At 72.8% G+C, this 57671-nt stretch carries 47 protein-coding genes (2 of these 47 running past the window's edge); 29 read left to right on the forward strand and 18 right to left on the reverse strand.

The window, feature by feature from the left end; all coding sequences use genetic code 11:
- Together ACVCAH_RS21905 and ACVCAH_RS21910 are read left to right on the forward strand one after the other, a co-directional pair.
- A protein-coding gene (locus ACVCAH_RS21905) for an LLM class flavin-dependent oxidoreductase (RefSeq protein WP_447138046.1) crosses the window boundary here: on the forward strand, positions 1 to 62 show its 3' portion. The gene continues 1036 nt to the left of window position 1, outside the view; the window shows 62 of its 1098 coding nt (coding positions 1037-1098); the start codon falls outside the window, past its left edge; it ends in the stop codon at positions 60 to 62.
- On the forward strand, positions 59 to 673 hold the full coding sequence (locus tag ACVCAH_RS21910; RefSeq protein WP_447138047.1) for an FMN reductase: 615 nt from the start codon (positions 59 to 61) through the stop codon (positions 671 to 673). Before ACVCAH_RS21905 ends, ACVCAH_RS21910 begins: the two co-directional genes overlap by 4 nt.
- 72 nt (positions 674 to 745) lie before the next feature.
- Here the strand turns inward: ACVCAH_RS21910 and ACVCAH_RS21915 are convergent, their stop codons facing one another.
- Positions 746 to 1210 (reverse strand): MarR family winged helix-turn-helix transcriptional regulator, encoded by a 465-nt coding sequence (locus ACVCAH_RS21915; protein ID WP_447138048.1) that lies wholly within the window; start codon positions 1208 to 1210, stop codon positions 746 to 748.
- 149 nt (positions 1211 to 1359) lie between these two features.
- Between ACVCAH_RS21915 and ACVCAH_RS21920 the strand changes: the two genes are divergently transcribed.
- On the forward strand, positions 1360 to 1920 hold the full coding sequence (locus tag ACVCAH_RS21920) for an NADPH-dependent FMN reductase (RefSeq protein WP_447138049.1): 561 nt from the start codon (positions 1360 to 1362) through the stop codon (positions 1918 to 1920).
- A 66-nt stretch (positions 1921 to 1986) separates the two neighbouring features.
- Here the strand turns inward: ACVCAH_RS21920 and ACVCAH_RS21925 are convergent, their stop codons facing one another.
- The gene (locus ACVCAH_RS21925; RefSeq protein ID WP_447138050.1) at positions 1987 to 2382 is read right to left on the reverse strand and encodes a nuclear transport factor 2 family protein; all 396 of its coding nucleotides are present in this window, start codon (positions 2380 to 2382) and stop codon (positions 1987 to 1989) included.
- 136 nt (positions 2383 to 2518) lie between these two features.
- Between ACVCAH_RS21925 and ACVCAH_RS21930 the strand changes: the two genes are divergently transcribed.
- On the forward strand, positions 2519 to 3361 hold the full coding sequence (locus ACVCAH_RS21930; protein ID WP_447138051.1) for a helix-turn-helix domain-containing protein: 843 nt from the start codon (positions 2519 to 2521) through the stop codon (positions 3359 to 3361).
- Positions 3362 to 3369: 8 nt separating this feature from the next.
- Here the strand turns inward: ACVCAH_RS21930 and prfH are convergent, their stop codons facing one another.
- The 4 genes from prfH to ACVCAH_RS21950 form a co-directional block, all read right to left on the reverse strand.
- Positions 3370 to 4059 carry a peptide chain release factor H gene (prfH, locus tag ACVCAH_RS21935; RefSeq protein ID WP_447138052.1) on the reverse strand — a complete coding sequence of 230 codons (690 nt, stop codon included), beginning with the start codon at positions 4057 to 4059 and terminating at the stop codon, positions 3370 to 3372.
- On the reverse strand, positions 4056 to 5231 hold the full coding sequence (locus ACVCAH_RS21940) for an RNA ligase RtcB family protein (RefSeq protein ID WP_447138053.1): 1176 nt from the start codon (positions 5229 to 5231) through the stop codon (positions 4056 to 4058). The genes prfH and ACVCAH_RS21940 overlap by 4 nt, the downstream gene beginning before the upstream one ends.
- A gap of 252 nt (positions 5232 to 5483) precedes the next feature.
- Positions 5484 to 6047, reverse strand: coding sequence for a dihydrofolate reductase family protein (locus tag ACVCAH_RS21945; RefSeq protein WP_447138054.1), 564 nt, complete (start codon positions 6045 to 6047; stop codon positions 5484 to 5486).
- Between the two features lie 16 nt (positions 6048 to 6063).
- Positions 6064 to 7119: a questin oxidase family protein gene (locus ACVCAH_RS21950; protein WP_447138055.1), complete on the reverse strand. Its 1056-nt coding sequence runs from the start codon at positions 7117 to 7119 to the stop codon at positions 6064 to 6066.
- 116 nt (positions 7120 to 7235) lie between these two features.
- Between ACVCAH_RS21950 and ACVCAH_RS21955 the strand changes: the two genes are divergently transcribed.
- The 4 genes from ACVCAH_RS21955 to ACVCAH_RS21970 all read left to right on the forward strand — a co-directional run bounded on the left by ACVCAH_RS21955 (position 7236) and on the right by ACVCAH_RS21970 (position 16246).
- Positions 7236 to 10013 carry an ATP-binding protein gene (locus tag ACVCAH_RS21955; RefSeq protein WP_447138056.1) on the forward strand — a complete coding sequence of 926 codons (2778 nt, stop codon included), beginning with the start codon at positions 7236 to 7238 and terminating at the stop codon, positions 10011 to 10013.
- 82 nt (positions 10014 to 10095) lie between these two features.
- Positions 10096 to 11028 carry a hypothetical protein gene (locus ACVCAH_RS21960; RefSeq protein ID WP_447138057.1) on the forward strand — a complete coding sequence of 311 codons (933 nt, stop codon included), beginning with the start codon at positions 10096 to 10098 and terminating at the stop codon, positions 11026 to 11028.
- A gap of 141 nt (positions 11029 to 11169) precedes the next feature.
- Positions 11170 to 13050 (forward strand): Xaa-Pro dipeptidyl-peptidase, encoded by a 1881-nt coding sequence (locus ACVCAH_RS21965; protein ID WP_447138058.1) that lies wholly within the window; start codon positions 11170 to 11172, stop codon positions 13048 to 13050.
- Between the two features lie 409 nt (positions 13051 to 13459).
- A complete protein-coding gene (locus tag ACVCAH_RS21970) occupies positions 13460 to 16246 on the forward strand; it encodes a M36 family metallopeptidase (protein ID WP_447138059.1) in 2787 nt (928 codons plus the stop codon).
- A gap of 67 nt (positions 16247 to 16313) precedes the next feature.
- On the opposite strand, the gene ACVCAH_RS21975 is transcribed toward ACVCAH_RS21970, so the two are convergent.
- Positions 16314 to 17126, reverse strand: coding sequence for an alpha/beta fold hydrolase (locus tag ACVCAH_RS21975; protein WP_447138060.1), 813 nt, complete (start codon positions 17124 to 17126; stop codon positions 16314 to 16316).
- Positions 17127 to 17190: 64 nt separating this feature from the next.
- Here ACVCAH_RS21975 and ACVCAH_RS21980 point away from each other — a divergent pair, with 64 nt between their 5' ends.
- Positions 17191 to 17868 (forward strand): TetR/AcrR family transcriptional regulator, encoded by a 678-nt coding sequence (locus ACVCAH_RS21980; protein ID WP_447138061.1) that lies wholly within the window; start codon positions 17191 to 17193, stop codon positions 17866 to 17868.
- 385 nt (positions 17869 to 18253) lie between these two features.
- On the forward strand, positions 18254 to 18640 hold the full coding sequence (locus tag ACVCAH_RS21985; RefSeq protein WP_447138062.1) for a hypothetical protein: 387 nt from the start codon (positions 18254 to 18256) through the stop codon (positions 18638 to 18640).
- Positions 18641 to 18837: 197 nt separating this feature from the next.
- Here the strand turns inward: ACVCAH_RS21985 and ACVCAH_RS21990 are convergent, their stop codons facing one another.
- On the reverse strand, positions 18838 to 20505 hold the full coding sequence (locus ACVCAH_RS21990) for an ABC-F family ATP-binding cassette domain-containing protein (RefSeq protein WP_447138063.1): 1668 nt from the start codon (positions 20503 to 20505) through the stop codon (positions 18838 to 18840).
- Between the two features lie 381 nt (positions 20506 to 20886).
- Here ACVCAH_RS21990 and ACVCAH_RS21995 point away from each other — a divergent pair, with 381 nt between their 5' ends.
- Both ACVCAH_RS21995 and ACVCAH_RS22000 read left to right on the forward strand, forming a co-directional pair.
- Positions 20887 to 22440, forward strand: a complete 1554-nt coding sequence (locus ACVCAH_RS21995) for an OFA family MFS transporter (protein WP_447138108.1) — start codon at positions 20887 to 20889, stop codon at positions 22438 to 22440.
- Positions 22441 to 22494: 54 nt separating this feature from the next.
- The gene (locus ACVCAH_RS22000) at positions 22495 to 23163 is read left to right on the forward strand and encodes a M23 family metallopeptidase (RefSeq protein WP_447138064.1); all 669 of its coding nucleotides are present in this window, start codon (positions 22495 to 22497) and stop codon (positions 23161 to 23163) included.
- Positions 23164 to 23170: 7 nt separating this feature from the next.
- Here the strand turns inward: ACVCAH_RS22000 and ACVCAH_RS22005 are convergent, their stop codons facing one another.
- The gene (locus tag ACVCAH_RS22005) at positions 23171 to 23959 is read right to left on the reverse strand and encodes a HEAT repeat domain-containing protein (protein ID WP_447138065.1); all 789 of its coding nucleotides are present in this window, start codon (positions 23957 to 23959) and stop codon (positions 23171 to 23173) included.
- Positions 23960 to 24397: 438 nt separating this feature from the next.
- Here ACVCAH_RS22005 and kdpF point away from each other — a divergent pair, with 438 nt between their 5' ends.
- The 6 genes from kdpF to ACVCAH_RS22035 all read left to right on the forward strand — a co-directional run bounded on the left by kdpF (position 24398) and on the right by ACVCAH_RS22035 (position 32536).
- The gene (kdpF, locus tag ACVCAH_RS22010) at positions 24398 to 24487 is read left to right on the forward strand and encodes a K(+)-transporting ATPase subunit F (RefSeq protein WP_447138066.1); all 90 of its coding nucleotides are present in this window, start codon (positions 24398 to 24400) and stop codon (positions 24485 to 24487) included.
- Complete coding sequence (kdpA, locus tag ACVCAH_RS22015) at positions 24487 to 26142, forward strand: potassium-transporting ATPase subunit KdpA (RefSeq protein WP_447138067.1); 1656 nt, start codon at positions 24487 to 24489, stop codon at positions 26140 to 26142. Before kdpF ends, kdpA begins: the two co-directional genes overlap by 1 nt.
- Before the next feature lie 20 nt (positions 26143 to 26162).
- Positions 26163 to 28355: a potassium-transporting ATPase subunit KdpB gene (gene kdpB / locus ACVCAH_RS22020; protein WP_447138068.1), complete on the forward strand. Its 2193-nt coding sequence runs from the start codon at positions 26163 to 26165 to the stop codon at positions 28353 to 28355.
- Positions 28355 to 29236 carry a potassium-transporting ATPase subunit C gene (locus ACVCAH_RS22025; RefSeq protein ID WP_447138069.1) on the forward strand — a complete coding sequence of 294 codons (882 nt, stop codon included), beginning with the start codon at positions 28355 to 28357 and terminating at the stop codon, positions 29234 to 29236. Before kdpB ends, ACVCAH_RS22025 begins: the two co-directional genes overlap by 1 nt.
- Positions 29237 to 29309: 73 nt before the next feature.
- A complete protein-coding gene (locus tag ACVCAH_RS22030) occupies positions 29310 to 31859 on the forward strand; it encodes a DUF4118 domain-containing protein (RefSeq protein ID WP_447138070.1) in 2550 nt (849 codons plus the stop codon).
- The gene (locus ACVCAH_RS22035) at positions 31856 to 32536 is read left to right on the forward strand and encodes a response regulator (protein ID WP_447138071.1); all 681 of its coding nucleotides are present in this window, start codon (positions 31856 to 31858) and stop codon (positions 32534 to 32536) included. Before ACVCAH_RS22030 ends, ACVCAH_RS22035 begins: the two co-directional genes overlap by 4 nt.
- 9 nt (positions 32537 to 32545) lie before the next feature.
- On the opposite strand, the gene ACVCAH_RS22040 is transcribed toward ACVCAH_RS22035, so the two are convergent.
- Both ACVCAH_RS22040 and ACVCAH_RS22045 read right to left on the reverse strand, forming a co-directional pair.
- Positions 32546 to 33568 (reverse strand): GGDEF domain-containing protein, encoded by a 1023-nt coding sequence (locus ACVCAH_RS22040; protein ID WP_447138072.1) that lies wholly within the window; start codon positions 33566 to 33568, stop codon positions 32546 to 32548.
- 174 nt (positions 33569 to 33742) lie between these two features.
- Positions 33743 to 33955, reverse strand: a complete 213-nt coding sequence (locus ACVCAH_RS22045; protein ID WP_447138073.1) for a hypothetical protein — start codon at positions 33953 to 33955, stop codon at positions 33743 to 33745.
- 152 nt (positions 33956 to 34107) lie between these two features.
- On the opposite strand from ACVCAH_RS22045, the gene ACVCAH_RS22050 reads away from it, so the two are divergent.
- From ACVCAH_RS22050 to abc-f, 4 genes are all read left to right on the forward strand, one after another.
- The gene (locus tag ACVCAH_RS22050; protein ID WP_447138074.1) at positions 34108 to 34716 is read left to right on the forward strand and encodes an ArsR/SmtB family transcription factor; all 609 of its coding nucleotides are present in this window, start codon (positions 34108 to 34110) and stop codon (positions 34714 to 34716) included.
- A 1-nt stretch (position 34717) separates the two neighbouring features.
- Positions 34718 to 35188, forward strand: coding sequence for a DUF6069 family protein (locus ACVCAH_RS22055; protein WP_447138075.1), 471 nt, complete (start codon positions 34718 to 34720; stop codon positions 35186 to 35188).
- A 142-nt stretch (positions 35189 to 35330) separates the two neighbouring features.
- The gene (locus ACVCAH_RS22060) at positions 35331 to 36089 is read left to right on the forward strand and encodes an SRPBCC family protein (protein ID WP_447138076.1); all 759 of its coding nucleotides are present in this window, start codon (positions 35331 to 35333) and stop codon (positions 36087 to 36089) included.
- Positions 36090 to 36384: 295 nt separating this feature from the next.
- Positions 36385 to 38022 (forward strand): ribosomal protection-like ABC-F family protein, encoded by a 1638-nt coding sequence (gene abc-f, locus ACVCAH_RS22065; RefSeq protein ID WP_447138077.1) that lies wholly within the window; start codon positions 36385 to 36387, stop codon positions 38020 to 38022.
- Between the two features lie 80 nt (positions 38023 to 38102).
- On the opposite strand, the gene ACVCAH_RS22070 is transcribed toward abc-f, so the two are convergent.
- Entirely contained in the window at positions 38103 to 39980 is a 1878-nt protein-coding gene (locus tag ACVCAH_RS22070; RefSeq protein WP_447138078.1) for an adenylyl cyclase, read from the reverse strand.
- A gap of 285 nt (positions 39981 to 40265) precedes the next feature.
- Positions 40266 to 41630, reverse strand: coding sequence for an endo-1,4-beta-xylanase (locus ACVCAH_RS22075; protein ID WP_447138079.1), 1365 nt, complete (start codon positions 41628 to 41630; stop codon positions 40266 to 40268).
- 462 nt (positions 41631 to 42092) lie between these two features.
- Here ACVCAH_RS22075 and ACVCAH_RS22080 point away from each other — a divergent pair, with 462 nt between their 5' ends.
- Together ACVCAH_RS22080 and ACVCAH_RS22085 are read left to right on the forward strand one after the other, a co-directional pair.
- Positions 42093 to 42566 (forward strand): molybdenum cofactor biosysynthesis protein, encoded by a 474-nt coding sequence (locus ACVCAH_RS22080; protein ID WP_447138080.1) that lies wholly within the window; start codon positions 42093 to 42095, stop codon positions 42564 to 42566.
- A gap of 178 nt (positions 42567 to 42744) precedes the next feature.
- Positions 42745 to 43347: a dihydrofolate reductase family protein gene (locus ACVCAH_RS22085; RefSeq protein WP_447138081.1), complete on the forward strand. Its 603-nt coding sequence runs from the start codon at positions 42745 to 42747 to the stop codon at positions 43345 to 43347.
- Between the two features lie 91 nt (positions 43348 to 43438).
- On the opposite strand, the gene rpsD is transcribed toward ACVCAH_RS22085, so the two are convergent.
- Entirely contained in the window at positions 43439 to 44035 is a 597-nt protein-coding gene (rpsD, locus tag ACVCAH_RS22090) for a 30S ribosomal protein S4 (RefSeq protein ID WP_447138082.1), read from the reverse strand.
- Between the two features lie 80 nt (positions 44036 to 44115).
- The gene (locus ACVCAH_RS22095; RefSeq protein ID WP_447138083.1) at positions 44116 to 45744 is read right to left on the reverse strand and encodes an FAD-binding oxidoreductase; all 1629 of its coding nucleotides are present in this window, start codon (positions 45742 to 45744) and stop codon (positions 44116 to 44118) included.
- A 202-nt stretch (positions 45745 to 45946) separates the two neighbouring features.
- Here ACVCAH_RS22095 and ACVCAH_RS22100 point away from each other — a divergent pair, with 202 nt between their 5' ends.
- Entirely contained in the window at positions 45947 to 47836 is a 1890-nt protein-coding gene (locus ACVCAH_RS22100) for a P-loop ATPase, Sll1717 family (protein WP_447138084.1), read from the forward strand.
- Between the two features lie 11 nt (positions 47837 to 47847).
- The gene (locus ACVCAH_RS22105; RefSeq protein WP_447138085.1) at positions 47848 to 48948 is read left to right on the forward strand and encodes a pyridoxal-phosphate dependent enzyme; all 1101 of its coding nucleotides are present in this window, start codon (positions 47848 to 47850) and stop codon (positions 48946 to 48948) included.
- Positions 48949 to 49041: 93 nt separating this feature from the next.
- Here the strand turns inward: ACVCAH_RS22105 and ACVCAH_RS22110 are convergent, their stop codons facing one another.
- Positions 49042 to 51159, reverse strand: a complete 2118-nt coding sequence (locus ACVCAH_RS22110) for an MMPL family transporter (RefSeq protein ID WP_447138086.1) — start codon at positions 51157 to 51159, stop codon at positions 49042 to 49044.
- A gap of 134 nt (positions 51160 to 51293) precedes the next feature.
- On the opposite strand from ACVCAH_RS22110, the gene ACVCAH_RS22115 reads away from it, so the two are divergent.
- Both ACVCAH_RS22115 and ACVCAH_RS22120 read left to right on the forward strand, forming a co-directional pair.
- Complete coding sequence (locus ACVCAH_RS22115) at positions 51294 to 52607, forward strand: histidine kinase (protein WP_447138087.1); 1314 nt, start codon at positions 51294 to 51296, stop codon at positions 52605 to 52607.
- On the forward strand, positions 52559 to 53203 hold the full coding sequence (locus ACVCAH_RS22120) for a LuxR C-terminal-related transcriptional regulator (RefSeq protein WP_447138088.1): 645 nt from the start codon (positions 52559 to 52561) through the stop codon (positions 53201 to 53203). The genes ACVCAH_RS22115 and ACVCAH_RS22120 overlap by 49 nt, the downstream gene beginning before the upstream one ends.
- A 42-nt stretch (positions 53204 to 53245) precedes the next feature.
- Here ACVCAH_RS22120 and ACVCAH_RS22125 read toward each other — a convergent pair whose 3' ends face one another.
- The gene (locus tag ACVCAH_RS22125; protein WP_447138089.1) at positions 53246 to 53782 is read right to left on the reverse strand and encodes a MarR family winged helix-turn-helix transcriptional regulator; all 537 of its coding nucleotides are present in this window, start codon (positions 53780 to 53782) and stop codon (positions 53246 to 53248) included.
- Between the two features lie 114 nt (positions 53783 to 53896).
- Between ACVCAH_RS22125 and ACVCAH_RS22130 the strand changes: the two genes are divergently transcribed.
- Positions 53897 to 56176: an LLM class flavin-dependent oxidoreductase gene (locus ACVCAH_RS22130; protein ID WP_447138090.1), complete on the forward strand. Its 2280-nt coding sequence runs from the start codon at positions 53897 to 53899 to the stop codon at positions 56174 to 56176.
- Positions 56177 to 56219: 43 nt separating this feature from the next.
- On the opposite strand, the gene ACVCAH_RS22135 is transcribed toward ACVCAH_RS22130, so the two are convergent.
- Positions 56220 to 57671, reverse strand: partial view of an MDR family MFS transporter gene (locus tag ACVCAH_RS22135; protein WP_447138091.1) — the 3' portion only. Its footprint extends 120 nt past the window's final position; 1452 of the gene's 1572 nt are visible here — the last part of the coding sequence; its start codon lies off the right edge, out of view; it ends in the stop codon at positions 56220 to 56222.

Raw genomic sequence — 57671 nt, forward strand, 5'->3', positions numbered from 1 at the left:
CCCCGACGCACGCCTCGCTGAAGGCCGCGGCGCAGGCCGCCGCGGCGGGGGAGGACCGATGAAGCGCACCATCGCAGTCGTGTCGGCCGGTCTGCGGCTGCCGTCGTCGACCCGGATGCTCGCCGAGCGGCTCGCCGACGCGGCCCGGCGCGAGCTGGAACAGCTCGGGGCCGAGGTCGACGTCGAGCTGATCGAGCTGCGTGACCACGGGCACGACCTGGTCAACAACCTGCTCGCCGGCTATCCGTCGAAGGAGCTGCAGCGGGTGCTCGAGACCGTCGCCGCCGCGGACGCGCTGATCGCGGTCACGCCGACGTTCAGCGCGTCGTACAACGGGCTCTTCAAGATGTTCGTCGACGTCCTCGACGACACCGCGTTGGTGGACAAGCCGGTGTTGGTCGCCGCCACCGGGGGGACCGGACGGCACTCGCTGGTGCTGGACCACGCGCTGCGGCCGCTCTTCGCCTACCTGCACGCGGTGGTCGTGCCGACCGCGGTGTTCGCCGCTCCCGAGGACTGGGGTGCCGGCGACACCGCACAGAGCTCGCTGGTCCGCCGGATCGACCGGGCGGCCGGCGAACTGGCCCGCGAGGTGGACCGGCGGAACAAGCGCAGCCAGACCGACCCCTTCGCCGACCCGACGCCGTTCGAGCAGCTCCTCGCCGGCGAGTGACCGCGGTCGCGGGGCGCCGGACCGCCGCATCGCGCGCCCGGCGCCCGCGGTCGGCGCGGGCGGGCGGACGCGTCAGCGGACCGTCCCGACGCGCTGGAACGCGCGGGCGAGCGCGACGAGGTCCATGCCCTCGAAGTGGTCGAGGAACCGCCGACGCACACTGGCCAGATGGCTCGGCCAGGCCTGTTCCAGCCGGGCGAAGCCGGCGTCGGTGAGGACGGCGTTCCAACCGCGGGCGTCCTTCTCGCTCCTGACCCGCTGGACCAGGCCCTCGGACTCCAGCCGGTTGATCGTGCGCGTCATCCCGCTCAATGACAGCTCGCAGGCAGCGGCTAGCTCACTCATCCGCATCTGCCGGTCGGGCGCCTCGGAGAGGACCCGCAGCGCGTTGTACTCGGTGAACGGCAGCTGGTGCTCGCTCATCATGTCGGCGTCGATCACTCTGGGCAGGACGTAGATGACGCGGCCCAGGGAGCGAACCAGCGCCTCCTCCTCGGGGTTCAACGGCTGCAGGGGCTCTGCTGGGGAACCGGACATGCCCACCATGCTAGTTGCTTGACGGAGCAATGCCCGGCAGTCCGGTCACGGCCGCTGTGATCGCAAACATAGGCGGCCTGGTTGCTTGACCAAGCAAACACCGGATAGCGTCTGCTTGACCAGGCAAGGACATCCGGAGAGGTAGCACCATGACCAGAATCGGGATCATCCTCGGTAGCACCCGCCCCGGGCGTAACGGCGAAGCCGTCGCCCGCTGGGTCCTCGAGGTCGCCAAGCAGCGTTCCGACGCGGAGTTCGAGCTCATCGACCTGCTCGACCACCAGCTGCCGCACCTCGACGAGGCGTACCCGCCGGCGATGGGCCAGTACACCCAGCCGCACACGCTGCGCTGGGCCAACACCATCGCGTCGTTCGACGGGTTCGTGATGGTCACCCCGGAGTACAACCACTCCACCTCGGGTGCCCTGAAGAACGCCATCGACTTCCTCTACGCCGAGTGGAACAACAAGGCCGTGGGCTTCGTCAGCTACGGCTCCGCCGGCGGCACCCGGGCGGTGGAGCACCTGCGGCTGATCGCCGGCGAGCTGCAGATGGCCGACGTGCGGTCCCAGGTGGCGCTGTCGCTCTTCACCGACTTCGAGAACTTCAGCGTCTTCAAGCCGAACCAGTTCCACCAGGACTCGCTCACCACCACGCTCGACCAGGTCGTGGCCTGGAGCACCGCGCTCGCCCCGCTGCGCAACAGCTGAACCCGCCGGACGGATCTGCAGATGGCCGCGGGATCCTCCCGCGGCCATCTGCCTCAGGCGCCGACGTCAGTGGTGGGCGTGCGGGTCGAAGCCTTCCGGCGCGCGGTCCAGGAACGTGGTGACCGAGCTGATCCGGCCGTCCGGGGCGAACACCAGCGTGTCGGTCCCGGCGGCGAAGGACTGCCCCTGCTGGACCTCGATCTCCCACCGCAGTCGGGCCCGGTCGTGGTGGATCTGCGGCTGCTCGCGACCCTGGAACACCGCGGTGCTCACGTGCTGGGTGAACTGGTCGTGAAAGTCGATCAGCGCCTGTCGGCCCGTCAGGACGCCGATCTCCGCGTGGTACCGGATGTCGTCGGTGAAGGTCTCCACGGCGAGTCGCTGCTGCTGGTCGGGCTCTCCGGTGTTCCAGAACCGCACGTAACGTTCGACGGCTTCCGCATACCTGGTGCTGGAGGTCATTGCCGATCCTCTTCCTTCACGGTGGACGGTCTGGTGCGGCGGCTGCCGCACTCGTACCGTGCGGCCCGGCCCCGGCCGGTGTCGATTACCTACGAGGTCATTGCCCGGCGGCGGCCACCTGGGTGAGGCTGGTGCCATGACCAGGACCGAGCCGGTGGGCCTACTGATCCGGCGGTGGCGCGAGCGGCGGGGCCGGTCGCAGCTCGACGTGTCGTTGTCGGCCGACCTGTCCACCCGGCACCTGAGCTTCGTCGAGACCGGGCGCGCCAACCCGAGCCGTGGCCTGATCGAGCGACTGTGCGACGAACTCGACGTACCGCTGCGGGAGCGTAATGCGCTCTATCTGGCCGCCGGGTTCGCGCCGGTGCACGCGGAAAGCGCGTTCACCGATCTCGGTGCGGCACGCGCCGCCGTAACGGCGGTCCTCACCGGCCACGAGCCTAATCCGGCGCTCGCCGTCAACGTGCGCTGGGAGCTGTTGGCCGCCAACCGTGCCGCGGAGGCGTTCCTGTACGGCGTCCCGGAGGCGCTGCGTACGCCTCCGGTCAACGTGCTGCGGGCGACCCTGCACCCGGAGGGCCTGTCCCGGCAGATCCGGAATCTGGCGCAGTGGCGCGCGCACGTGCTGCGCCGGGTTCGCCGGCAGCTCGCCCGCACCGCCGCGGAGGGTCTGGCGGAGCTGCTGGTCGAGCTGGAGAGCTACCCGGTGCCGGAGGAGGGCGCGACGGGCGCCGGCGCGGCGCCAATGGAGGACCTGGTGGTCCCGATGCGGTTGGCCACGGAGTACGGCGAGCTTGCGCTGCTCTACACGACGACGGTGTTCGGCTCACCGCGGGACGTGACGCTCGACGAGATCTCCATCGAGACGTTCTTTGCGGCCGACGCCGCGACGGCGGACACGCTGCGGGCCATGGCGTCCACCGCCGCGCAGGCGGCCGGGCCGTCCCTGACCGGGGCCGTGGCAAGCGGCGTGCGCTGATGCGCCTGTCACCCCGGCACGTGCGGCCGGGTGACCTGCGGTCGGCGCCGGGGCGTCCGGTGCCGTGCCGCGGCGTCCTGTCCCGACGGTTCCGGACGTTCGACCCGGGTGGGGTTGCCGCGGACCAGTTCGTCGTGGATGCGCCACCGGGCGGTGGTGAGATCGCTCCGTGCCGCCTCGTCGCCGTCCGCCAGGCGCTGACGAAGCAGATGGAGGGCGATACGGCGGTTGAGGCTGAGCTGCCGCTCGGTGTCGACCACGACCACCATGCCGGAGGGGCGGTGGGTGGCCCGTACCGCCGTGCTGGCCTTGTTCCGGTGCTGGCCGCCGGGGCCGCCGGTACGGCAGGCGACCACGTCGACATCCGCCTCCGCGAACGTGGTGGCCGGCGAATCGACCCGGCACGGCCGGGCGATGACGTACCAGTTCTTCCGGCCGCTGCTCGCCCGGTACGGGCTGGGGGCCTGCCAGCACAGCGTCCCGGTCCACGAGGCGGCGAACGCCCTGGCGTCTGCGCCGGAGATCCGGACCAGCACCGACCGGTAGGTGTCGGGCCGGTCACCCGGAACGGTCTGCACCCGGCGGGTGGTGAGGCCCTGCCGGGTGGCGTCGGCCTCCAGCCGGCACAGCAGCCGGGCCAGCGCCCAGGCGCACTCCTGCGGGCCGCGCCCGGCGGACATCAGCAGGTGGACCGTCACGGCCGGCCCCGCCTGCGGCGGTTGTCCCGGCGGTCCGGTCGGGGCGTGGACCCGGTGTCGGGCGTCTTGTAGGTGACCAGGGGGACCGTGGTGGCCACGGGGGTGGCGAGGCCATTGTCGACGAGGTCGGTGATCACCTGCTCGATCCGCTTGTAGGCCGAGGGCGCCTCCTCGAAGAGCAGTTGCCGTTCGCCGCACACCACCACCGACCCCACCGGGGTGCGGCGCAGTTCCTCGACGGTGTGCTTGGCCCGACCCCGGCGCAGGGCGTCGGTGCGGGACATCTTGCGGCCCGCGCCGTGCGCCACGGAATGGTTGGCCTCCGGGCCGGCGTCGGCGGCCACCAGGTAGGAAGGGGTGCCGCGGGTACCGGCGACGAGCACGTCGCGGCCGTCACCCGGCGCGGCGCCCTTGCGGTGCAGGTACACCCCGTCGCGGATCTCGACCAGGTTGTGGCACTGGTCGACGATCGGCTCGGTGGGCTCGGCGCCCAGGGCGTGGGCCACCCGGGCGGCCAGCAGCCGCCGGTTGAGCGAACCCCACCGTACGGCCTGGTCATGCATCGCCAGGTAGCCGGCGACATCGGGGGCGGGACCCGCGCCGTGGACCTCGGTGTGTGCCCGCAGGATCCGCTCGCCCAGCCCTCGGGAGCCGCTGTGGACGACGAGCACGAGGTCGCCGGCGTCGAGCCCGAGCCGGGCCGCGTGACCCGGCTCGAAGACGGTCCCGATCCGCGCCAGCTCGACGAAGTGGTTACCCCGGCCGACCGTCCCGAGCCCTTCGAGGTGACCGGCGGGAACATCGCCCGCCACGACGGCCCAGGCCGGGTCGTCGGCATCCCGCTCCGGGTCGAGCGCGCGGTCGAGGTCGGGGAACCGGGCGGCGAGCTTCTCGGGTACGGCGCGCTTGAGCTTGACGGGGAACACAGCGATGCCGCAACCGATGTCGGAGCCCACCAGGAACGGGTACAACACGGTCGACGCCATGGCGGCGCCGATCGGGGCGCCCTTACCGGGGTGCAGATCCGGCATGGCGGCGACGTGGCGCATGCCGTCGAGGGCGGCCACCTGGTGGCACTGCGCGAGGGCGGCGGACTCGATCCAGCTCGTGGGGGAGGCGAACACGGTGACGGTGGCCAGTGCGGACTCCGGCCGGGAGTGGTGCTGAGACAACGACGCTCACTTCTCGCTGAAAGAGTGCGGGCGGACGGCAGCACGGCACCGATCGGTGCCGTGGGGCGCGGGGGCAAGGGGTGCTGTCCGTCAGAACGTCATGGACACCACCCTCCCGGAGCACGCCGTGCGCGGCAAGCGACTTTCGGCCACCCGGGCAGCGGGGAGCCGGGGACGGTGTGAGCACCGCGGCGAGGGAAGCCCGGCCGGCTCCCCTCGCCCCGCTGCCGCCTCACCGGGCAGCGCGCGGTGTCACGACTGCTTCGGTGCGAAGTGCAGCGCGGTGATCCCGCAGTCGAACTGCTGCGCGGTGACCAGGCGCAGCCGCTGGTACGTGCCGTCGGTGGGGAACACGGGCAGGCCGGTGCCGATCGCGGTCGGGTTGACGAACAGGTGCAGTTCGTCGAGCAGGCCCTTGGCGATCAGGTCGGCGACGAGCGTGGCGCCTCCGTAGGTGATGATGTCCCCGCCGGGCCGGGCCTTGAGCTCGTTGATCGTCTCGGTGAGGTCGCCGCCGGCGACGACGGCGTTCTCCCAGGGCGACTCCGCGAGGCTGTTGGAGATCACGACCTTGGGCGTGTTGTTCATCCAGTCGATGGACTCCCGGGTCTCGCCGGGCGGGCCGGCCGCCCAGGCCGGGATGAAGCCCTCGGCGAGCCGGCGCCCCAGCACGATGGTGTCGACCGGCTTGCTCAGCGCGTCGATGTAGGCGCTGATGTCGTCGGTCCACGGGAACGTCATCCAGTCCATCTCGCCGTTCGGACCGGCCATGTAACCGTCGACGGTGGTTTGGACCTGCAGCTTGAACTTGCGCACGGGGTGCCTCTCTGTGTCAGTTGACGGGGTCGATGAGGGTGGTGACGTGGACGGCCGCGGCGAGCGCGTCCCGGTTGCCGGTGCGGGTGTAGACCTCGGCGGCGGTGTCGGTGAACTTGATGACGTGCTCGTCGCCGTGGCGGACGGCGCGGTCGACGACCTCGGCCGCCGCGTCCGGCCCGTCGGGCACGTCGGTGGCCGGGGGCGAGGGCGGCCCGGCGGGCGGCGCGTAGGCGGCGGTGATGGCCGCGGTGGTGGTCCACATCGTGGTGACGCTCGGTACCCACAGCTCGCGCGGCAGCGCGGGTAGCGTGTGCAGCACCGCGTTGGGCGCGGTCGCGGTGTGCACCAGCAGCACGGGACTGGCGTGACCGTGCGCGAGGTACCGGACGGTGGCTGCGGTGACCAGGTCGGCCAACCGGGCGCGGGCCTGTTCCGGTTCGGCGGCCGGTCGCAGGGCCGCCACCGCGTCGGGCCACCCGGGCAGCGCCGCGAGTTGCCCGAGCCGCTCGGCGACCCGGCCGCGTTGTACCGGGATCCGGTGCATCGCGTCCAGCGCCGCGCCGGGGTCGAGGCGACCCGCGGGGTGGGCGGCCGGCGGGAGGCTCCGGTAGCGGGCGGCCCAGAAGGCCAGGCCGTGCGCCAGTTCGGCCAGCGTCTCCGGGTTGTCCGCGCCGGCGAGCAGTGCCCGGACCGCGTGTCCCACCCGGATCACGCCGTGGGTGGTGCCGGCCAGGACGCCGGGCAGCAGGCGGGGCCACCAGGTGGCCAGCACCTCCCGCCACGGGCCCTGCGCGAGCCGCTGCGTGAAGTACGTGGTCCAGTCGCCGATCCGACGGCCGTCCCCGAGCGCCTCGGCCCAGCCCCGGTCGTCGATGGGGGTGGTCGAGGTCGGCAGGTCGTCGAGGCGGTCCAGGTAACGGTCCACCCAGCGGTCCACCTGTGCCGCGTAGCCGCGCCGGATCATCACCTCCACCGCCATCGGGCCATGGTTGGTCAACTGGTCCTCGCCCCACTCCGGCCCGCTCCGGTGCAGCCGTGCGTACGCCTCGCTGAGCACTCCGCCGGGCATCGGTCACCTCCATCTCCTGGTCTGTTCAGGATCCAGCATGCGAGCGCCGTCCCCATCGGACATCCGTGGTGAGCACGGATTTCCACCACGGACCCGGCTCGGCGAGGATGGTGGACATGACGGGCAGCGACACCACGCCGGCGATCTCCAGGCGGGAGGCGGACGTCCTGGCCGCGCTGGGCGAGCGGCTGACCAACGCCGAGATCGCCGCGAAGCTGTTCATCTCGGTACGGACGGTGGAGAGTCACGTCTCGTCGCTGCTGCGGAAGTTCGGTGTCACCGACCGGCTGGCGCTGGCTCGCATCGCCCGCCCGCGAACCACGGCACCGGCCACCCTGCCCGGGCTGCCCGCCCCGAGGACCAGCTTCATCGGCCGGGCGCACGAGCGGGACGCCGTCCTCACCGCGCTGGACGCCGCCCGGCTGGTGACCCTGGTGGGCCCCGGCGGCGTGGGCAAGACACGGCTGGCGATCGAGGTGAGCCGCGAGGCCCACCCCGGGCACGGCGGTTTCGTCGATCTGGTGGCCGTCCAGGCCGGCTTCGTCGCCCAGGCCGTGGCGACCCGGCTGGGGATCCGCGAGGGGCCCCAGCAGCCCCTCATGGACGCCATCGTCGACGACCTGGGCCGCCGGCGCGCACTGCTCGTGCTGGACAACTGCGAGCACCTCGTCGACGCGGTGGCGCAGTTCGTCGACCGGGTGCTGGCCGCGTGTCCCGAGGTGACCGTGCTGGCGACCAGCCGGCAACGGCTCGGCCTGCCCGGCGAGCGGACGGTCGCGGTCGGGCCGCTTCCCCTGGCCTCCGACGCCGAGCGCCTCTTCCAGGACCGGGCGGCCGCCGCCGACCCGGGACTGGTCGGCGAACCGGCGGCCGTCGCCGACATCTGCGCCCGGCTCGACGGCATCCCGCTGGCCATCGAACTCGCCGCCGCGCGCACCGCGTCCCTGGGCATCGACACCCTGCGCGCCGCACTGAGCGACTCCCTCCGGGTGCTCGACGGCGGCCGGGGCTACGACCAGCGGCACCACTCGCTGCGCGCGGTGGTGGACTGGAGCCACGACCTGCTGCACCGCAGCGAGCAGGACATGTTCCGACGCCTGTCGGTGTTCAACGGCGGGTTCGACCTGGTCGCCGCGGTCGCCGTCGCCGCGCCCGACGACGCGCGGGCCGGCGGACCGGTCCCGTCCGGCGACCACCCGACGGCGGACGCCGCCGCGTCCGTCGCCGACGTGCTCGGCCGACTGGCCGACCGGAGCCTCGTCGTCCGCCACCGGGGATCGACCAGCCGGTGGCGGATGCTGGAGACGATCCGCGCCTACGCCGCGGCGAAGCTGGCCGACAGCGGCGAGCAGGCCGCCGTACGCCGCCGGCACCTGCGGTGGGCGGCGCGGACCGCCGCCGCGCTGGCCGGCCGCATCGACCTCGCCGACGGCCCGTGGGCCGACGAGTTCGACGTCGTCGCCGACGACCTGCGCTCCGCGCTGTCCGCCGCACCGGCCGGTCCCGACCCGGTGGCGCATCGGCTCGCCCGGTCGCTGGGCGAGCTGACCTACGCCCGCCGGTTCCTGCGCGAGTCCATCAGCCACTTCCGCCGCGCCGCCGACCACGCGCCGGCGGCGACCGCCGCGGCCGACCTGGTCACCGCGTCCGACGCGGTCTACACCATCGGGCACGCCAGCGGCGCGTTCGACCTGCTGCTGCAGGCCGCGGAACGGGCCCGGGCAGCCGGTGACCGCCGCAGCGAGGCGATCGCGCTCGCTCGTGCCGTGGTCACGGCCCGCCGGTTCCCCTCCGGCTTCACCCACCCGGTGCCGCGCGACCGGGTGGACCAACTCATCCGGGACGCGACGGCGGCCGGCGACAGCGGCGACGCCCTGGTGGCGGCCCACCTGGCCGCCGCCGCGGCCTGGAGCGGCAGCCCGACGCCGGCCGACCCCGATCCCGCACTGACCGGACGGGCCGTACGGGCGGCCGAGGCCACCGGCGACCCGGTGCTGATCAGCGGCGGGCTCGACCTGGCCGGCACGCTGGCCGCCCGCACCGGGCGGCTGCGCGAGGCCCACCAGCTCGCCCGCCAACGGCTCGACCTGCTGGCGCTGATGCCCCGGCACCGACCCGGGTACGCCGCCGAGGTCCTCGACATCTTCCACGTCGCCTGGCTCTCCGCGTTCGCCGCCGGTGACCTGCCGGCCGCACTGGCCACCGCCGAGACGATCCTCGCCGACGAGGTGCTCGGCGCACACCCGTACCGGGCCACCAGCAAGCTGGTACCGACCCTGGTGATGCTCGGCCGGCTGGACGAGGCCCTCGACCACGCTCGCGCCATGTGGCACGGCTGGGAGGCGGCCGGCTGCCCGACCGCGGCGTGGATGTCACCGGGCGTCTCCGCCGTCGCCCTCGCCCACGGCCTGCGCGGCGACCTCGACGGCTACCGCCGCTGGCGGGCCCGCGCCGTGCTGGCCACCGGCGCCACCAACCCCGCCCTGGTACAGAACAACGCCTCCTTCGCGGTCTTCGTCGACGCCCGCGTCGCCGCGCACAACGGCGAGTTCACCGGGGCCGCCGCGCTGGTCGAGCGCGCCTTCGGCGACTTCCCACGGGGCCGGCACGAGACGTACGCCCGCGCCGCCGCCGCCGAACTCGCCGTGCTCGCCGGCCTTCCCGACGCGGACGACCGGCTCGCCGCCGCCGGCGCGGCGGGCGCCGAGAACGACTGGGCGGCCGCGTGCCTGGACCGCGCCCGGGGCCGGCGGCACGGCGACCGCGACTCGCTCGTCGCGGCCGTGCGGGGCTGGGAGCGCGTGGGCGCCCGCTTCGAACGCGCCGTCACCCTGCTGCTCCTGCCCGAACGGGCCGCCGAAGGCCGGGCCGAACTCGACGACCTCGGCGCGTGACGCCAACCAGCGGCGACCGGATCACCTGACGGCCCGGCTTCGGGGTCGGGGCCGACCGGGCCGGCGTGATTGGATGTGCGCCGTGCGGCTGTCTCCGAAATCGGTCTGCTGGTCGGTGGTCGCCGGCGGGGCGGCGGTGCTCCTACTCGGCGCGCTGTCGGACGCGCTGGTCCTCGCCGGGCAGGCGACCGCCGTGGCACTGGCCGGCCTTGCCGCGATCGTGCTGCTCGGCACCGGGCGGGGCCGCCTCGCCGTGGCGGCTGGCATCGGCCTGCTCGCGGTCGGCGCCGTGCTGGCGAGCCGGGACCTGGGCGGGCCGAGGTACCTGACGCCGTTCTACGCGCCGCTGAGCCCGGCGCGGCCGTATTCCCTCGGTGAGGATCTCGCCTGGCTGGGTGAGGCGTTGTCGGCGCAGCTCACCCAGCACTGGTCCGCGTTGCTGGGGATACCGCTGATCTGTGGCGGCACGATCGTGACGCTGGCCGACCGGCCGCGGACCGACGCGCGGTGGCCACGGTGGGTCGCCTGGGCCGCCGTCGCCGGGGTGGCGGTCATCCTGCTCACCGGGATCGGCGGAGGGAGCCTGACCCGGCGACTGGTCGCGCTCGGCGCTCAACTGCCGACCGTGGTGACGGTGGCCGCCGGACTGACGGTGCTCCTGGTGGCCGCCGGTCGGCGGTGGCGGTTCGGCGTCCCGGCCGCGCTGGGCGCGTCGCTGCTGACCGCAGCCCTGCTCACCGCCGACCTGACGGCGGTGGGGCCGGTCCGGCCGGTTGTCCTGTCCGAGTTCCACTCGTACGCCGAACCCGCCTTCCTGGAGCCGGGCTACCGCATCGAGGCGGCGGCCGCGGTGGCGGTCGGCCGGGCCCTGCCGCCCGGCCTGGTCACGGCGCCGGTGCTGGCGCTGGTGCTGGTCCTCGCGATCGCACTGCTCGTGCTCGCGGCGCCGAGCCGGGGACCTGGCCCGAGTGGTGACGGTCCGGACGGACTGCAAGGCGTCCCACCCGAGCAGTAGCGCCGACCACTGTGGACGACGGGCCCGGCCCGATCGACGGTGATCGACGGGAGCGCCGACCGGACCTAGCATGTGGACGGATGGATCTTCGCGATCCGCCTGGCCGATTCCGGCCAGCAGCCCGACCGAAGGGAGACGCCCGTGCGTCGATCCCCGCATCTGGCACTACTCGGCGTCGGCATGTCCGGCGCATTGGTCCTGAGCGCGGCCCCGGCGGCAGCGGCGGCCCAGCCCGCCGCCAGCACACCACCCGGCATCGTGGTCAGTGACGGCATGACCCAACCGGTGTTCTCGCTCGCGGACGCGATCGAGGAGCGGGTGTACCTACAGACCTCGGTGGACACCGACCACGACGGCCGCCGCGACCGGGTGGCGATCGACATCTCCCGGCCCCGGGAGACCGCGACCCAGGGCTTCAAGGTGCCGGTCATCTTCGAGCACAGCCCGTACCGCAAGAACGTCTGGGGCGACGTGCCGTACCCGAGTGTGCTGGTGGACGAGTTGCCGCAGAACGGCCTGACCCGATCCGGGCTGCGGACGCGGGACGTGGAGACCCAGCGTGCGGTGGCGAAGGCCAACCTGCCCGGCTCGCTGGACGACTACTACGTGCCGCGCGGCTACGCGGTGGTGCTCGGCCAGAGCGTCGGCACGGGTGACTCGGACGGCTGCCCGACCAGCGGCGACCAGGCCGAGACGCTCGGCACCAAGGCGGTCATCGACTGGCTCAACGGGCGGGCGAAGGGGTACGACGCGAGCGGCGCCCCGGTCACCGCCGACTGGACCACCGGCGCGGTCGGCATGACCGGCGTCTCCTACAACGGAACGCTGCCCAACCAGGTGGCCACCACCGGGGTCGAGGGGCTCAGGACCATCGTGCCGGTCGCCGCGATCAGCAGTTGGTACGACTACTACCGGGCCAACGGTCTGGTGGTCGCCCCCGGGACGTTCCAGGGCGAGGACACCGACATCCTGGCCCAGTTCACCGCCGGCCAGGCCCGCGCCGAGGGGCCCTGCGCCGACGAGATCGCCAGGCTCACCGAGGAGCAGGACCGGCTCACCGGCGACTACTCGACGTTCTGGCGGGATCGCGACCACCTCGACGCCCGCGATGTGGAGGCGAGCGTCTTCGTCGTGCACGGCCTCAACGACTGGAACGTGAAGACCGAGCACTTCGCCGGCTGGTGGGACGAACTGGCCCGGCGCGACGTACCGCGCAGGATCTGGCTGCACCAGGGTGGGCACGGCGGCCCGGGCAGCAACGCGTCGGTGACCCTGCCCGACGGCCGGACGTGGACCTACAAGCAGACCGAGAACCGCTGGTTCGACTACTGGTTGTGGAACGTGCGCAACGGGATCATGGACGAGCCGACCGCCGTGCTGCAGCGGGAGGACCGGGTGTACACCACGTACGCCAACTGGCCCGACCCGGGTGCCCGCGAGGTCGCGCTGAAGCTCTCCGCGACCAGCGCCACCGACCCCGGCACGCTCACCACCGGCAGGCGGCCGAGGGCCAAGGTCGAGCAGGGCTTCGTCGACCAGGGCCGGACCGTCCACCCGGACACCCTGGTGGCCGATCCGGACGCGGCGAGTCAGAACCGGCTCGCCTACCGCTCCCCGGTGCTGACCCAGGACGTCCGGATCTCCGGGCGCCCGGAGATGCGGCTGCGGATGGCGATCGACAACAAGCCGGACGCGAACCTCACCGTGTACCTGGTGGACTACGGCCCCGCCGGATCGACCGCCGCGCCGAGGGTGGTGACCCGGGGCTGGATGGACCCGCAGAACCGCAAGGGTCCGTCCCGCACCGAGCCGGTGAAGCAGGGCAAGCTGTACGACTACCGGTGGACCCTGGAACCGAAGGACTACGTCTTTCCGGCGGGGCACCGGATCGGCGTGGTCGTCTTCTCCAGCGACCAGGAGTACACCCTGCTGCCGCTCGGCGGCACCGAGCTGCGGGTCGCGCCGAACCACAGCGAGCTGCGGCTGCCGGTGGTCGGGGGCAGGGCCGTCCTCGGGTTCTGATCCCTCCCGCACCATCGAACGAGGTGGGGGCGGCCCGACGCGTCGGGCCGCCCCCACCTACCGGTCGTCGACGGGCAGCTCTCCGCCGCCGGCCATCCCTTCACGACCGACCGGCAGCGCCGGCGCGACACCGAGGGCGGTGGTTCCGCGACAGGCGTAGGACCTGCCGCCGGGAATGTTTCGCCACTCGTCGGATGATCGGCCGCGGGCCGCACCGTAGCGTCGGTGCAATTCACCTCGCATCCGCCCGACTACCGCACGTGACGGCCGGGTGGGCGGGCGCCGCGGACGAGCGCGGCGGATCGCTGCGGCGGTCGTGAGCCGGCGCTCCATGCTGTCTTTCCCACCCCCCGAAGGAGCAGCGGTGCCCCCATCCTCCCGTCCAGCCCGTGGCCGACGAAACGCCGCCGTGCTGCTGTCCACGACCCTCGTCGCGGCCCTGACACCGTTCACCGCGACACCCGCCGGCGCCGCCCCCGACGGGGCTGGCCCGACGAACCGGCTCTTCCTCACCGGCCCCAACCAGGGCGCGCCCGACGACATCGCCGTCAGCTATCTGCGGGCGCATCCGGCCGAGTACGGCGTCCGCGACGTGGACCTCACCGACCTGGCGGTGGCCTCCAGCTACCCCAGCCGGCACAACGGCGTGACCCACGTCAACCTGGCGCAGCGCCACAAGGACCTGGAGGTCTTCGGCGCCACCGCCACCGTCACCATCGCCCGCGACGGCAGCGTCGTCTTCGTCGGCGACACCCTGGTATCCGGCCTCTCCGACGCGGTCTCCGGCACCGCGTCCCTGGATCCGGTCGAGGCGGTGGCGGCGGCGGCCGACGGCCTCGACCTGGCGGACCCGACCAACCCGCGGGTGATGAGCCGCAGCGGCGGCCCGGCCCAGCGCACCGTCGTCTCCGGCAGCGGGATCTCCGACCAGCCCATCCCGGCGAAGCTGGGCTGGCAGCCGACCGCCGACGGGCTGCGCCTGGCCTGGCAGTTGGTGATCGACGACTCCGCCGACGTGCACCTGTGGAACGCCACCGTCGACGCCGAGACCGGCGAACTGCTGGGCGCCGACGACTGGACCCACCAGGACAGCCCCACCGACCTGGCCAGCACGCTGGGCCGTCGGGAGCCCGCGGCCCCGACCGTGGCCACCGCGAACGTCCCGACCCCGAAGGTGACCCCGCCGAATCCGGTCGACGACGGGTCGAGCTACCGCGTCTTCGAGTTCCCCAAGGGCGACCCGAACGACGGCCCGCAGAGCCTGGTGACCAATCCGGCGGACGGGACCGCCTCGCCGTACGGCTGGCACGACACCGACGGCACGCCGGGCGCCGAGCACACCACCACCCGGGGCAACAACGCGCACGCCTACACCGACAAGGACGCCAACAACCAGGTCGACCCGGGCAGCGCGACCGAGGGCGGAGCCGGTCTCACCTTCAACTTCCCGGCCGACCTGAACGAGCACCCGCAGACGTACGCCCCGGCCGCGGTGGTGAACCAGTTCTACTGGTGCAACATGGTCCACGACCTGACCTACCGGTACGGCTTCGACGAGGCGTCCGGGAATTTCCAGGTCAACAACTACGAGCGAGGTGGCACCGGCGGCGACGACGTGCAGTGCGAGGCGCACGACGGCTCCGGCCAGAACAACGCCAACTTCTCGACGCCGGCGCTGGACGGTGGCCGCCCGCGGATGCAGATGTTCCTCTGGCCGGGCAACCAGTTCGGCCTGCCGAACGCCGTGACGATCGGCGCGGGGACCACCGCCGGCACCTACGAGGCGGAGTACGCCCGGTTCACCCCGGCGCCCACCAGCGCCGGCTTCGCCGGCGAGGTGGTGGCGGTCGACGACGGAGTCGGGGCGACCGGCGACGGCTGCACGGCCTACAGCCTGCCCAGCGGGGCGATCGCCGTGGTCGACCGCAGCAGCGGCTGCAACTACCACGCGCAGGTGGTCAACGCCGAGGCGGCCGGCGCGGTAGCGGTGGTGGTCGTCAACAACGTCGCGGGCGCCCCGGCGGTGATGAGCGGCTCCATGAACCCGGCGGTCGGCATCCCCGCGGTGATGGTGAGCCAGGCCGACGGCAACAGCATCAGGGCGGGGCTGCCCGCCGCGGGCCGGGTGCACCGCAACCTGGCCCGGCCGGCGATGCGGGACGCCTCGTTCCGCTCGGAGACGATCTTCCACGAGTACGGCCACGGGGTCTCCAACCGGCTGACCGGTGGCGCGACGGTCAACTGCCTCACCGGTGAGGAGCAGATGGGGGAGGGCTGGAGCGACTTCCTCGCGATCACCTCGCTGCTCAACCCCGCGATCGACGATCCGGAGGGCGCTCGCGGTTACGGGCAGTACGCGCTGTTCCAGGACAGCCGGGTGGGTGGCGGGATCCGGCCGCGGCCGTACTCGCGGAACATGGAGATCCAGCCGTTCACCTACGACAGCATCAAGACCGGCGGCTGGCTGGAGGGCACCTCCCTGGCCGCCCCGCACGGCATCGGCCACGGCTGGGCGGCGATGCTGTGGGACCTGACCTGGGACCTCGTCGACCGGCACGGGTTCAACCCGAACGTCTACGAGTCGTGGCGCACCGGCGGCAACAACCTCGCCCTCCAACTCGTCATCGACGGCCTCAAGATGCAGGGCTGCCGCCCCGGTTTCGTCACCGGTCGCGATGCCATCATCGCCGCCGACGCCGCCCTCACCGGCGGCGAGAACACCTGCACCATCTGGGCCTCCTTCGCCCGCCGCGGCCTCGGCCACAGCGCCGTCCAGGGCACCACCGGCCGCAACGACAACACCGAGGCGTTCGACACCCACCCGTCCTGCCGCGGTGACTTCATCGACCGGGCCGGACAGCCCACCCTCAACACCGTCGGCGCCGGCGACGCCGTGCCGATGCGGTTCGCGCTCGCCACCAACCGGGGCCTGGACATCCTCGCCAGCGGCTCGCCCTACTCCCGGTTGGTCGACTGCGACACCCTGGCGACCGTCGGCCCGGACGGCGCCGTCACCCCGCGGCCCATCCCGGTCGCCGCCGCCAACCCCGGCGGATCGGCGATGTCGGTCAACGCCAACGGCCAGTACAACTACCCGTGGAAGACCGACCCGGCCTGGGCCGGCACCTGCCGCGAATTCGTCCTCACCCTCGACACCGGATTCCAGTACCGCGCGTACTTCGCGTTCACCAGCTGACGCGGTGACGCTCCGGCGCCGGCCGGAGGGGTGTCCCGATCACGGGACGCGCCCCTCCGGCCGGGTGTCAGATCGCCGGAGCCAGGAACTCGGCGAGGGGGTCGACGAGCCGGGCCGGGGCCCGGTTGACGCCGTCGTGCCCGGAGCGTGGCACCGGCAGCACCCGCATCCGGGGCATGACCGGTGCCAGGGCCGCCGCGATCTTCGGGTAGTGCGGTGGTCCGGCCTGCCCGTAGGCGAACAGCACGTCGGCGGTGACACCCGCGTACTGGTCGGGCGGGCCGTCGTGGGCGGCGACGAACTGGGTCTCGTCGAGGGTGATGCCGAGCAGTTCGCCCATCTGGCGACCGATGGGGGTGCGCAGGAACAGCCGGCAGATCGCGGTCTGCACGCCGAGTGGCAGCCGGGACGTCGGCATCTGTGGGTTGCCGGCGGCGCCGACGATGGCCATCGCGCGTGCGGTGTCGCCGGCCGCGAGGGCCGCCCGCGCCGCGGGGAGAAAGGCCCCGGACATGATGCCGTTGACGGAGACCGCCGGGTCGTAGAGGGCGAGCCGCGCGATCGGCAGCGTGAACGCGGCGCGCAGCGCGATGAACCCGCCGGAGCTGTGTCCGAGGACGGCGCGGGCACCGGTGTGCGCGAGCACGGCGCCTAGGTCCTCGATCTCCTGCTCCACGGTGTAGGGCTGGCGGCGTGCGGGGGCGTCGGCCCGGCCCCGGCGGTTGTAGAGGTACACGGTGCAGCGGTCGGCCAGCGCTGCCGCCAGGCGGCGGTAGGGCTCGATGGTGACCCCGCCTCCGTGGACCACCACGACGTCCGGGCCGGTGCCGGTGGAGTGCAGGACGAGCTTCTCGCCGTCCGGCGCGAGGATGTGTTCCATCAGGTTCCGCCTTCCCGTGTCGGTCCAGAAACTGCGAACGGTGTTTGCAGTTTACAGTAGATCGGTGAGCAGAGCAGCCCCGGGCCGCGGTCAGCGCGAGTCGATCTTCTGGCGACCGGAACGGGGCACCCGTGGACCGTCGCCGGCGCACAGCCGCGACGACATCGTGGCGGCGGCGATCGCGATCGCGGACGCCGACGGGCTGACGGCGGTGTCGATGCGGGCGGTCGCCACCCGACTGGAGACCGGGGCCGCCTCGCTCTACCGGTACCTCTCCTCCCGGGACGACCTGCTCGACCTGATGGCCGACCGGGTGGCCGCCGAGCTGCGGCCGTACCCGGAGCCGGACGGCGACTGGCTGGACGCGATGCTGCGGATGGCCCGCGCCCAGCGGGCCGTGCACGAGCGGCACCCCTGGCTGTTCGAGCTGAGCCAGCGGGCGTCCGCCGTCGGCCCGGAGGCCCTGGCGTTCTTCGACGCCTGTTTCCGGATCATGGAGCCGGTTCCGGCGACGCCGATGGCCAAGTTCGAGGCGATCGGCGTGATGAACGGGATCTCCATCCTGTTCGCCCGGAAGCGGACGGCCGGTGAGGCGTTCACGTTCACCGGCCTCGACCTCACCCCGTACCCGCATCTGGTGGCCGCCCTCAGCCAGCCGCCCGCCGTGGCCCCGGCCGCCGACCTCTTCGACCGCGCCCAACGAAGCCTGCTGCACGGCCTCCTCGCCACCGACCCCGCCTGAGCGGCCGTTGGTCGGCCGCGCCTCGAGCCGGACGGGCCCCGCTGCCAAGCGCCGGGGTGAAAACCGGGCAGTTCGCGATCTCGTCGCTGGTCACGCCGTTCCTGCTCGGCACGGTCGTCGATGCGCCCGCGGCCGCGGCCGGCATATTCCGCCGCCCATCCGGGTAGAAGCATGTCACTGCGTCGCAGTGGCTGGCGGCAACGTCGCCCGGCTGGCTCCAGCGGATCGACCCGACCTGACCGCTGGCGCTGCGACGCTCGCAAGTGCAGCGGATGAAGGAGGGCCACCATGCCATTCCACAATGGATTCGTTCGTCGACCGTCGGTGCCGGCCGGAGTGCTCCGCAGGCGGCACGGTCCCACCGACCATCGGGTCCGGTGATGTCATGTCTGCGCTGACCACCACCCGACGGGCGCTCGCGAGCCCCTCGATCCCCCGCGAGTACGTGGTGTACCTCCAGGCCAAGCTGCTGGAGGCGGAAGCCAGCCTGGCGGCGATGAGCGAGCGGTACGACCGGACCAAGGCCCGCTTCGACCGTTGCTGCGCGCGTCGGGGCATCACCCCGGACGAGGACATCGTCAACTACATCAACTCGAAGAGCATGAATCCGGAACTCAAGTTCTGGTATTCGAAGGTCGAGCACTTCCAGCGCGAGGTCGCCGCCTACGGGGCGGCGCTGACCGGGCTCGAGGCCGCGCACCGGATGCTCGGTCCGAGTGGCGGCTACGGCGTACGGGCGGAGAACCGACGCGGCAACGGCAGGGTGGCCTGAGTCCCCCGACCCGACGGGTCGCGGCACGGCGAGGGACTCCGGTGGCGGCAGCTCGCACCGACACCGGAGACCTCACGCTCGGCCAGCGGTGACGCGGCCGGGTCACCCGGTCAGTGGCAGGCGCCGGTGGCCGAGTCCCCACGCCGCTGGCCTGATCGCATGTCGGTGGCCGCGGACGGGAATGCGGGGGCGCGTGATCATGACCGGTCACCGGGGTCGATGGCGAGTGACAGGGCGGGCCATGCCGCGAGGTCGTTGAGCATCTGACGGTCATGGGTGGCGACGACGACCGCTGCCGGGGTTTCCAGCAGGGCGGCGGTCAGGTCGTCGACCAGGGGAGCCGACAGGTGATTGGTGGGTTCGTCGAGGATCAGCAGGTCGGGTCGCTCGGCGAGCCGCAGGGCGAGATCCAGCCTCCGTTGCTGGCCCTGAGACATCCGCCCGACCGGCGTGCGGAGGGCTTCCCTGTCGAGGAGGTTGGTCGCGGTCAGGGGCAGCCGGTCGGTGTCGCTGAGGTGCCCCCGGGACTGCAGCCGGCCGACATGCTGGTCGTACAGCTCGTGGGCGAGGACGGTCGGAGGCCAGTCCGGCACCTCCTGCCCGAGGTGCGCGACGCGTGCCCGCGCGAGGTGGCGGACCTCCCCCGTCGAGGGTTCCAGGTCTCCCGCCAGAACCGCGAGCAGCGTCGACTTGCCTGCCCCGTTGGGGCCGGTCACGAGCAGCCGGTCCCCACCGTCGAGGGTGAGCGTGACAGGTTGGTGGAAGCGCCCGGTCACGGTGACGTGGTCGCACCGCAGGACGCGCATCCCCGGTCGTGTGCCCACGTCGGGCCAGCGCAGTGGCAGCGGCGGTTCCGGCACGGTGACCCGGTGGGCGGCAAGCGCTTCCTGCCGGCGCCGGAGCGTCTGGACGACACCAGGGGCGCGGGACTGGCGCTGGTGTTTGCCGTGTCCCTTCTCCGGGCGCCAGCCCGTGCTCAGTCGGTCCCGTGCCTCGTCCACCGCGGCGGCCAGCCGCTGGTGTTCCGCCTGCTGCGTCTCGTGGTCCCGCACCCAGCGCTCACGCTCACGCCGGCGCCCCTCCTGCCAGCCGGCATAGCCGCCAGCGAACAAGCGCGGTCGCCCGTCCTCACTGGGGTCGAGGTCCAGGAACTCCTCGGCCACGCCCCGCAGCAGGGCACGGTCGTGGGTTACGACCACCACCCCGCCCGGATGCCCACGAAGCCGGGTGGTGAGGAATGACAGGCTGTCGGCGTCGAGGTGGTTGGTCGGCTCGTCCAGCATCAGCAGGTCGTGGTGCGCTCCCAGGACGCACGCCAGGCGGACCCGGTAGCGCTGACCGACCGACAACGTCGACAGCGGGCGCCCCCGATCGGTGCAGGCGTCGAGCCCTGCCAACGCGACGTCGACGCGGCGTTCCGCGTCCCAGGCATCCAGTCGGGTAGCCGCGTCGAGTGCGGCGGCGTAAGCGGTGTCCGCGCCTGCCCTGCCCTCGGTGATCGCGGTCGTCGCGTCGTCGAGCGCCCGCAGCGCGCGTTGGGGCTCCCGCATCGCGCCCATCACGAGGGTGCCCACCGTCTCGCCGCGGCGCGCTCCCAGCGCCTGCCGGACGACCCCGATCGTGCCGATCCGCTCCACCGTGCCCTGGTCGGGCGGAATCATGCCGGCCAGCGCGTGCAGCAACGTCGTCTTGCCGCGGCCGTTCTCGCCGACGATGGCCAGGCGAGAGCCGGCCGAGACGGTTACGTCGACGTCGGACAGGACCACCCGCCCGCCCAGCACGACCCGGACCCCGTCGGCTCGGACGTGCGCCGAGTCGCCAGCCGGGAGCCGGCCGCCCCATGCGAGGTCAGGCTCCGCTGTCAAGTCTCGTGGTGAATTCAGTTCAAGATTGTTCACTGTCTGCTCTTCAGCTCGTCATGGAGCCGGGCAGCACAGACACGCCGCCCGGCAGGAACGCCAGGACGGCGGAACAGAGCTGGTCAGAAGAAGTCGGTCAACCCTGCCGCCGTCAGCGGAGGGACCAGAGCGTCATCGAGGCAGTGCCTGCATACATGCCTCAACCGTACCTGACCAGCCGGACACCGATGCGGACACCGCGCTGCGGACTGGACCCCTGCGGTCCGGTTGGCTTGCGGGATTATTCGGCCCTCTCCGGGTATCCCGCCGTGTCCTGTCGCGGTGGGACCTGCCACGGCCGTCGCATCGCGGATCGCCCTTTCGTGCGCAGGAGGTGCGGAAGTGCCCATGTTGGCCGCGCTCGACCCTCGGCACACCGTCGCTCCCCCCGGGTACAGCCGGTGGCTCATCCCGCCGGCGGCCCTCGCGGTCCACCTGTGCATCGGGCAGGTCTACGCGACCAGCGTGTACAAGAACTCCCTCATCGCGCGCTTCGACGCCAGTCAGACGGCCATCGGCGTGATCTTCAGCATCGCGATCGTGATGCTCGGTCTCTCGGCGGCGGTCGGCGGCACCTGGGCCGAGCGCAGCGGACCCCGCAAGACCATGTTCACGTCCGCCTGCTTCTGGGCCGCCGGGTTCCTGATCGGGGCGCTCGGCATCGCCACCCGCCAACTCTGGCTGCTCTATCTGGGCTACGGCGTGATCGGCGGTATCGGGCTGGGCATCGGCTACATCTCGCCGGTCTCCACCCTGATCAAGTGGTTCCCGGACCGCCCCGGGCTCGCCACCGGTCTGGCGATCATGGGATTCGGCGGTGGCGCGTTGCTCGCCAGCCCGCTGTCGCGCCAGTTGCTCTCGCTCTACGACCCCGGCTTCGACCCCGCCCGAGCAGGTTCGGTGGCCTCGGGCGGCGCGCTGGTGGGGCTCTTCCTCACGCTCGGTATCGGTTACTTCGTGATCATGATGTTCGGCGTGTTCAACGTGCGGGTGCCCCCGCCCGGCTGGCGCCCGGCCGGCTTCGATCCCGCCTCGGTCGCGCAGAAGCCGCTGGTCACCAGGGCCAGCGTGACCGCGGCGAACGCCATCCGCACACGCTCGTTCTGGGTGCTCTGGATCGTGCTCTTCACCAACGTGACCGCCGGCATCGGCATCCTCGAGCAGGCCGCACCGATGATCCAGGACTTCTTCCGGGACAACGCCGTGTCGGCCGTCTCGGTCGCCGGGGCGGCGGGCTTCGTGGGTCTGCTGTCGCTGTTCAACATGGCCGGGCGCTTCGTGTGGTCGTCGACCTCCGACCTCATCGGCCGTAAGCCGATCTACGTGCTCTACCTCGGCCTCGGCATGGTGCTGTACGCCCTGCTGGCGGCGTTCGGGCAGAACGCCACCTGGTTGTTCGTGCTCCTCGCCGGCATCATCATCTCCTTCTACGGCGGCGGTTTCGCGACCGTTCCCGCCTACCTGCGCGACCTGTTCGGCACCCTTCAGGTCGGCGCCATCCACGGCCGGCTGCTGACCGCCTGGTCCGCCGCGGGCGTGGCCGGGCCGCTGATCGTCAACGGGATCCTCGACACGCAGGGCAAGCCGGGCACGCTCACCGCCTCGGCGTACCGTCCGGCGCTGTTCACCATGGTCGGCGTGCTGGCCGTCGGATTCATCGCCAACCTGCTGGTGCGGCCGGTCCCGGAACGCTTCCACGAACCGGAAACCGGCGGATCCGTACCGGTGGCACCCACTGAGAAGACCGACCCGGTCGCCCTGGGCCCGGAGAGCCGACCCGCGGCACCGGCCGTCGGGACGCAGCGGACCCGGCTCTGGATCTCCTGGGTGCTGGTCAGCGTGTTGCTCGCCTACGGCGTCGTGCAGACCTTGACCACCGCGGCGAAGCTCTTCACCGATTGATCTGCGCCATCACCCGGGACCTGGCGCCTTGCCGGCGTCTGCCACCCTTGGGCGGTGACGACCGGCCACGCCACCAGACGACACACGCGCCGCCACGCCCGCCGACGTCCCGCCCGCTGGGTCCTCGCTCTCGGTGTGCTCGGCACGATCATCGCGCTCGTGGCCCTCGTCGCCGTCGCCGTGGTCGTGGTGCCCGTGCTGCGCCCGCCGGGCCCGCGCCCCCTCTTCCAACTCCCGGTCGCCTGCGGCGAGACCTGGCAGCTCGGCACTTACCCCGGCCACGACGACTACGACGTCGACCTGTTCCCCACCAGGGGCGAGGCGTGGGGGCGGCCGGTGCTCGCCTCCTACGCCGGCACGGTCACCGAGGCGGGCATCAACGGCTCCCTGGGTGGCCGTACCCCCGAGAACCCGGACGGCCCGCGCGGCCGCGGCGGCGGTTACTGGGTGAAGATCGACCACGGTGGCAGGTGGGAGACCCAGTACCTCCACCTGCTCGAACCGCCGCTGGTCGAGGAGGGGCAGCGGGTCGCCCAGGGCGAGCAGATCGGGCGGGTCGGCAGCACCGGCAACTCCGGCGCCCCGCACCTGCACTACGAGCAGCGCCGGGGCTGGGAGAAGGTCGAGACCTACTTCGACGGTGCGCCCTCCGGCATCACGAACGACGACACCGAATACACCGTCACGCGGAAGAGCAACAACTGCGCCTCCGGGCAGCCGTAGCCGCCGTTCACGACGCAAGGTCGTGGGTGACCAACCGGGCGGCCAGGTCCGGATCGTCGTCGGCACGCTCGAGCAGGGCCTCGACCGACCACCGCAGCGGGCCGAGACCTGGCCGCGCGTCGGTGACCTCGAGGTGCAGGCCGAGCTCGAAATGTTCGCAGAAGATCGAGATCTGCCCGACAGGCAGGTGGACCCGCACCGCGTCGAGCAGCCGCAGGGCCAACGTGTCCCGGCGGCCGCGGCGTCGCGGATCGCACTCCCGTAGCGCCGCCGCCACGCCGCGACCGGCAGGGTCGAAGCGTTCGAGCAGCGGCACCAGCGACGGCTGGCCCAGATACCCGGCCGCTTCGAAGGTGCACCCGTCGACGCTCTCCTCGGCGAGCAGGTCGGCCACCATCGGCAGCGCTCGCTGGTCCCGCCGCCGGGCCAGGCCCCGGATGCCCTCCTCGCGCACCGGAGGGTAGCTGTCACCGGTGCGTTCCCACAGGGCCCGGCGCACCGTCCGGCCGTCCGCGGTGCTCTGCCAGCCCAGGCCGAACGTCGCCCAGTTCCGCACCTCCGGGTCAGCGTCACGGCACAGGTCGATCAGCGCGGCCACTCCCGCGTCGTCCGCCCCGTCGGGCATCACCGCCGGCAACGATCTCGCAACCTCCAGACGTACGTCGGCGTCGGCGTCAGCGGCGAAGGCGACCAGCACGGCCGTCCCACGGGCGTCGGTGGTGGCACCCAAGTCGGCGGCCGAGCCCGCGGTTTCGAGTGCCCGGGCGAAGAGCCCTGCCGCCTCGTCCGAATTCACGGCCGGATCCTGCCATGTCAGCCGCCGCGATCGGCGTGTCGTCACGGATTGGCGCCCTGTCCTGCCGGCGTTCCTGCTTTCGAGCGGGGGAGTAGGCGCCAGCGGAGGTGGGCGGTACGCGGAACCGCTCGCCGCGTGCACCGCCGTCGTCCGTCGCCGCGCCGCTGCCCCGAACGCTCGCTCCCGGGATGCCCCCTGGACACTCCCCGGACGGGCCTGTGAAAACGGCGTAAAGAAACCGGCCGTCGCCGTCACGGTCGCGTCAAAGCCCCTGTCCGCCCGGATTCCATGGCGCTTTGATTGCCGGGCGCGACCGGGAGGCGGTCGCGGCGAACTGGTCCGGTATGAGGAGTCGGCGGTGTCTGACGTGATGTTCGTGGTGTTGACGGTGGCGCTGTTCCTGGCGCTCGCCCTGACGGTGCGGGCGGTGGAGAAGCTGTGAGCGTCGTCAACGCCGTCGGCCTGGTGCTGGCGATCGGTCTGGGCGTCTTCATGCTGGTCGCCCTGCTGTTTCCGGAGCGCTTCTGATGACCATGACAACAGCCGGGGTCGTCTTCGTGCTGTCGCTGGTGGTGGTGCTGGCCGCCGTCCACCGGCCGTTCGGCGACCACATGTACCAGGTGGTCTCCGGCACCAGGCAGTCCCGGATCGAGCGGGGGATCTACCGGCTGGTCGGGGTCAATCCGGCCGCCGAGCAGAGCTGGGGCGTCTACGCCCGCAGCGTGCTGGCCTTCTCGGCCGTCTCGATCCTGTTCCTCTACGCGTTCCAGCGGGTGCAGGACAGACTCTGGCTCTCGCTGGGCTTCGACCCGGTGGTGCCGCACGGCGCCTGGAACACCGCGGTGTCGTTCGTGACCAACACCAACTGGCAGTCGTACTCCGGTGAGTCGACCATGGGCCACCTGGTGCAGATGGCCGGCCTGGCGGTGCAGAACTTCGTCAGTGCGGCGGTCGGCATCGCGGTCGCGGTCGCCCTGGTCCGCGGCTTCGCCCGGCACCACACCGAGCACCTCGGCAACTTCTGGGTCGACCTGACCCGGATCACGCTGCGGATCCTGCTGCCGATCGCGGTGCTCGGGGCGATCGTCCTGATGCTCGGCGGGGTGGTGCAGAACCTCTCGGCCGGCACCGAGGTCACCACGCTGACCGGCGACAGCCAGACGATCACCGGCGGGCCGGTGGCCAGCCAGGAAGTGATCAAGGAACTGGGCACCAACGGCGGCGGCTTCTACAACGCCAACAGCGCCCACCCGTTCGAGAACCCGACGGCCTGGACGAACTGGCTGGAGGTCTTCCTGATCCTGCTGATCCCGTTCAGCCTGCCCCGGGTCTTCGGCCGGATGGTCGGCCAGCGCCGGCAGGGGTACGCGATCGTCGCCGTGATGGCCATCCTCGCCCTGGCCAGTGTCACCCTGACCAACGTCTTCGAACTGGCCGGGCACGGCACCGTGCCGCAGGCGGTCGGCGCGGCGCTGGAGGGCAAGGAGGTCCGCTTCGACGTGTCGAACTCGGCGACCTTCGCCGCGGCGACCACGTTGACCTCCACCGGTGCGGTCAACTCGTTCCACGACTCGTACACCGCGCTCGGCGGCATGATGCCGCTGGTCAACATGATGCTCGGCGAGATCGCCCCGGGCGGCGTCGGCGCCGGCCTCTACGGCCTGCTGATCCTCGCGGTGATCACGGTCTTCGTGGCCGGGCTGATGGTCGGCCGGACGCCGGAGTACCTGGGCAAGAAGATCGGCGCCCGGGAGATCAAGTTCGCCTCGATGTACTTCCTGGTCACCCCGGCCCTGGTGCTGACCGGTACGGCGGCCGCGTTCGCCACCGGCAACGCCGCGACCGCGCTCAACGTCGGCCCGCACGGGCTTTCCGAGGTGCTCTACGCGTTCACCTCGGCGAGCAACAACAACGGGTCCGCGTTCGCCGGCATCACCGTGAACACCACCTGGTGGGACACCGCGCTCGGGCTCTGCATGCTGCTCGGCCGGTTCCTGCCGATCATCTTCGTGCTCGCCCTGGCCGGCTCGCTGGCCCGGCAGCAACCCACCCCGACGTCCGAGGGCACCCTGCCGACCCACCGGCCCCTGTTCGTGGGGATGGTCGTCGGCGTCACGGTGGTCCTGGTCGCGCTGACCTTCCTGCCCGCCCTCGCGCTCGGCCCACTGGCCGAAGGGCTCTGATCTCCATGAGGACCGAGAACATGTCCGTCACGTCGGTGACATCCGGGGCCGGCGACGCGCCGACCGCCGGCACACCCGCCATCCAGGGCGATCGGGTGGGCGGCGGCCTGCTCGACCCGAAGCAGCTGTTCCGGTCCCTGCCGGACGCGCTGCGCAAGCTCGACCCGCGCACGCTGTGGCACAACCCGGTGATGCTGATCGTCGAGATCGGCGCCGCCTTCACCACCGTGCTCGCGGTCGCGGACCCGTCCGTGTTCGCCTGGGCCATCACCGTCTGGCTCTGGCTGACGGTGCTCTTCGCCAACCTGGCCGAGGCCGTGGCGGAGGGCCGGGGCAAGGCCCAGGCGGCCACCCTGCGTCAGGCGAAGCGGGACACCATCGCCACCCGTCTGCTCGGCTGGACCCCCGGCGCACCGGCGAACCGCTACCGGGACGAGGCCGTGCCCGCGCCCGAGCTGAGGCAGGGCGACATCGTCCTGGTCGAGGCGGGCGGCATCATCCCGGGGGACGGTGACGTCGTCGAGGGCATCGCCAGCGTCGACGAGTCGGCCATCACCGGCGAGTCCGCTCCGGTGATCCGGGAGTCCGGCGGCGACCGCAGCGCGGTCACCGGCGGCACCCGGGTGCTCTCCGACCGGATCATCGTCAAGATCACCCAAAAGCCCGGGGAGAGCTTCATCGACCGGATGATCGCCCTGGTCGAGGGAGCCAACCGGCAGAAGACGCCGAACGAGATCGCGCTGAACATCCTGCTCGCCGCGCTCACGATCATCTTCCTGCTCGCGGTGGTCACCCTCCAGCCGCTGGCGATCTTCTCGAAGGGTTACCAGGCCGCCGCGCCGGACACCGGCGCGATCACCGACGCCGGCGTCAGCGGCCTGGTGCTGGTCTCCTTGCTGGTCTGCCTGATCCCCACCACGATCGGCGCGCTGCTCTCGGCGATCGGCATCGCCGGCATGGACCGCCTGGTGCAGCGCAACGTGCTCGCGGTGAGCGGTCGCGCGGTCGAGGCGGCCGGCGACGTGAACACCCTGCTGCTGGACAAGACCGGCACCATCACCCTCGGCAACCGGCAGGCCGCCGAGTTCGTCCCGGTCGAGGGGACCCCCGCGGCCGAACTCGCCGACGCCGCGCAGCTCTCCAGCCTGGCCGACGAGACTCCGGAGGGGCGCTCGGTGGTGGTGCTGGCCAAGAACGAGTACGGGCTGCGCGAGCGCGAGCCCGGCGTGATGCCGCACGCGACCTTCGTGCCGTTCACCGCGCAGACCCGCATGAGCGGTGTCGACCTCGGCGCGGGGAGCGTCGACGGTGGGGCCCGCCGGATCCGCAAGGGTGCCGCTGCCGCGGTGATGAAGTGGGTACGCGACAACGGCGGCCACCCGACCGGCCAGGTCGGCGAGATGGTCGATGCGATCAGCGGCACCGGCGGCACCCCGCTGGTGGTCGCCGAGCACCTCGAGGGCCAGCCGGCCCGGGCGCTCGGCGTCATCCACCTCAAGGACGTGGTCAAGTCGGGGATGCGGGAGCGCTTCGACGAGATGCGCCGGATGGGCATCCGGACCGTGATGATCACCGGTGACAATCCGCGGACCGCCAAGGCGATCGCCGACGAGGCGGGGGTGGACGATTTCCTCGCCGAGGCCACGCCGGAGGACAAGCTCGCCCTGATCCGGAAGGAGCAGGAGGGCGGCCGGCTGGTCGCGATGACCGGCGACGGAACCAACGACGCGCCGGCGCTGGCCCAGGCGGACGTCGGGGTGGCGATGAACACCGGCACGTCGGCCGCGAAGGAGGCCGGCAACATGGTCGACCTCGACTCCGACCCGACCAAGCTCATCGAGATCGTGGAGATCGGCAAGCAGCTGCTGATCACCCGCGGCGCGCTGACCACCTTCTCCATCGCCAACGACGTGGCGAAGTACTTCGCGATCATCCCGGCCATGTTCGCCGGCCTCTACCCGAGCCTGGACACGCTGAACATCATGCGGCTGGCCAGCCCGGAGTCGGCGATCCTGTCGGCGGTCATCTTCAACGCCGTGATCATCATCGCGCTCATCCCGCTCGCCCTGCGCGGCGTCCGGTACCGGCCGGCCAGCGCGTCGACGCTGCTCAGCCGCAACCTCTGGCGCTACGGACTGGGCGGCCTCGTCGTGCCGTTCATCGGCATCAAGCTCATCGACCTGCTCATCCAGTTCATCCCGGGGATCTCGTGATGCGTCTACCCAACTGGCTCGCCCAGCACCTCGCCGCCCTGCGGGCCCTGCTCGTCTTCACCGTCCTGCTCGGCCTGATCTACCCGCTCGCCCTGGTCGCCGTGGGCCGGATCCCCGGCCTCGACGGCAAGGCCGACGGGTCCCTCGTCACCGTCGACGGGCGCACCGTCGGCAGCAGCCTGATCGGGCAGTCCTTCACCGACCCGGACGGCAATCCAATCCCGCGCTACTTCCAGAGCCGCCCGTCGGCGGCGGGCGACGGCTACGACCCGACCGCCACCGCGGCCAGCAACCTCGGCCCGGAGAGCGTGGTGGACACCATCGCCACCGACCCGGAGGAGTCCACGCGGAGCCTGCTCACCCAGGTCTGTGCGCGCAGCAAGGCGGTCGGCGAGCTGAACGGCGTGGACGGGCGCCGGCCGTTCTGCACGCCCGACGGCGTCGGCGCGGTGCTCGCGGTGTTCCGCGCCGACGGGCTCACCGGCCCGGTAACCCGGGTGGTGAGCGTCAACCAGACCGCCCCGGCCACCCCGTTCCTCCCCACCTGGCAGGGCGTGCCGGTGGAACTGGCCCGCCCAGGCGAGGACCATGTGGCCGCCGGCGGAATCGTCACCCCGATCCGCGGCGACGCCCCCGCCCGCCCGGCGGTGCCCGCCGACGCGGTCACCGCCAGCGGCAGCGGCCTCGACCCGCAGATCAGCCCGGCGTACGCCGAGCTGCAGGTGAACCGGGTCGCGCGCGAGCGTGGCGCGGACCCGGCGGCGGTCCGCCGGCTGGTCGCCGAGCACACCACCGGCCGGGCGCTCGGCTTCATCGGTGAGCCCGCCGTCACCGTGCTGGACCTCAACCTGGCACTGGACCGGGAGTTCCCCGCCCGCTGAGCGGGGATCGCGCGGGGCGAGGCCAGCCCGGTGGTCTCGCCCCGTACCGTCAGCGCAGGGAGAGGATGGTCCCGTGCCACGAGGAGAGCTGCGCATCTACCTGGGCGCCGCCCCGGGCGTCGGCAAGACGTACGCCATGCTGGAGGAGGCCCACCGGCGGGCGGAGCGGGGCACCGATGTGGTGATCGGGCTGGTCGAGACGCACGGCCGCAAGCACACCGCCGCGATGATCGGCGACCTGGAGCAGGTGCCCCGCCGCGCCGTCGAGTACCGCGGCGCCGAGTTCACGGAGATGGACCTCGACGCGGTCCTCGCCCGGCGGCCGCACGTCGCCGTGGTCGACGAACTGGCACACACCAACGTGCCCGGCTCCCGTAACCCCAAGCGCTGGCAGGACGTCCAGGAGCTGCTCGACGCGGGCATCGACGTGCTCTCCACGGTCAACATCCAGCACCTGGAGTCGGTCAACGACGTGGTCGCGCAGATCACCGGCACCGTTCAGCGGGAGACGGTGCCGGACGAGATCGTCCGGGCCGCCGAGCAGGTCGAACTGGTCGACATGACCCCGGAGGCGCTGCGCCGGCGGATGGCGTACGGCAACATCTACCGGCCTGACAAGATCGACGCGGCGCTGGGCAACTACTTCCGGGTCGGCAACCTCACCGCGCTGCGCGAGCTGGCGCTGCTCTGGCTCGCCGACAAGGTCGACGAGCAGCTCGGCCGCTACCGCAGCCAGCAGGGCATCGCCGAGACCTGGGAGGCCCGCGAGCGGGTGGTCGTCGCGCTGACCGGCGGTGCCGAGGGAGAGACCCTGATCCGGCGGGCGGCCCGGATCGCCGCCCGCGGCAAGGGCGCGGACCTGCTCGCCGTGCACGTGGCCCGCAGCGACGGGCTCGTCGGCGCGGACCCGGCGCACCTCGCCCGGCAGCGGGTGCTGGTGGAGAGCCTCGGCGGGACCTACCACCAGGTCCTCGGCACCGACGTGCCGGCCGCGTTGCTGGACTTCGCCCGCGGCGTCAACGCCACCCAGCTGGTGCTCGGCGCCAGCCGCCGCGGCCGCCTCGCCCAGCTGGTCTCCCGCGGCGTCGGGGTGACCACCATCGCGCGGTCCGGGGCGATCGACGTACACCTGGTCACCCACACCGAGGCTGGCCGCGGACGGCGTGTACCCGACGTGCCGGCGGCGCTCTCCCGGCGCAGGCGGCTGCTCGGCTTCACGCTCGCCCTGCTCGGCCTGCCCCTGCTCACCATGCTGCTGGCGGTGCTGCCCGACCTCACGCTGGCCAGTGACATCCTGCTCTTCCTCGCCGGCGTGGTCGCGGTCGCCTTGGTCGGCGGGCTCTGGCCGGCGCTGGTCGCCGCGCTCGGCGGGTCGTTGCTGCTCAACTGGTATTTCACCCCGCCCTACCACACGCTGACCATCGCCGAGCCGGACAACCTGCTCGCCCTGGCCGTCTTCGTCGGGGTGGCCGTCGCGGTCAGCTGGATCGTGGACGTCGCCGCGCGGCGTACCCGGGAGGCCGCCCGCGCCGCCGCCGACGCGCAGACCCTCGCCACCGTGGCGGGCGGGGTGCTGCGCGGCGGCCGGGCGCTGCCCGCGCTGCTGGACCAGCTCCGGGAAACCTTCGGGCTCCGCGCGGTCAGCGTGCTCGAACTCGCCGAGGAAGCAACCGGGCGGCCGGCCCGGGCCCGGGAGGAACGGGCCTGGTGCGTGGTGGCCAGCGTCGGGGACCGCCCGGCCACCACCCCGGATGCCGGTGAGACGGCCGTGCCGGTCGACGAGCGGATCACCGTCGTGCTCTCCGGCCGCCGGCTGGAGGCCGCCGACCGCCGCCTGGTCGAGGCCTTCGCCGCCCAGGCCGCCGTGGCGCTGCGGCAGGAGCGGTTGGCCGAGGAGGCGGCCACCGCCCGACCCCTCGCCGAGGCCGACCGGATGCGCACCGCGCTGCTCGCCGCGGTGAGCCACGACCTGCGCACCCCGCTCGCCTCGGCCAAGGCGGCCGTCACCAGCCTGCGCAGCCCCGACGTCGAGTTCGACGCGGACGACCGGGCCGAGCTGCTGGCCACCGCCGAGGAGTCGCTGGACCGGCTCGCCCGCCTGGTCGCCAACCTGCTCGACATGAGCCGCCTCCAGGCCGGCGTCCTCGGGCTGCACCCGGCGACCATCGGCCTGGAGGACGCCGTGCCCCGGGCCCTGGACGAACTCGGGCCGCCGTCCGCCGGCGTCGCCACCGACATCCCGGCCCATCTGCCCGCCGTCACCGCCGACCCGGGCCTGCTGGAACGGGTCCTGGTGAACATCGTCGCCAACGCCCTGCGGTACAGCCCGCCCGGCCAGCCGCCCACCGTCACCGCGAGCGCCCACGCCGGCCAGGTCGAGCTGCGCGTCGTCGACACCGGCCCGGGCATTCCCGAGGACCAGTGGGAGCAGGTTTTCCTGCCCTTTCAGCGCTTCGGCGACCGGGACAACCAGACCGGCGTCGGGCTCGGCCTCGCGCTCTCCCGCGGGCTCGCCGAGGCGATGGGGGGCAGTCTCACCCCGGAGGCCACGCCGGGTGGTGGACTGACCATGGTGCTGCGGCTCCCCGCCGCCGGTCACCTGGTGGAGGGACCACAGGAATGACCCGGATCCTGGTCGTCGACGACGAGCCGCAGATCCTGCGCGCCCTGCGGATCAACCTGCGCGCCCGCCGCTACGACGTCGACGTCGCCGACACCGGCGCCGGAGCCCTCAAGGCCGCCGCCAGTCACCCGCCCGACCTGGTCGTCCTCGATCTTGGCCTGCCGGACATCGACGGCGTCGAGGTCATCCGCGGCCTGCGCGGCTGGACCGCCGTGCCGATCATCGTGCTCTCCGGCCGGGCCGGCAGCGAGGACAAGGTCGAGGCACTCGACGCCGGCGCCGACGACTACGTCACCAAGCCGTTCGGCGTCGAGGAACTGCTCGCCCGGATCCGGGCCGTCACCCGACGCCTCGGCACACCGACCGACGCGAGCGCCACGCTGCGGGTGGGGCGGCACACCGTCGATCTCGCCGAGCGTACGGTCCGCCGGGACGACGGCACCGAGGTCAGGCTGACCCCGACCCAGTGGGCGGTGCTGGAGAAGCTGCTCCGGCACCCCGGCAAGCTGGTCAGCCAGCGGCAGTTGCTGCACGACGTGTGGGGACCGGAGTACCAGAACGAGACGAACTACCTACGCCAGTACATGGCCCAACTCCGCCGGAAGCTGGAGGACGATCCGGCCCGCCCCCGGCACCTGATCACCGAACCCGGTATGGGCTACCGCTTCCGCCCCTGACCGCGCCGGCTACGGGGCGCCGACGGTGTCCGAGCCGCTCGGCACCAGGCCATGGCCCTCCCCCGGCGACTGGGCGGCAGCCCGGTGGCGCTCCTGTTTGACCCGGTAGAGCCGCTGGTCGGCGACGGCCATCAGGGCGTCGAGGGTGTCGCCGTCGTACGGCGCGGTGGCCGCGCCGATGCTGACGCCGGTGTGCTGGCGTACCGCCGCGTCGATCCGGGACGCGATCGACGCGGCAATGGACTGTTCGGCGTCGACCAGGACGACGACGAACTCGTCCCCGCCGACCCGGGCGATGGCGTCCTCGACGCGCAGCACGTCCCGTGCCGCCGCCACCGTCCGCCGTAGCAACTCGTCGCCGGCGGCGTGCCCGAGGCGGTCGTTGACGAGTTTGAAGTCGTCCAGATCCAGGCAGAGCAGGGACGGGCCGGGGCGGCAGCCGCCGCGGAAGAGATGGCTGGTGAACTCGGCCAGGCCGCGCCGGTTCAGCGCCCCGGTGAGCGGATCCAGCGCCGCGAGCGCACGGAGTTGGGAACGCTGGCGCGCCAGGCTCCGGGCCTGCGCCGAGCAGACCGAGGCCAGCACGAGCATGCCCGCGACGTGGATGAAGACGTAACCGGGGCGCGTCGGTCCGCCGGTGACGGCGACGACCAGGTAGGACCCGAAGACGAGCAGCTCGAGCGCGATCATCACCCGCAGGTGCGGCGTGTAGTTGGCGACGAACACGGTGGTGGTCACGAAACCCAGTGCGGCCGGCGAGGTGACTCCGCCGTCCCAGTGGGCGCCGAGCGCCGCCGTCAGGAGCGTGATCAGCAGGATCGTGAACGAGAGGCGGTATCCCGACACCTGGGTCGTCACCCGCCGCGCCGCCCACACCCCGACGAGCCCGGACGCCATGCCACCGAGGTAGGCCGCGAGCATGAGGGACCGGTTCGGCTGGTGGAGCGTCACGACGCAGTAGATGACGGCTACCGTGTGCGAGACGGCGTGCAACGCCGCGCCGAGGAGGATCCTTCGGCGACGCTCGTTCACCCGACTGTCCACCGTAGCCACGGCACTCCGCCGACGATCGCAGTGATGTGGTGGCGCGACCGGTCGAGGCGGCCGGGCCGATGGCCCGTGTCGCGGCCGCTCCGGTGGCGCGCCCCACCACCCCGACATTGAATGGTGTGTTTCCGTTCACCGTCAATACCCCGACCGGTAACCTCACCAGCTCGTGTGCGTACCGGTACGCACCGTCGTGGAGCAGCGGAAACGTCCCGGCGCGGTACCGGTGGCGGTCAGGCGATCAGGCAGGTCGACCCGTGAGGTGAACGACACCGGCCGCCCGGTGTCGGCGGTATGGGTGGCCTGTAAGCCGAGGCTCACCGAGGCGTTCGGCGCGATGGTCGCGGTGTAGGAGACGTTGCCTGCGGTCACCGCGCGTTGGACGGCACGTACGTGGCGTTCCAGCGGGGTGGGGCTGGCAGCCGGTCTCCCATGCTGGCCGTGCCCCACCCGGCGGTCGACCGGGACTCGCCGACAAACAATTTTGTCTTGACAGGAAAAGCTGTCGGTGAGAGAGTCATGGCATGTTCGACATCGCAGTGATCGAGGACCCGGCGGCGGCCGAGGCGTCGCTGGACCCGATGCGGGCGCGGCTGCTGGCCGAGCTCGCCGAGCCCGCCTCGGCGACCATGCTCGCGGCCCGGGTCGGCCTGCCCCGGCAGAAGGTCAACTACCACCTTCGGGCGCTCGAGCAGCACGGCCTGATCGAGCTGGTCGAGGAACGCCGCAAGGGCAACGTCACCGAGCGGGTCATGCAGGCCACCGCGGCGTCGTACGTGATCTCGCCGGCGGCCCTCGCCGCGGTGCGGCCCAAGCCGTCCGAGCAGCCCGACCGGCTGTCGGCGCGGTGGCTGCTCGCGGTCGCCGCCCGGCTCGTGCAGGACGTCGGCGCGCTCATCACCGGCGCCGACCGGGCCGGGAAGCGGGTGGCGACGTTCGCGATGGACGCGGAGGTGCGGTTCGCCTCGGCGAGCGACCGGGCCGCGTTCGCCGAGGAACTGGCGTCCACCCTTGCCGCCCTGGTCAGCAGGTACCACGACGAGACGGCACCCGGCGGGCGCGCGCACCGCGTGGTGCTCGCCCTGCACCCCAGCGTCACCCCCACCACCGGCACCGAGCCCGAGGAGTCCTGACATGACCGCCATGACCAGCCCGACCACCGCCGGCGCCCTCCCGACCGGCCGGACCCTGCCGACGACCGCCACGACCCGCCGCCGGCGGCGTGCCCTCGGAGTGGGCGCCGCGGTGGCCGCGAACAGCCTGCTCTTCCTGGCCGCCGGAGCGGCCGGCACGGACTTCCTGCTCACCGCGCCGGGCACCACCCAGGCGCACCAGTTGATCCTGCCGGAGATCGCCGGCTTCAGCCTGTTCTTCGCGCTCCTCGGCTGGGGCACCCTGGCGGTGCTCGAGCGGTACACCCGGCACGCCAGGGTGGTCTGGAGCGTGCTGGCCGGCACCGTGCTGCTCGCCTCGTTCGTGCCGGTCTTCCTCGAGCGGGCCACCGTGGACACCCGGATCATGCTCTGCGTGTCGCACGTCGTGGTTGCCGCGGCCCTGCTGCCGATGCTGCGCCCCGCCGCCGGAGCCCGGGCGACCGCCCGCTGACCGATTTCGCCCGTCGGGCCGCCCGCGACTCCGGGGTACGCCCGACCCCGCCCGGCGGCGCTCCGCGCGCCAGCCGACCAGATCCCGAACCTGATCCACCGCCAACAGACGACGACCGAACACGGAATGAAAGGTGCCGACCATGGGACACGCATTCGAGCTGCAGAAGGACATCGAGCTGGCCGCCACGCCGGAGCAGGTGTGGGAGGCGATCGCCACCGGCCCCGGGATCGACTCCTGGTTCATGGGCCGCAGCGAGGTGGAGCCGGGTGAGGGCAGCCGCACCCGCCACGACATGGCCGGCTTCGTCAGCGAGGCGACGGTCACCGGCTGGGAGCCCGGCAAGCGGTTCGCCTACCGCAGCGACCCGGCGCCGGACGGCACCTTCATGGCCCTCGAATATCTGATCGAGGGTCGTGACCAGGGCAGCACCGTGCTGCGGCTGGTGCAGAGCGGCGTCCTGGGCGACAACTGGGAGACCGAGTACGAGGCGATGAAGGTCGGCTGGGACATGTACCTCGGCACGCTGGCCGCGTACGTGGCCCACTTCGCCGGGCGGACCGGCGCCCCGGTCACCGCCTTCCGGCCCGAGGCCGGCACCCCGGACCAGGTGTGGGCGGCGGTCGGGCGCGCCCTCGGCATCGCCGGCCCGGTCACCGAGGGGGCGCGGGTCCGGTTCACCGTCGACGGACTGCCGCCGGTCGAGGGGGTCGTCGACCTCGCCGGCCTGCCGACCTACCTCGGCGTCCGTACCGACGACGCGCTCTACCGGTTCCTGCACTCCGGCACGGAGCGGGGCAACACCCTGGTGCTCGGCCACCACCTCTTCGCCCCGCAGCAGGACCCGGAGCGCACCGGGCAGACCTGGCAGAACTGGGTGGCCACACTCCCGATCGCCTGACCGGCCGCACCGACGGCGGCCCCGCCACCAACGACGGTGGCGGGGCCGCTGCGGGTCGCCCGAGTCGGCGGGCGCGCACCCGGGAACAGATCCGCCGGTGTTAGGGTTCGTTACGAGTGATCGAGCGAGGGAGACCAGACATGGCAGGTGACGACGACATCTCCGGGTGATACCGGAGGGTCCGGCCACCGGCGGGCGCAGTGAGCGCCGCCGCAGTGGCCATGACGTCGTTCCGCCAGCCCCTGTCTCCTGCTGGGCGGGCCCCGCCACGCCCACGTCACCGCCGAGGTCTCAGATGTCCGACGCCTTCATCGTCTGCTCGAACCTGTCCTTCTCCTGGCCGGACGACACCCCGGTCTTCCAGGAGCTGTCCTTCACCCTGGGTGCCGGCCGTACCGGCCTGGTGGCGCCGAACGGCGCCGGCAAGACCACCCTGCTCAAGCTGATCGCCGGCGAGCTGCGGCCCACCGGCGGCACGGTGACCGTCAACGGGGTGCTCGGCTACCTCCCGCAGAACCTGTCCCTCGTCGGCGACCTGACGGTGGCCGAGGTCCTCGGCATCGACCCGGTGCTGCGGGCGCTGCACGCCATCGAGGCCGGCGACGCCAGCGAGGAGCACTTCACCACGATCGGGAACGACTGGGACGTCGAGGAGCGCACCCGGGCCGAGCTGGACCGGCTCGGCCTCACCGACGTCACGCTCACCCAGCAGCTGCGGACCCTCAGCGGGGGCCAGGTGGTCTCCCTCGGCCTGGCCGCGCAGTTGCTCAAGCGGCCGGACGTGCTGCTGCTCGACGAACCGACCAACAACCTCGACATCGACGCCCGGCACCGGCTCTACGGAGTGCTGGAGCACTTCACCGGCTGCCTGCTGCTGGTCAGCCACGACCGGGCGTTGCTGGACCGGATGGAACGGATCGTCGAACTCGACCGGGGCGAAATCCGCTCCTACGGCGGCAACTACGCCGCGTACGAGGAGGCGGTGCGCGCCGAGCAGGAGGTCGCCGAGAAGAACCTCCGCAACGCCGTCCAGGAGGTCAAGCGGGAGAAGCGGGAGATGCAGCAGGCCCGCGAGCGGGCCGAGCGCAGGGCCAGCAACGCGTCCCGGAACCTGAAGAGCGCCGGCCTGCCGAAGATCGTCGCCGGTGCGATGAAGCGCGGCGCCCAGGAGTCGGCGGGGAAGGCGCGCGAGACACATGCCGCGCGGGTCAGCGAGGCCAGGGCCCGGCTCGACGAGGCGGGTCGCGCCCTGCGCGAGGAACAGAAGATCACGCTGGACCTGCCCGGGACGAACGTCCCGGCCGGGCGCACGGTCTTCCTCGGCGAACGGATGCAGGTCCGCTACGGCGATCGCGCCCTCTTCGCCGGCGACGGCCTCGACCTGACCATCCGGGGGCCCGAGCGGATCGCGCTGACCGGCCCCAACGGCGCCGGCAAGTCGAGCCTGCTGCGCCTGATCACCGGTGACCTGGAGCCGGAGGGCGGTCACACCAGGCGGGCCGAGGGCCGGCTCGCCTACCTGTCCCAGCGACTGGACCTGCTGGATCTGGACCGTACGGTGGCCGAGAACCTGGCCGCGTCCGCTCCGGACCTGCCCGAGGCGCAGCGGATGAACCTGCTCGCCCGCTTCCTGTTCCGCGGCGCCCGGATGCACCTGCCGGTCGGGGTGCTCTCCGGCGGGGAGCGGCTGCGCGCCACCCTGGCCTGCGTCCTGTGCGCCGAACCGGCGCCCCAACTGCTGCTGCTCGACGAGCCGACGAACAACCTGGACCTGGTCAGCGTCGGCCAGCTGGAGAGCGCGCTCAACGCGTACCAGGGCGCGTTCGTGGTGGTCAGCCACGACGAACGGTTCCTGGAGAACATCAGGGTGGACCGCTGGCTGCGGCTCGCCGAGGGCCGGCTGCTGGAGACGGGGGCGCCCGACCGCGACTGAGCGGCGGGCGGGACCCCGCGACGCGCGTGGGCCGGAGCCTCGGGCGAGGCTCCGGCCCACGTCGGTTGTGCGGGCGGTGGTTACGGGACGGGGTATTCCGCGACGTAGACCGGCACGCCGACCCGGGTCGTGTCGGCCGCCGCGCCCAGGCCGTTGACCACATGGTCGATCGTGCCGGCGCTGAGGTTGACGGTCATGATGTGGTGCAGCTTCACGCCCGGGGTCACCGGGACCTCGAAGCCGTTCTCGGTGTGGATCGACGGGTTGTTCTGGTTGAAGACGTAGACGCCGCCGCCGTGGAGGGTGTGGTGTCTCACCCGGTCGCCGACCTTGTAGCCGGCCCAGCCCTCGACGTCGCCGTTCATCCAGTCGGCCTGGGTCGGCGGGTCGTACGGCAGCTCGTTCTGGTACAGGATCGTGGTGCCGTGCTCACCGTTCCAGACCGTGTTGTACCGCTGGAAGTGCTCGACGAAGAGCCCGGTGGCGGTCACGTGGTCGCCGTTGATGACCGCGCCGTACCGGCCGGTGTTGGTCCGCCACCGCTGGGTGTCGCCGTTGACGCCTTCGGTGAAGCCCTCGACGCCGTGGTCGCCGCGCCACACCCAGGTGTGGTCGATGAGGACGTGGTCGCTGTTCACCTCGAGCGCGATGTTCGTCCGGCCGATGTGCGGCCCGCCGACCCGGAAGTAGACGTCGGACAGCGTGATCGGGTTCCACGGCGTGCTGTGGTTCCGGCCGTGCCTGTCGCGCACCCGCAGCAGTACCGGCGACTCGGTCGGGCCGGCGTCGATCGTGACCCCGGCGACGACCACGCCGGGGACGCCGGCGACGTCCAGCGGGACGGACCCGTTCACCGCGGTGAGGGTGGCGTGCCCGAGGCCGAGGACCACCGTGTTCGGCCGCTTGACCTGGATGCTGCGCGCGATGTCGTACACGCCGGGGGTGAGCAGCAGGTGCTTGCCGCGCGCGAGCTGGCTGTTGATGACCCGGACCGGATCGGACGGCTTGGCGATGAAGAAGTCGTCGATCGGGATGGTACGGCCCGGCGTGCTGCCGTCGGCCCAGGAGATGCCCCGGCTGTCGCGCCGTACGGCGGGCACCCGGACCTGGTACCGGTCTTCGCCGTCGACGAAGAGGTAGGGCTTCTCCCGGCTGAGCGGAGTGGTGTCGAGCGTGGTGTACGGCGGATCGGGGAAGCCGGCGTCGTCCGGGGCGCCGACGACGCCGCTGAAGACCTGGTTCCACACGGCGTTGGACCAGCCGGCCACTTCGCTGTTGCGGGTCAGCCACTGCTGCTGGGAGCCGTTGGTGGTGGCGGGCAGCCGCGAGTCGGCGATGAAGCCGCCGCTGGCGTACTGCGGGCCCGCGGTGCAGTAGTCCATCAGCGACAGGTTGCCGCCGTCGATGTCGAGACGGCGCATGGACACCGCCTGGGACACGGCCCAGAAGTTCGCCGAGGACCGGCAGCCGTCCTGGCCGGCGGCGTCGATGTGGATGGACAGGTTGGACAGGGTGCGCCAGAAGTTGACCAGCGCGAGGCAGTTGCCGGTGCCGCCGGCTTCCAGGCAGCGGTTGTAGACCTCGACCTTGCCGTTGATGTCGACGTCGGTGGGCGCGGCCCCCAGACCGGAGACCTCGGTGTAGTAGCCGACCTTGACCTGCAACGGCTGCTCCGCCGTGCCGTAGCTGCCCGGCTTGAACAGGTAGGCGTGCCGCGCGGTGCCCATCTCGTTGTCGACCTGCCGGGCGTGCGCGGCGTCCAGCGTGGCCTGGATCTCGCCGACCGGCATGCCCGGGTCGAAGATCGTGACGTTGGGCCCGAAGTCCGGCGTGCCGGGCCGGGCCGGGCCGGCGGTGGCGGCGGTGCCCGTCGTGGTGGCGGTGGTCGCCAGCACGAGCCCGAGCAGCAGCGCCCGGCCGCCGAGTCGCCGCCGCACGCCACGGGGATGCGTCGTCATACGGTTCGTCCTCTCCGCTGGCCGGCACCTGCGCCGGGCACAGCGACGTGGGGTGGGTAGGAGACCTGCCACATCGGACGGGCGGGACAGCGCGCCTGTGAGAGCGCTCTCCCGCTCGTCTCACTTGTATCACGTCGTGAAAGAAGGGAGTGGCTTGTTTCTACCCTGTGAACCCGCTCGCCCGCTACCGGCGAGCATCGATTTTTACGTCCCGGCCGGTCGCGGTACGCACGGGCGCGGGGGTGACGACGCGGCGCGTCGCCACCCCGCGCGGGGTGTCGGGTGTCAGGAGGCGGTGCAGGACCGGACCTGGGGGCGGGTCCAGTTGCCGTTGGCCATGGTGGTGAAGCCGAAGACGTTGCCGCTGCCGTTCGACCTCATGGTCATGACGTTGCCGCTGGTGTCCCAGCTCGGGGTGCCGTTCCAGGTCGACGAGATCTTCTGCGGCGGGGTCACGGCGACGACGACGGTCCAGTTGCTGGCGCCGCTGACGCTGACCTCGCTGTTGAACCGGTCGCTCCACCGGGTGCCGTCGCGCAGGGTGGCGGTGCAGCTGCCGCCGCCGGGTGGCGGGGTGGTCGGCCCGGTGGTCGGCGGGTTGGTGGGCGGGGTGGTGCCGCCGTTGAGGGCGGCGAGGACGGCGTCGTACGCCGGCTTCTTGGCGCCGCTGCTGGTGAACAGCAGCGGGTTCTGGTCGGCCCGCCATGAGTCGCTGTCCCGGATGCCCCAGACGGTGATGCCGGTGCAGCGGGAGACGGCCAGGCAGTCGTTGACCACGTTGCGGTACGTGTCGGCCGGGGCGTTCTGGATGTCCAGCTCGGTGATCTGCACGTCGACGCCGAGCGCGGCGAAGCTGGACAGCGTGGTGCGGTAGTTGCTCGGGTACGGCGAGCCGCTGTTGAAGTGCGACTGGAGGCCGACACAGTCGATGGGTACGCCGCGCTGCTTGAAGTCGCGGACCATGGTGTAGACGGCCTGGGTCTTGGCGTGCGTCCAGTTGTCGGTGTTGTAGTCGTTGTAGCAGAGCTTGGCACCGGGATCGGCGGCGCGGGCGGCCCGGAACGCGGCCTCGATCCAGTCGTTGCCGGTGCGCTGCAGGTTGGAGTCCCGCCGGGCGCCGGTGCTGCCGTCGGCGAACGCCTCGTTCACCACGTCCCAGGCCACGACCTGGCCCCGGAAGTGGGTGGCCACCTGGGTGACGTGGTTGAGCATCGCCTGCCGCAGCGCGCTGCCGCTCATGTTCTGCATCCAGCCGGGCTGCTGGGAGTGCCAGGCCAGGGTGTGGCCGCGCACGCTCATCCCGCGGCTGCGGGCGTGGCTGACGATCCGGTCCGCGTTGCTGTAGGTGAACTGGCCCTGCTGCGGCTCGGTGGCGTCGATCTTCATTTCGTTCTCGGGCGTCACCGAGTTGAACTCGCGGTTCAGGATCGTGGTGTAGGTGCTGTCGCTGAGCTTGTTGGCCGCCACGGCGGTGCCGAAGTACCGGCCCCGCTCCGCCGCGGACGCGCCCAGCGTGGTGCCGGCGCTGGCCGAGACGGGCAGGACCACGGCACCGGCCGCGGCGAGGAGGCCAACGGTGGCGAGGACGAGGGCGCCCCGCGTCCGGGAGGTCGATTTCGGACGGTTGTCCCTCTGGCAGCTGTCGAACATTTCTGCCCCTTCTGTCGGGAGGTCGGACCGGGCTGGTGGGGCGCCGGCCGGGTGTGGTGGGCGGTGCGGCGAGTCGAGGCCGGTCGGCTGGAGACGACTGCGGGGAAGCGACTTCCGGCATCGATCCGGATAGATGTGGAGTATTGCAGTGACCCCGGCTGGCAGCAACAATTTCCGGAAAACTAACGAGAGTTAAGCGAAGGCGGAAGCCTCTGCTATGGAGTGGAAGTCCAGGCCAGAACGACATACGCCAGCTTCGCTGCGGTCGGGCCGATCCAAGCTAGACGATCATCGAGAGACGTTGCCCCCGGATATTCCGGGGGTGTTCCGCAACAGTCGTTTGGGTGTGGCGGGTGCCGTCGCGGTCGGCGTCGGCCGGCTCGCGCCGGGCCGGAGCCGAACCGGTGGCCGTGATTTGCCGGATGGTCAGCTGGTGGCGGCCCGCTCCGTAGAATCGCTGGAGTGCCGCAGATTGTGCAGTTGCTGGCCTCGCCGGTGCATCGCTACCTGGGTCGGCCCGCCGACGGCCCGGCACCGGCCCCGCCCGGCGAACTGGTCGAGGAGATCCAGGTCCGCGCCGGCCTCGGCGTCGTGGGCGACCGATACTTCGGCAAGCCGGCGCACCGCGAGGCGAGCGTGACCGTGATCGCGCAGGAGTCGCTGCCGCCCGGCGTCGACCTGGTGCAGGTCCGGCGCAACGTCCTCACCGCCGGGATCGCCGTGGACGAGCTGATCGGCGCCGTGCTGGTGCTGGATTCGGGGGCCGGGCCGGTGAGCCTGCGGGTCAACCGCCCGGCGAATCCCTGCGCCTGGATGGACGTCGCCATCGGCCCCGGCGCCTGGAAGGCGCTGCGTCGCAGGGGCGGGATCCGCTGCACGCCACTGACCGACGGCACCCTGCGCGTCGGCCCGGTCGACGTGACCGTCAGCCGGTAGCCGGTAGCCGGTAGCCGGTAGCCGGTAGCCGGTAGCCGACAGCCAGGCCTGCCCCAGCCGCGCGGCGGCGGCCGGAGAAAATCCTCCGGGCGATGTCGAGGACGGCATCGTCGGTGTCGACCGTCGGGTAGAGGCCCGCCCGGCTGCCGGCGGGCCGACGAGACGAAGGAGTGGATCGATGACGAAGGTCACGACCGGGGCCACCATGTCGCTCGACGGCTACATCGCCGACCCGTCGCACGGCGGGTTCGAGTACCTCTTCCAGTGGTACGGCAACGGCGACGTAGAGACGCCCACGGCGAACCCCGAGATGACGTTGCGCACCTCGGCGGCGAGCGCCCAGCACCTGCGCGAGCTGACCGAACGCACGGGCGCCCTGGTCGTCGGCCGGCGGCTGTTCGACATGACCAGCGGCTGGGGTGGCCGGCACCCGATGGACGTGCCCGTGGTCGTCGTCACGCACTCGGTGCCCGACGGATGGGAGCCGGAGAACGACTCGTTCGTGTTCGTCACCGACGGCATCGAGAGCGCGATCGCCCGGGCGAAGGCCATCGCCGGTGACAAGGAGGTCGGGATCAACGGCGGCACCATCGCGGCGCAGGTGCTTGAGGCCGGCCTGCTCGACGAGGTCCACGTCGACCTCGTGCCGGTCCTGCTCGGCGACGGCATCCCGCTCTTCGCCGGGTTGAAGATCGCACCTCGCCAGCTTGACGGGCCCACCCGGGTCGTCGAGGGCGACGGCGTCACCCACCTGGCCTACCGGGTACGCAAGGCAGGCTGACCGGGGGTGGCCGGTCCGGCCCCGGGCCGGCCGCCCGTCGTCGACCGGCGCGGACCGGACCGGCTCGCCAGGCTCCGGCCGGCGACCACCGCTAGCCAGGCCGGACGCTGAGCGGAACGTCCCGCAGGTGGGGCACCTCCTGCCGGCGCGGCTCCCGGGTCAGCGTCGCGGTGAACTCCTCCGGCCGGACCTCGAGGTACGGCGCGGCCTCGGCATCGGGGTAGCCGCCCGCGGCCACGGCGGCCGGGGCGGGACACTGCTTCTCCGGGCGCACCTGGATGACCTGCCCGGGACGGACCAGGTACGAGGGCTGGTTGACCTTGCCCCCGTCCAGCGTGAACGTGTTGTTCGAGATCAGGTGGCGGGCCTCGTTGACGGTACGGGCGAAGCCGGCCCGGTGCACCAGCGCGTCCAGCCGCTGCTCCAACTGCCCGGCCAGGTTCTCCGAAGCGTCGCCGGGCTGCCCGGCGGCCGTCACCAGCGCCCGGACCAGTTGCCGCTCGCGCAGGTCGTACGCGGCTCGGAGCCGGTGCCGCTCGGCGTCGGGCAGCCGGTAGCCGCGCGGGGCGCGCCGCGGCCCGCCGCGGACCCCGATCGGGTGCTGCTGCCGGCGCAGGCGGTATCCCCAGGCCGGCTTGAGCGGTACGTCGTCAGTCGGCGCGATGTTGACCCTGGTCCGCAGCGTCATGGTGCCCTCCCTCGGCTCTCTGGCCCATCACCCTGCCGCCGAGCCGGGTGAGCCGTCCCCACCCGATAGGGGTGATCCGGTCAGGCGCGCCCGGCGCCGACCGGACCGGGATCGACGAGGACGCCGGGGTTGAGCACCCAGGACGGGTCGAGCGCGGCCTTCGCGGCGCGCAGCGCGAGCGCGACCGGCTCCGGGCGTTGCCGGTCGTACCAGGGCCGGTGGTCGCGGCCGACGGCGTGGTGGTGGGTGATGGTGCCGCCGGCGGCGAGCAGGGCTTCCGAGACGGCGTCCTTGATCTGGTCCCACTGGGCGAGCGTGGCGCCCCACCGGCCGGTGGCGTAGACCCCGAAGTAGGGGGCCGGCCCGTCCGGGTAGACGTGGGTGAACCGGCAGGTGACGACGCCGGTCGCGCCGACCTCGCGCAGCGCCGCGCCGGCCGCGTCGAGCACCGCGGCGCGCAGCGCGGGATACCGGTCCCAGGTGCACGCCGTCTCGAAGGTCTCCACGATCATCGACCGGGCGGCGAGCGCGTCGCGCTGGTACGGCATCCGCAGGAACGAGGAGCGCCAGGTGTCCACGGCCCCGGGCCGCCGGGGGCCGGACGCCTCGCCGTGCCGGGGCGGGTCCGGAAGCGTGCCGCCGTGGTCGCGGCACAGCTCGACGGCCCGGTCCAGCCGGGACCCGACCGGGTGGTCGGCGGACTCGAAGCCGAGCACGAGCACCCCGCCGGTGCTGGCGGCGCCGGCGTTGAGCAGCGCCTCCGCCGGGTCGAGCAGCCGGCAGTTGCTCGGCTGCAGCCCGGACTGGGCGATCGCCCGGGTGGCCGCCACCGCCGCGTCGTGGTCGTCGAAGTGCACCGCCGCGTCCGCCCGCCAGCGCGGCCGGTCCTGCAGGCGCAGCCACGCCTCGGTGATGACGCCGAGCGCGCCCTCCGAACCGAGGAAGAGCCGGTCGGGTGACGGTCCCGCGCCCGAGCCGGGCAGCCGGCGCGACTCGCTGGTGCCGGCGGGGGTGACCACCCGCAGCGACTCCACCAGGTCGTCGATGTGGGTGAGGACGGTCGCGTAGTGCCCGCCGGCCCGGGTGGCCAGCCAGCCGCCGAGCGTGGAGAACTCGAACGACTGCGGGAAGTGCCGCAGCGTGAGGTCGTGCCGGCGGAGCTGGTCCTCCAGCGCCGGGCCGAACACCCCGGCCTGGATGCGCGCCGCCCGGCTGGTCCGGTCGACCTCCAGCACCCGGTCGAGGTGGCCGAGGTCGAGACTGACCGTGGCCGGGTAGCCGTCGCCCACCCGCGGTTCGACGCCGCCGACCACGGACGAGCCGCCGCCGTAGGGGATCACCGCGACCCCGGCCCGCGCGCACCAGTCCAGCACGTCGACGACGTCCGGTTCGGACGCCGGACGGACGACCAGGTCCGGCGGGTGCCGGACGTCGCCGTGCAGGTTCCGGACGACGTCCCGGAACGCCTTGCCGTGCGCGTGCGCGGCCCGGTCGGTCGCGTCGGTCGAGCAGAGGTGGGCCAGCGCCGCGGGCGGGGCGACCCGCGGCGGTCGCAGGCCCAGCTCGGCCACCGGCGGCGGGGTGTGCGCGGTCAGGTCGGCGTCGGGCAGCAGGGTGCGCACCCGGTCGGTGAGCGCCGCGGCCTCCGCGCCGGTCACCGCGTTCTCGACGTGCCCCCAGCCCCACCACGAACGGTGCTTCCCGGCCATCCGGCCTCCCCGCCGTCACCCAGCCCCAGCTCGACTCGCCGTAACGTACTCGACCGGCGGCGGTGCCCGGTATCCCTGCGGTGGCGGCCGTCGTGGCGCGTGGAGGTGACCGTGGCTGCGTCGTCGGGCTGGCTTTCCCGCCCCTCCCTGCCTACGGTGTGCGGTACCGCACGGATCGTGACCGGAGCGAGGAGCGACCAGAGTGGACACCTCACCGATCGACCTGGCGCGGCTGACCTTCGGCCGGGACGACGCCGAGTCGGACATCGCCAGCGGCCTGCTCCGCCAGGGCTTCGTGCCGACCGCCGCGTACGAGGCGGCGGTGCGCGGGCGCAAGAGCCTGATCATCGGGCGGAAGGGCGCCGGCAAGAGCGCCATCTGCCGGCTGCTCGACGGCGGACCGGACGGCGGGGTGGTGACCAGCCTGATCACCCCGGACGACGCGACCGGCGAGGAGCTGCGCCGGTTCGAGTTGCCCGGGCTGAATCCGGAGACGGCCAAGTCCCTGGTGTGGCGGTACGTCTTCGCCGTGCAGATCAGCCGCTACCTCGTCGGGCACGCCCGGCAGCGGCACCGGCGCCGGCTGCGTCGCGCGCCGGCCAACGTCCGCCGGTTGCGCCGTTTCCTCAAGGCCCAGCACGAGAGCGGCGAGCAGAAGCTGTACGACCGGGTGCTCACCGGCACGCGCCGGCTGCGGGCGTCGTCGATCGGGTTGGGTGCGCTCGGCGTCAGCGGCACCCTGGAGGTGCGGGAGGCGTCCGAGGGCGCCCGCGCGGCGCGGCAGCTCGACGTCCTGGAGGAGGTGATCGGGCGGGCCGTCGCGGAGCTGGACTGCCCGGCCGACCACCCGACGTTCCTGCTCGCCGTCGACCAGGTGGAGCAGATCTGGTCCAACGACCCGGCCTCCGACGAGCTGGTGGTCGGGCTGCTGCTGGCCAGCAAGCACGTGTTGAGCGTCCTCGGCGGCGCGGTCCGGTGCGTGCTGTTCCTGCGCAGCGACATCTACGACTCCTTGCAGTTCGCCGAGAGCGACAAGTTCCGCGGCGAGGAGGAGCGCATCGACTGGACGCCGGAACTGCTCGGCGAGGTGCTGCTGCGCCGGGCCTCGGCGTCGCTGGGCCGGCCGGTGCCGGCCGACGAGCTCTGGGGGCGGGTGCTGCCGGAGTCGATCGGCGGTGAGCCGATCCTGCACTACCTGACCGCCCGGACGCTGCTGCGGCCCCGCGACCTCATCCAGTTCGTGACCCTGTGCCAGGACACGGCACTGCGGCACGGCCACCGCAGCATCGAGCCGTCCGACGTGCGGGCGGCGACCCGGGACTTCTCCCGCTGGAAGCTCCAGGATCTCGGCAACGAGTATCTGGTCAGCTATCCCTTCCTGACCCGGCTCTACGCGCTGTTCCAGAACTCCGGCTACCTGGTCACCCGCAAGGCGCTGCACGCCCGGTTCGCCGAGGTGCGCGACAGCCTGGTGGAGCAGTTCCCCGAGTACGCGCACCTGCTGGAGCCGGACGTGGTGATCGACGTCCTGTTCGGCCTCGGCTTCCTCGGCGTACGGCGGGGCGCCGACGTCGTCTACGGCGGCTCCGGCCGGGACGTCATCCAGCCGCAGGAGACCGAGTTCCACGTCCACCCGTGCTTCCGGTCCGGTCTCAACGCGGAGGCGCCGGTCAACTTCGAGCGGTTCGAGGGGCCGGTGGTCAGCCGGGTGGTGAGCGGATACGAAGGCTACAACTTCGGGGTCATCGGCAACGTGGTCTCGGCCCGGCCGAGTCGCGACTTCGCGGTCGTCGGCGGGATCCGGCAGGCCTGCGAGCGGGTCCGGGAGGCGCTCGGCGGGGCGGAGCTGCCGGAGAGCGTCCGGCGCGAGGTCTCCGCGCGGTTGGCGGCCGTCGAGCACGCGGCCGTGCCGAGCAACGTCCGGCATGCGATCGAAGCCGCCGTCGGCGTGGCGGACCACTTCGAACAGATCGCCCGCACCCTGGCCGCCAACGGCCTCGCCGACAGTGCGACCGGCACGGCCCTGCTGCACACGCTGCGGGACGAGGCGACCCGGATGCGCCGGGCGGTGTCCCGGGCCGGCGAGAGCTGAGGGGCCCGGGAGTGACCGCGCCCCGCGTGCACACCCGCTTCCCGGCCGTCGCGCACCGGCTGCCGTACCTGCGCCTGGGCGAGGGCCCCACCCCGGTGCGGCGGCTGGCCGGCGAGCCCGGCGTCTGGGTCAAGGACGACAGCGGGTACGGCGCAGGGTACGGCGGCAACAAGGTCCGCAAGCTGGAGTGGAGCCTGCCGGAGCTGACCCGGCGGGGGCGGCGCACGGTGGTGACGGCGGGCGGCACGGGCAGCCATCACGCGGTCGCGCTGGCCCGCTACGGGGCCACCGTCGGCCTGCGGGTCGCCGTGGTGGCGGTGCCGCAGCCGTACGACGACCACGTGGCGGCCCAGGAGGCGGCGGTGCGGGCGGCGGGTGCGCGGGTGCGCCGGGTGACCGGCGTGCCCGCCGGCTACCTGGCCGCCGCGGGGCTGCTGGCCGGAGCCCTGGTGACCGGCCGGCGGCCGGGGCTGCTGCCGATCGGCGGGTCCAGCCCGCACGGCTGTCTCGGCTACGTCGAGGCCGCCCTCGAACTCGCCGACCAGGTCGACGCCGGCGCGCTGCCGGCACCGCGCCGGATCGTGCTGGCGGTGGGCTCCGGCGGCACGGCGGCCGGTCTGGCGCTCGGCCTCGCCCTGGCCGGCCTGGACACCGAGGTGGTCGGCGTCTGCGTGAACGACCGGACACCGGCGGGGGAGCGGCAGGTCCGCCGGCTCGCCGCCGCGTCCGGGCGGCTGCTGCGCCGGCGCGGCGCGCCGCTGCCGGCCCGGGTGCCGCTGGCCCCGGTCACGGTGCGGCGGGACTGGCTGGGGCCGGGCTACGGGGTGCCGACGGCGCAGGGCGGCGCCGCGGCGGCCTGGCTGGCCGAGCGGGCCGGGCTGGTCGCCGAACCGGTGTACACCGCCAAGGCGGCCGCCGCGCTGCGGGACCTGGTCGCGGCCGGCTCGGCCGGTCCGGTGCCCTACTGGCACACCGCCCCCGCCGGCGTGCACGGCGGCGACCGGGAGAGCTTGCCGGTCGGGGACTCAGCCGGTCCGGATGGAGAAATCCGTGGTCGCCGGTCAACCTCTGCCGGCGGGCCGTGGAACTGTCCGACTACGGCGCGCCGGTGACCGTCCAGCGCCCGACCGACGTGGTCGTGGTCAGGTAGTCGACGCCGAGGGGGTGGCCACCGGACGGTGGCCACCCCCTCGCGTACCCCCTGGTCAGGAGTTGGCCGGGACCGGCTCGGCCGGGCGGCGCCGGACGGCCCGGGGGGCTGAGCGGGCCAGCGCGCTCGGCCACCAGGTACGCGGGCCCACCTCCAGCGCGAGCGCCGGGACGAGCAGGCTGCGCACCAGGAACGTGTCGAGCAGCACCCCGACGCCCACGATCACGGCCGACTGCACCGACGGCACCAGCGGCAGCACGCTGAGCGCCCCGAAGGTGGCCGCCAGCACCACGCCGGCGCTGGTGATCACCCCGCCGGTCACGCTCAGCGCGTGCAGCACGCCCTGCCGGTGGCCGAGCAGCGCCGCCTCCTCCCGGGCCCGGGTGGTGAGGAAGATCGTGTAGTCGACGCCGAGGGCCACCAGGAACAGGAACGTCTGCAACGGGATCCCGACGAAGAGCTTGGCGTGCCCCATCGCGTCGAGGATCAGCCCGGCCGCGCCCATCGCCGCGAGGTACGACAGCACCACGCTCGCCAGCAGCAGCAGCGGCGCGACCAGCGCCCGCAGCAGCACGGTCAGGATGACGAACACCACCGCCAGGATCAGCGGGACGACCAGGCGGTTGTCCCGGCTCACCGTGCGCTCCTCGTCCAGCAGGTAGGCGCTGTCCCCGCCGACCAGCGCCTGCGCGCCGGGCACCGCGTGCACCGCGGTGCGGAGCCGGTCCACGGTCGCCAGGGCGGCGTCGCTGTCCGGGGTGTCGGCCAGCACCGCCGCGATCCGTACCCACCGGCCGTCGGGCGAGCGTTCCGGCGCGCCCACCTCGGCCACTCCGGGCACGGCCGCGGCGGCCGTCACCACCTGGCCGGCGGTGTCGGCGGTGGCCAGGATGTCGGCGGGGGCGACCGTGCCACTCGGGTAGTGCGCCTCGATCATCCGCTGCCCGGTGATCGAGCCGACCTCCCTGGTGAACGTCTCGTCGCCCGGCAGGCCGATGCTGAGGTTGCCGATGCCGAAGCTCAGCGCCACCAGCGCCGCCGCCGTACCGATCCAGACCATCCGGGGCCGGCGACCGACCAGCCCGGCGATCCCCCGCCACACCCGGTGGTCGGTGGCCACGTCCGCCGCGGCGGCGTCCGGCGTGTAGCGCGGCACGAACGGCCAGAACAGCCACCGTCCGAAGAGCACCAGCACGGCCGGCAGCAGCGTGGTCATGGCGAGCAGGGCGGCGACGATCCCGACCGCGCCGACCGGGCCGAGACCCCGGGTCGACGGCAGCTGCGCGGCGAGCAGGCAGAGCAGGCCGATCGCCACGGTCGCCGCCGAGGCGCCGATCGCGCCGAGCGAGCGGCGCAGCGCCACCGCCATCGCGGCGTGCCGGTCGGCGTGCCGGCGCAACTCCTCCCGGTAACGGGCGATGAGCAGCAGGGCGTAGTCCACGCCGACGCCGAACACCAGCACGGTGAGGATGCTCTGGCTCTGGAAGTCCACCGCCAACCCGGCGTGCCGGGCCAGCAGGTAGACGACCGCGCTGGCGAGCTGGTTGGCGAACGCCGCGGTGAGCAGCGGGATCAGCCAGAGCACCGGGCTGCGGTAGGTGACCAGCAGCAGCAGGGCGACGGTGGCCGCGGTGGCCAGCAGGAGTGCGCTGTCCATGCCGCCGAAGGCGTCGAACACGTCGTCCTCCGCCCCGGCCGGGCCGGTCAACGCGGTCCGCAGGCCGGCGGGGGTGTCGGCGGCCAGCCGTTGCTTGATGTCGGTGACCGCCGCGGCGCGCCGCTCGCCGTCGCCGGCGACCGGGAAGGAGAGCAGCAGCGCCCTGCCGTCCTCGCTCGGCACCACCGGCGGCGGTTGCCCGCCGTCGGCGTACGGCGCGAAGGCGGCCCGGTCGGCGTCGGCCTTCGCCCGGTCGGCGTCGGTGAGACCGCCGTCCCGCACGTAGACCGCGATCGCCAGCGGAGCCTGCGAGTCGGGGAACGCGGCCTCGGCCCGCTGCACCGCCCGGCTGGACTCGACGCCGGCGGGCAGCGCGCCGAGGGTGTCGTTCTCCTGCACCTCGGTCAGCTTCAGCGCCAACGGCCCGGCCGCCGAGATCAGGATGAGCCAGAAGACGAGCAGGGCGTACTTGGATCGTCGGCCGGACGGCAGGCCGGCCAGGCGGTGCCGGAACATGGTGGGTCCTCTCCGCGGGTTGGTTGTGGTCACGCCCTTGATCCTTCGGTCCGGGGCCGGGGAAGGCAGGGGTGCCACGACCCGAACGCCGGTGGTGCCAGCACCACCGATCGGGGGCGCACCGGTGGCCCAGAATGGGAGCCGTGGACAGCTCCGTACGCCTGTTCGTCCGGCAGTGGCTCCGGCCGGGCGCGATCGCCGCCGTGCAGGGCCTGGCACTGGCCCTGCTCTGCCTGACCACCAACGTCGCGCTGTTCGCGCTCTCGGTCGTGTCGCTGGCGCTGATCCCGGTCTTCGGCATCGGGTTCGCGCTGTTCCCGGTGGTGACCGCGCTGGTGCGGCTCTGCCTCGGGGTGCAGCGCCGGCTGGCCCGGTGGGGCGGGATGCCGATGGCCACGCCGTACCGGCCGATGCCCGCCGACGCGCAGATCGGCACCTGGCGGCGGTTCCGGTGGGTGGTCGGCGATCCGGCCACCTGGCGGGACTTCGCCTGGCTGGTGCCGGGCGCGATCACCGGCGCGGCCTGCCTGCTGGCGTTCGTGCTGCCGGCGTACGGGCTGGAGGGCGTGCTGCTGGTGCCGCTGGTGCTCTACCTGAGCATCGACTGGTACGGCTACGGCGTGTTCTGGCCGATGGAGAACGTCGTCCAGGCGTGGCTGTCCGTACCCCAGGGGTGGTTCTTCCTGGTCGGCGGGCTGGCGGTGGCGCCCTGGCTGGTCTGGCTGCACCTGCGCTTCGCCGGCTTCTTCCTGACCCCGACGAAGGCGCAGGAGCTGGCGCTGCGGGTCCGGCAGCTGACCGTCACCCGGGCCGACACGGTCGACACCCAGGCGGCCGAGCTGCGCCGGATCGAGCGCGACCTGCACGACGGGGCGCAGGCCCGGCTGGTGGCGCTGAGCATGAGCATCGGCCTGGCCGAGAAGCTGATGGCCGACGACCCGGCCGCGGCGCAGCGGCTGCTCGCCGAGGCGCAGGAGGCCAGCGGCCGCGCCCTGGTCGAGCTGCGCGACCTGGTCCGCGGCATCTACCCGCCGGTGCTCGCCGAGCGTGGCCTGGGCGGCGCGGTCGAGGCGCTCGCCCTGGCGGTGCCGCTGCCGGTGGCGGTCGACGTGGCGCTGCCGGGCAGCCCGCCGGCGGCGGTCGAGTCGGCGGCGTACTTCGCGGTGGCGGAGGCCCTGGCCAACGTGACCAAGCACAGTGGCGCGGCGCGCGCCTGGATCCGGGTGACGTACCGGGACGGCCGGCTGGCCATGGTGGTCGGCGACGACGGCCGGGGCGGGGCGCAGGCGGACGCGGGGACCGGCCTGGCGGGTGTGCGGCGCCGTCTGGCAGCCTTCGATGGAACGATGACGGTGACCAGTCCGCCGGGCGGACCCACCGTCGTGACCATGGAGCTGCCGTGCGAGTTGTCATCGCCGAGGATCTCGCCCTCCTCCGGGTCGGGCTGACCCGCATCCTCGACGCGTTCGGCTTCCAGGTGGTCGAGGCGGTCGCGGACGGGCCGTCCGTGCTGCCGGCGCTGACCCGGCACCGTCCCGACGTGGCGGTGGTCGACGTCCGCCTGCCGCCGACCTTCACCGACGAGGGCCTGCAGGCGGCGTTGCAGGCCCGCTCGCGCCTGCCCGGCCTGCCGATCCTGGTGCTGTCCCAGCACGTCGAGCAGCTGTACGCCCGGGAGCTGCTCTCCGACCGTGGCGGGGGAGTGGGCTACCTGCTCAAGGACCGGGTGTCCAACGTCGACCAGTTCGTCGACGCGGTGCGCCGGGTGGCCGCCGGTGGCATGGTGATGGACCCGGACGTCGTCTCCCAGTTGCTGGCCCGCAACAGCGGGGCGCAGCGGCTGGCCGAGCTGACCGCACGCGAGCGCGAGGTGCTGGGCCTGATGGCGGAGGGCCGGTCGAACGGCGCGATCGCCGGCCGGCTGTTCGTCACCGAGAAGGCGGTCAGCAAGCACATCAACAACATCTTCAGCAAGCTCGGCATGCCGCCCTCGGACGACGACAACCGGCGGGTGCTGGCCGTGCTGGCGTACCTGAACGGTTGAGGCCTCCCCGGGCCGGCGGCCCGGGTGCCCGCCGCGGCGGGGTCAGGCCGCGGATCCGGTGCCGTCGCGCACCGCGCCCATGGCGTCCGCCGTGACGGCGCACCGGTCGGGGTCGTGCGCGACGCCGTTGGCGGCCTGCCGCAGCAGCCGGTGCAGCAGCTCGCGCTGCGCCTCCGGCAGGGTGCCCAGCAGGTCGGTCTCGACCTCGCGCACCCGCGCGTCCAGCTCGTCGAGCCGGCGCCGCCCGTGCTCGGTGGGCACGATCCGGCGCGCGCGCCGATCGGCCGGGTCCTGCTGGCGCTCGACCAGGCCGGACTCGACGCAGCGGTCGATGAGGTAGGTCATCACGCTGCGGTCGATGCCCAGCCGGGTGGCCAGCGAGGCCTGGCTGGGCGGTTCGTCCCGGACCACCGCGGAGAGCACCTGGTAGCCGCGCGTGCCGTACGGCAGGTCGCCGACGGCCGACTCCACCCGGGCGCTCCACTCCCGCAGCAGCGTCATCAGCGCCCAGCCGAACTCCCCGACGAACTCCGGTTCGGGCTCGTCGTGGGCCGGGGTGGGGACGCCAGCTGCGGTCATGCCGGCGATGCTACCAGCCAGTGATTGAATCGACATCTCATCGGTTGGACAAACGAGTTGGCTGACGTATCATCTGTATTACAAACGATCTGACGCACAACAGAGTGGAATCCGATGACGGACTACGGGCACGACCTGACGTTCGGGACGTTCGTCACGCCCCAGAACGAGAACCCCCAGGTGCCGGTCCAGCTCGCCCAGCTCAGCGAGGCGGCCGGGCTGGACCTGGTGACCTTCCAGGACCACCCCTACCAGCCGGGGTTCCTGGACACCTGGACCCTGCTGACCTGGGTCGCGGCGGCCACGGAGCGGATCGCGGTCTCGGGCAACGTGCTCAACCTCGCGCTGCGACCGCCGGCGGTGCTGGCCCGCTCGGCCGCCAGCCTGGACCGGCTCTCCGCCGGGCGGTTCACCCTCGGGCTGGGCGCGGGCGCCTTCTGGGACGCCATCGAGGCCATGGGCGGCCGGCGGCTCACTCCCGGGCAGTCGGTGCAGGCGCTGGCCGAGGGGGTCGAGATCATCCGGGGGATGTGGGACGTGGCCGACCGGAGCCCGTTGACGGTCGAGGGCGCGTATCACCGGGTCGCCGGCGTCAAGCGCGGCCCCGCGCCGGCCCACGACATCCCGATCTGGCTGGGCGCGCTCAAGCCGCGGATGCTGCGGTTGACCGGCCGCGTCGCGGACGGCTGGGCGGTCACCCTCCAGTACGTCGGCGACAGCGGCCTCACCGAGGGCAACGCGGTGATCGACGAGGCGGCCGCCCGGGCCGGCCGGCACCCCGGCGAGATCCGCCGGGTGCTCAACATCGGCGGCGCGTTCACCCCGCAGGGCCGGGGCTTCCTGCAGGGCCCGCCCGCGCAGTGGGTCGAGCAGCTCGCCCCGTACGCGCTGGAGCAGGGGATCGGCACCTTCGTCCTGATGGCCGACGACCCGCGCGCCATCCAGACCTTCGGCCAGGAGGTCGCCCCGGCGCTGCGGGAACTCGTCGCGGCGGAGCGGGCGTCCGCCGGCACCGCCCCGGTCGCCCGGCGTCGGGGCAGCGCCGCGCTGGCGGCCCGCCGGACCGGCATCTCCTACGACGACGTCCCGGCCGCGCTGGCCGCCCGGGCCGTGGAGCCGGGCGACCGGGAGTACGAGTCGGTCCGCTCCGGCTACCTGCGCGCCGGGCGGCCCGGCCTGGTGCTGCGACCGGGCAGCGCCGAGGAGGTCGCCGAGGCGATCTCCTTCGCCCGCAAGCAGGACGTGCCGATGGCCGTCCGCTCCGGCGGCCACGGCATCAGCGGGCGCTCCACCAACGACGGCGGCATCGTGGTCGACCTGGGCGCCCTCAACGGCGTCGAGGTGCTCGACGAGCGCACCGGACGGGTCCGGCTGGGCGCCGGCGCCCGCTGGGGCCAGGTCGCCGAGAAGCTCGTCCCGCACGGCCTGGCGATCAGCTCCGGCGACTACGGCGGCGTCGGAGTCGGCGGACTGGCCACCACCGGCGGCGTCGGCTTCATGGGCCGCCTGCACGGGCTGACCATCGACCATGTCCGGGCCGCCGAGATCGTCCTCGCCGACGGCCGGATCGTCCGCGCCGACGCGGAGCACCATCCCGACCTGTTCTGGGCGGTCCGCGGCGCCGGGGCCAACGTCGGCGCGGTCACCTCGCTGGAACTTCAGGCCGACCGGGTGGGCGACGTCGTCCACTCCGTCATGCTGCTCGACGCCTCCGACACCGCCGGGGTGCTGCGGCGCTGGGGGCAGGTGGTGGAGTCCTCGCCGCGCGAGCTGACCAGCTTCATCATCCTGTCCCCGAACCGTGGCGTGCCATCCGCGGTCGCCCGGGTGATGACCGTCTACGCCAGCGACGACACCGACGCCGCGGTCGCCGCGCTGCAACGGCTGGCCGACATCGCCCCGGTGCTGGACCACGAGGCCCGGCTGACGCCCTACTCGGGCGTCGTCTTCCCCACCCAGCCGCAGTACGCCGCCGGCGGGCTGGGGCCGATCACCCGCTCGGCGCTGTTCAGCCGGCTGACCGCGGAGGTGTCCGGCGGACTCGCCCGGCTGGTCACCGAGGGCGTCTCGTACTTCCTGCAACTGCGGGCGGTGGGCGGGGCGATCAACGACGTGCCGGCCGCCGAGACCGCGTACCCGCACCGGCACCAGAACTTCTCCGCGGTGGCGTTCGGCGGCGGGGTGCGGCGGGCCGCCCTCGACGAACCGTGGGACGCGTGGGTGTATCCGCACGCCGACGGGCTCTACCTGAGCTTCGAGACCGACCCGCGCCCCGAGCGGCTGCTCGACGCCTTCCCGGAGCCCACGCTGAGCCGGTTGCGGCAGGTCAAGCGGGTCTACGACCCGGACGCCGTCTTCAACACCAACTTCCCGATCACGCCAGCGGGGGAGTGACCGCGGGGGCGGGCCGGTCGGCCCGCCCCCGTCGTCGTACGGGTCAGTGCGCCGCCGCCTGAGCGGCCGCCTCCTCCTGCGCCCGCCGTTCGTCGCCGCTGAGCGTGTGCAGCGGCTTCTCCTTGATGAACAGCACCACGACCAGCGCGAGCAGCGCGATCGGCGCGCCGACCAGGAACAGGTCGGCGGTGGCGATGCCGTAGACGTCCTGCACCACCCGCAGCAGCGGCTCGGGCAGCGTGGACAGGTCGGGCACCTCGGCCGAGCCGCTTCCGCCGGTCGCGGCCGAGCCGAGCTTCTCGGTCATCAGCGAGGTGACCCGGTTGGCCAGCAGGGCGCCCAGCGCGCTGACCCCGATGGCGCCACCCATGCTGCGGAAGAAGGTGATTACGGAGGTGGCCGCCCCGAGTTCGTGCGCGGGCACGTCGTTCTGCGCGGCGAGCACCAGGTTCTGCATGAGCATGCCGACGCCGACACCCAGCACGGCCATGTAGACCGACAGCACGAGCACGCTGGTGCCGGCGTCGATGGTGCCCAGCAGCAGCATCCCGATGGTCATCACCGCCGCCCCGGCCACCAGGTAGGCCTTCCACCGGCCGAACTTCGTGATCAGCTGTCCGGCGACCGTCGAGGAGACCAGCAGACCGAAGATCATCGGCAGGCTCATCAGGCCCGCGACGGTCGGCGACTTGCCCAGCGAGATCTGGAAGTACTGGGACAGGAAGACGGTGCCGCCGAACATCGCGACGCCGACCAGCACGCTGGCGATGGTGGCCAGCGAGACGGTGCGGTTGCGGAAGATGTCCAGCGGGACGATCGGATCGGCCGCCCGCGCCTCGACGACGACGGCCAGCGCCAGCAGCACGACGCCGCCGGCGACCATCAGCGCGGTCCAGCCGGAGGCCCAGGCGAACTGGTTCCCGGCCAGCGACGACCAGATCAGCAGCGTGCTGACGCCCGCGGTGATGAGCACCGCGCCGAGCCAGTCGATGGTCACCTGCCGGCGGACGACCGGCAGGTGCAGGGTGCGCTGCAGCAGCACGATGGAGAGCAGGGTGAACGGGACGCCGATCAGGAAGCACCAGCGCCAGCCCAGCCACGAGGTGTCCACCAGCACGCCGCCGATCAGCGGCCCGGCGATGGTGCCCACGCCGAAGACCGCGCCGAAGATGCCGGCGTAGCGGCCCAGCTCGCGGGGCGGGATCATCGCCGCCATGACGATGGTGGCCAGCGCGGTCATGCCGCCCGCGCCGATGCCCTGGACTACCCGGCTGACCAGCAGCACCTCCACGTTCTGGGCGAAGCCGGCGATCAGCGAACCCACCACGAACAGTCCCAGCGACAGCTGGATCAGCAGTTTCTTGCTGTACAGGTCGGCCATCTTGCCCCACAGCGGCACGGTCGCCGTCATGGCGAGCAGTTCGCTGGTGACGATCCAGGTGTAGACGGTCTGGCTGCCGTGGAGGTCGGCGATGATCCGCGGCAGGGCGTTCGC

The sequence above is a fragment of the Micromonospora sp. LZ34 genome, from assembly GCF_052981855.1.

Bases quoted from the DNA above. Each gene is read 5' to 3' on its own strand.
- ACVCAH_RS21910 (WP_447138047.1), top strand. From the start codon at position 59: ATGAAGCGCACCATCGCAGTCGTGTCGGCCGGTCTGCGGCTGCCGTCG.
- ACVCAH_RS21915 (WP_447138048.1), bottom strand. From the start codon at position 1,210: ATGTCCGGTTCCCCAGCAGAGCCCCTGCAGCCGTTGAACCCCGAGGAG.
- ACVCAH_RS21920 (WP_447138049.1), top strand. From the start codon at position 1,360: ATGACCAGAATCGGGATCATCCTCGGTAGCACCCGCCCCGGGCGTAAC.
- ACVCAH_RS21925 (WP_447138050.1), bottom strand. From the start codon at position 2,382: ATGACCTCCAGCACCAGGTATGCGGAAGCCGTCGAACGTTACGTGCGG.
- ACVCAH_RS21930 (WP_447138051.1), top strand. From the start codon at position 2,519: ATGACCAGGACCGAGCCGGTGGGCCTACTGATCCGGCGGTGGCGCGAG.
- ACVCAH_RS21950 (WP_447138055.1), bottom strand. From the start codon at position 7,119: ATGCCCGGCGGAGTGCTCAGCGAGGCGTACGCACGGCTGCACCGGAGC.
- ACVCAH_RS21955 (WP_447138056.1), top strand. From the start codon at position 7,236: ATGACGGGCAGCGACACCACGCCGGCGATCTCCAGGCGGGAGGCGGAC.
- ACVCAH_RS21975 (WP_447138060.1), bottom strand. From the start codon at position 17,126: ATGGAACACATCCTCGCGCCGGACGGCGAGAAGCTCGTCCTGCACTCC.
- ACVCAH_RS21985 (WP_447138062.1), top strand. From the start codon at position 18,254: ATGTCTGCGCTGACCACCACCCGACGGGCGCTCGCGAGCCCCTCGATC.
- ACVCAH_RS21995 (WP_447138108.1), top strand. From the start codon at position 20,887: ATGTTGGCCGCGCTCGACCCTCGGCACACCGTCGCTCCCCCCGGGTAC.
- kdpA (WP_447138067.1), top strand. From the start codon at position 24,487: ATGACCATGACAACAGCCGGGGTCGTCTTCGTGCTGTCGCTGGTGGTG.
- kdpB (WP_447138068.1), top strand. From the start codon at position 26,163: ATGTCCGTCACGTCGGTGACATCCGGGGCCGGCGACGCGCCGACCGCC.
- ACVCAH_RS22025 (WP_447138069.1), top strand. From the start codon at position 28,355: ATGCGTCTACCCAACTGGCTCGCCCAGCACCTCGCCGCCCTGCGGGCC.
- ACVCAH_RS22035 (WP_447138071.1), top strand. From the start codon at position 31,856: ATGACCCGGATCCTGGTCGTCGACGACGAGCCGCAGATCCTGCGCGCC.
- ACVCAH_RS22050 (WP_447138074.1), top strand. From the start codon at position 34,108: ATGTTCGACATCGCAGTGATCGAGGACCCGGCGGCGGCCGAGGCGTCG.
- ACVCAH_RS22055 (WP_447138075.1), top strand. From the start codon at position 34,718: ATGACCGCCATGACCAGCCCGACCACCGCCGGCGCCCTCCCGACCGGC.
- ACVCAH_RS22060 (WP_447138076.1), top strand. From the start codon at position 35,331: ATGGGACACGCATTCGAGCTGCAGAAGGACATCGAGCTGGCCGCCACG.
- abc-f (WP_447138077.1), top strand. From the start codon at position 36,385: ATGTCCGACGCCTTCATCGTCTGCTCGAACCTGTCCTTCTCCTGGCCG.
- ACVCAH_RS22070 (WP_447138078.1), bottom strand. From the start codon at position 39,980: ATGACGACGCATCCCCGTGGCGTGCGGCGGCGACTCGGCGGCCGGGCG.
- ACVCAH_RS22075 (WP_447138079.1), bottom strand. From the start codon at position 41,630: ATGTTCGACAGCTGCCAGAGGGACAACCGTCCGAAATCGACCTCCCGG.
- ACVCAH_RS22085 (WP_447138081.1), top strand. From the start codon at position 42,745: ATGACGAAGGTCACGACCGGGGCCACCATGTCGCTCGACGGCTACATC.
- rpsD (WP_447138082.1), bottom strand. From the start codon at position 44,035: ATGACGCTGCGGACCAGGGTCAACATCGCGCCGACTGACGACGTACCG.
- ACVCAH_RS22095 (WP_447138083.1), bottom strand. From the start codon at position 45,744: ATGGCCGGGAAGCACCGTTCGTGGTGGGGCTGGGGGCACGTCGAGAAC.
- ACVCAH_RS22110 (WP_447138086.1), bottom strand. From the start codon at position 51,159: ATGTTCCGGCACCGCCTGGCCGGCCTGCCGTCCGGCCGACGATCCAAG.
- ACVCAH_RS22115 (WP_447138087.1), top strand. From the start codon at position 51,294: ATGGGAGCCGTGGACAGCTCCGTACGCCTGTTCGTCCGGCAGTGGCTC.
- ACVCAH_RS22125 (WP_447138089.1), bottom strand. From the start codon at position 53,782: ATGACCGCAGCTGGCGTCCCCACCCCGGCCCACGACGAGCCCGAACCG.
- ACVCAH_RS22130 (WP_447138090.1), top strand. From the start codon at position 53,897: ATGACGGACTACGGGCACGACCTGACGTTCGGGACGTTCGTCACGCCC.